Source organism: Lichenifustis flavocetrariae (assembly GCF_026130545.1).
Taxonomy (GTDB): domain Bacteria; phylum Pseudomonadota; class Alphaproteobacteria; order Rhizobiales; family Beijerinckiaceae; genus Lichenihabitans; species Lichenihabitans flavocetrariae.
On sequence record NZ_JAMOIM010000031.1, the window covers coordinates 1 to 54,064 of the forward strand.

42 protein-coding genes and 5 pseudogenes are annotated in these 54,064 nt (G+C 62.6%); 31 read left to right on the forward strand and 16 right to left on the reverse strand.

The annotated features are described in order from the left end of the window. Together M8523_RS27455 and M8523_RS27460 are read right to left on the reverse strand one after the other, a co-directional pair. The coding region (locus tag M8523_RS27455; protein WP_282588076.1) for a hypothetical protein at nucleotides 1–507 on the reverse strand (507 nt) is incomplete at its 3' end. A 500-nt stretch (nucleotides 508–1,007) separates the two neighbouring features. Then, nucleotides 1,008–2,059, reverse strand: a pseudogene (locus M8523_RS27460) (IS3 family transposase); the annotation flags it as partial. A gap of 208 nt (nucleotides 2,060–2,267) precedes the next feature. Between M8523_RS27460 and M8523_RS27465 the strand changes: the two are divergent. Next, nucleotides 2,268–3,602, forward strand: a complete 1,335-nt coding sequence (locus M8523_RS27465; RefSeq protein WP_282588077.1) for an esterase/lipase family protein — start codon at nucleotides 2,268–2,270, stop codon at nucleotides 3,600–3,602. An 11-nt stretch (nucleotides 3,603–3,613) separates the two neighbouring features. Next, on the forward strand, nucleotides 3,614–5,830 hold the full coding sequence (locus M8523_RS27470) for a CpXC domain-containing protein (protein ID WP_282588078.1): 2,217 nt from the start codon (nucleotides 3,614–3,616) through the stop codon (nucleotides 5,828–5,830). A gap of 438 nt (nucleotides 5,831–6,268) precedes the next feature. Here M8523_RS27470 and M8523_RS27475 read toward each other — a convergent pair. Beyond that, nucleotides 6,269–6,454 (reverse strand): annotated as a pseudogene (locus M8523_RS27475) (zinc-binding dehydrogenase); the annotation flags it as partial. A gap of 268 nt (nucleotides 6,455–6,722) precedes the next feature. Here M8523_RS27475 and istA (M8523_RS27480) point away from each other — a divergent pair. The 3 genes from istA (M8523_RS27480) to M8523_RS27490 all read left to right on the forward strand — a co-directional run bounded on the left by istA (M8523_RS27480) (nucleotide 6,723) and on the right by M8523_RS27490 (nucleotide 9,364). Continuing rightward, the gene (istA, locus tag M8523_RS27480; RefSeq protein ID WP_428351440.1) at nucleotides 6,723–8,228 is read left to right on the forward strand and encodes an IS21 family transposase; all 1,506 of its coding nucleotides are present in this window, start codon (nucleotides 6,723–6,725) and stop codon (nucleotides 8,226–8,228) included. Next, nucleotides 8,225–9,070 carry an IS21-like element helper ATPase IstB gene (gene istB / locus M8523_RS27485; RefSeq protein WP_282588080.1) on the forward strand — a complete coding sequence of 282 codons (846 nt, stop codon included), beginning with the start codon at nucleotides 8,225–8,227 and terminating at the stop codon, nucleotides 9,068–9,070. Before istA (M8523_RS27480) ends, istB begins: the two co-directional genes overlap by 4 nt. Nucleotides 9,071–9,136: 66 nt before the next feature. Further along, on the forward strand, nucleotides 9,137–9,364 hold the full coding sequence (locus tag M8523_RS27490; protein ID WP_282588081.1) for a helix-turn-helix domain-containing protein: 228 nt from the start codon (nucleotides 9,137–9,139) through the stop codon (nucleotides 9,362–9,364). A gap of 6 nt (nucleotides 9,365–9,370) precedes the next feature. Here the strand turns inward: M8523_RS27490 and istA (M8523_RS27495) are convergent. Further along, a pseudogene (gene istA, locus M8523_RS27495) lies at nucleotides 9,371–10,138 on the reverse strand (IS21 family transposase); the annotation flags it as partial. Between the two features lie 721 nt (nucleotides 10,139–10,859). On the opposite strand from istA (M8523_RS27495), the gene M8523_RS27500 reads away from it, so the two are divergent. Further along, nucleotides 10,860–11,492 carry a tyrosine-type recombinase/integrase gene (locus M8523_RS27500; RefSeq protein ID WP_282588082.1) on the forward strand — a complete coding sequence of 211 codons (633 nt, stop codon included), beginning with the start codon at nucleotides 10,860–10,862 and terminating at the stop codon, nucleotides 11,490–11,492. Between the two features lie 133 nt (nucleotides 11,493–11,625). Here the strand turns inward: M8523_RS27500 and M8523_RS27505 are convergent, their stop codons facing one another. Together M8523_RS27505 and M8523_RS27510 are read right to left on the reverse strand one after the other, a co-directional pair. Next, entirely contained in the window at nucleotides 11,626–12,531 is a 906-nt protein-coding gene (locus M8523_RS27505; RefSeq protein ID WP_282588083.1) for an AEC family transporter, read from the reverse strand. Nucleotides 12,532–13,222: 691 nt separating this feature from the next. Beyond that, nucleotides 13,223–13,843 carry a LysE family transporter gene (locus M8523_RS27510; RefSeq protein ID WP_345894311.1) on the reverse strand — a complete coding sequence of 207 codons (621 nt, stop codon included), beginning with the start codon at nucleotides 13,841–13,843 and terminating at the stop codon, nucleotides 13,223–13,225. Nucleotides 13,844–14,202: 359 nt separating this feature from the next. Here M8523_RS27510 and M8523_RS27515 point away from each other — a divergent pair, with 359 nt between their 5' ends. Continuing rightward, nucleotides 14,203–15,357 (forward strand): helix-turn-helix transcriptional regulator, encoded by a 1,155-nt coding sequence (locus M8523_RS27515; protein ID WP_282588085.1) that lies wholly within the window; start codon nucleotides 14,203–14,205, stop codon nucleotides 15,355–15,357. Nucleotides 15,358–15,827: 470 nt separating this feature from the next. Here M8523_RS27515 and M8523_RS27520 read toward each other — a convergent pair whose 3' ends face one another. Together M8523_RS27520 and M8523_RS27525 are read right to left on the reverse strand one after the other, a co-directional pair. Further along, nucleotides 15,828–16,880, reverse strand: a complete 1,053-nt coding sequence (locus tag M8523_RS27520; protein ID WP_282588086.1) for an alpha/beta fold hydrolase — start codon at nucleotides 16,878–16,880, stop codon at nucleotides 15,828–15,830. 256 nt (nucleotides 16,881–17,136) lie between these two features. After that, nucleotides 17,137–18,042 (reverse strand): LysR family transcriptional regulator, encoded by a 906-nt coding sequence (locus M8523_RS27525; RefSeq protein ID WP_282588087.1) that lies wholly within the window; start codon nucleotides 18,040–18,042, stop codon nucleotides 17,137–17,139. A gap of 370 nt (nucleotides 18,043–18,412) precedes the next feature. Here M8523_RS27525 and M8523_RS27530 point away from each other — a divergent pair. From M8523_RS27530 to M8523_RS27595, 14 genes and pseudogenes are all read left to right on the forward strand, one after another. Then, nucleotides 18,413–19,233 (forward strand): annotated as a pseudogene (locus M8523_RS27530) (alpha/beta fold hydrolase). A 198-nt stretch (nucleotides 19,234–19,431) separates the two neighbouring features. Then, nucleotides 19,432–20,301, forward strand: a complete 870-nt coding sequence (locus M8523_RS27535) for an alpha/beta fold hydrolase (RefSeq protein WP_282588115.1) — start codon at nucleotides 19,432–19,434, stop codon at nucleotides 20,299–20,301. A 46-nt stretch (nucleotides 20,302–20,347) separates the two neighbouring features. After that, on the forward strand, nucleotides 20,348–21,310 hold the full coding sequence (locus tag M8523_RS27540) for an MBL fold metallo-hydrolase (RefSeq protein ID WP_282588088.1): 963 nt from the start codon (nucleotides 20,348–20,350) through the stop codon (nucleotides 21,308–21,310). A gap of 46 nt (nucleotides 21,311–21,356) precedes the next feature. After that, nucleotides 21,357–21,806, forward strand: a complete 450-nt coding sequence (locus M8523_RS27545; RefSeq protein ID WP_428351446.1) for a DUF6130 family protein — start codon at nucleotides 21,357–21,359, stop codon at nucleotides 21,804–21,806. Between the two features lie 50 nt (nucleotides 21,807–21,856). After that, nucleotides 21,857–22,471, forward strand: a complete 615-nt coding sequence (locus M8523_RS27550) for a pyridoxamine 5'-phosphate oxidase family protein (protein ID WP_428351457.1) — start codon at nucleotides 21,857–21,859, stop codon at nucleotides 22,469–22,471. Between the two features lie 7 nt (nucleotides 22,472–22,478). Continuing rightward, the gene (locus M8523_RS27555) at nucleotides 22,479–22,823 is read left to right on the forward strand and encodes an SH3-like domain-containing protein (protein ID WP_282588117.1); all 345 of its coding nucleotides are present in this window, start codon (nucleotides 22,479–22,481) and stop codon (nucleotides 22,821–22,823) included. A 3-nt stretch (nucleotides 22,824–22,826) separates the two neighbouring features. Then, on the forward strand, nucleotides 22,827–23,480 hold the full coding sequence (locus M8523_RS27560; protein WP_282588090.1) for a nitrile hydratase subunit alpha: 654 nt from the start codon (nucleotides 22,827–22,829) through the stop codon (nucleotides 23,478–23,480). Continuing rightward, nucleotides 23,477–23,797, forward strand: a complete 321-nt coding sequence (locus M8523_RS27565) for an SH3-like domain-containing protein (protein ID WP_282588091.1) — start codon at nucleotides 23,477–23,479, stop codon at nucleotides 23,795–23,797. Before M8523_RS27560 ends, M8523_RS27565 begins: the two co-directional genes overlap by 4 nt. A 59-nt stretch (nucleotides 23,798–23,856) precedes the next feature. Then, nucleotides 23,857–24,771: an MBL fold metallo-hydrolase gene (locus M8523_RS27570; RefSeq protein ID WP_282588092.1), complete on the forward strand. Its 915-nt coding sequence runs from the start codon at nucleotides 23,857–23,859 to the stop codon at nucleotides 24,769–24,771. Between the two features lie 114 nt (nucleotides 24,772–24,885). Further along, nucleotides 24,886–25,635, forward strand: a complete 750-nt coding sequence (locus M8523_RS27575; RefSeq protein WP_282588093.1) for an SDR family NAD(P)-dependent oxidoreductase — start codon at nucleotides 24,886–24,888, stop codon at nucleotides 25,633–25,635. Nucleotides 25,636–25,696: 61 nt separating this feature from the next. Continuing rightward, nucleotides 25,697–26,494, forward strand: coding sequence for an alpha/beta fold hydrolase (locus M8523_RS27580; RefSeq protein WP_282588094.1), 798 nt, complete (start codon nucleotides 25,697–25,699; stop codon nucleotides 26,492–26,494). Between the two features lie 150 nt (nucleotides 26,495–26,644). Continuing rightward, nucleotides 26,645–27,031 (forward strand): DUF302 domain-containing protein, encoded by a 387-nt coding sequence (locus tag M8523_RS27585; protein ID WP_282588095.1) that lies wholly within the window; start codon nucleotides 26,645–26,647, stop codon nucleotides 27,029–27,031. A 43-nt stretch (nucleotides 27,032–27,074) separates the two neighbouring features. Beyond that, nucleotides 27,075–28,025, forward strand: a complete 951-nt coding sequence (locus M8523_RS27590) for an SDR family NAD(P)-dependent oxidoreductase (protein WP_282588096.1) — start codon at nucleotides 27,075–27,077, stop codon at nucleotides 28,023–28,025. 216 nt (nucleotides 28,026–28,241) lie between these two features. Then, the gene (locus M8523_RS27595) at nucleotides 28,242–29,684 is read left to right on the forward strand and encodes a multicopper oxidase family protein (protein WP_282588097.1); all 1,443 of its coding nucleotides are present in this window, start codon (nucleotides 28,242–28,244) and stop codon (nucleotides 29,682–29,684) included. Nucleotides 29,685–29,901: 217 nt separating this feature from the next. Here the strand turns inward: M8523_RS27595 and M8523_RS27600 are convergent, their stop codons facing one another. Together M8523_RS27600 and M8523_RS27605 are read right to left on the reverse strand one after the other, a co-directional pair. Further along, nucleotides 29,902–30,714: a chloride channel protein gene (locus M8523_RS27600; protein ID WP_282588098.1), complete on the reverse strand. Its 813-nt coding sequence runs from the start codon at nucleotides 30,712–30,714 to the stop codon at nucleotides 29,902–29,904. Then, entirely contained in the window at nucleotides 30,660–31,247 is a 588-nt protein-coding gene (locus M8523_RS27605; protein WP_282588099.1) for a chloride channel protein, read from the reverse strand. Before M8523_RS27605 ends, M8523_RS27600 begins: the two co-directional genes overlap by 55 nt. Nucleotides 31,248–31,974: 727 nt before the next feature. Between M8523_RS27605 and M8523_RS27610 the strand changes: the two genes are divergently transcribed. The 7 genes from M8523_RS27610 to M8523_RS27640 all read left to right on the forward strand — a co-directional run bounded on the left by M8523_RS27610 (nucleotide 31,975) and on the right by M8523_RS27640 (nucleotide 39,142). Then, nucleotides 31,975–32,637, forward strand: coding sequence for a hypothetical protein (locus tag M8523_RS27610; RefSeq protein ID WP_282588100.1), 663 nt, complete (start codon nucleotides 31,975–31,977; stop codon nucleotides 32,635–32,637). A 310-nt stretch (nucleotides 32,638–32,947) separates the two neighbouring features. Further along, a complete protein-coding gene (locus M8523_RS27615) occupies nucleotides 32,948–33,685 on the forward strand; it encodes a hypothetical protein (RefSeq protein ID WP_282588101.1) in 738 nt (245 codons plus the stop codon). Nucleotides 33,686–33,969: 284 nt separating this feature from the next. Then, nucleotides 33,970–34,311: a hypothetical protein gene (locus tag M8523_RS27620; RefSeq protein ID WP_282588102.1), complete on the forward strand. Its 342-nt coding sequence runs from the start codon at nucleotides 33,970–33,972 to the stop codon at nucleotides 34,309–34,311. A 664-nt stretch (nucleotides 34,312–34,975) separates the two neighbouring features. Then, on the forward strand, nucleotides 34,976–35,893 hold the full coding sequence (locus M8523_RS27625) for a hypothetical protein (RefSeq protein ID WP_282588103.1): 918 nt from the start codon (nucleotides 34,976–34,978) through the stop codon (nucleotides 35,891–35,893). A 103-nt stretch (nucleotides 35,894–35,996) separates the two neighbouring features. Beyond that, nucleotides 35,997–37,628: an exodeoxyribonuclease VII large subunit gene (locus M8523_RS27630; protein WP_282588104.1), complete on the forward strand. Its 1,632-nt coding sequence runs from the start codon at nucleotides 35,997–35,999 to the stop codon at nucleotides 37,626–37,628. After that, nucleotides 37,625–37,855 carry an exodeoxyribonuclease VII small subunit gene (gene xseB, locus M8523_RS27635; protein WP_282588105.1) on the forward strand — a complete coding sequence of 77 codons (231 nt, stop codon included), beginning with the start codon at nucleotides 37,625–37,627 and terminating at the stop codon, nucleotides 37,853–37,855. Before M8523_RS27630 ends, xseB begins: the two co-directional genes overlap by 4 nt. Before the next feature lie 162 nt (nucleotides 37,856–38,017). Next, on the forward strand, nucleotides 38,018–39,142 hold the full coding sequence (locus M8523_RS27640) for an AAA family ATPase (protein WP_282588106.1): 1,125 nt from the start codon (nucleotides 38,018–38,020) through the stop codon (nucleotides 39,140–39,142). Between the two features lie 456 nt (nucleotides 39,143–39,598). On the opposite strand, the gene M8523_RS27645 is transcribed toward M8523_RS27640, so the two are convergent. Next, nucleotides 39,599–40,711: an AAA family ATPase gene (locus M8523_RS27645; protein ID WP_282588107.1), complete on the reverse strand. Its 1,113-nt coding sequence runs from the start codon at nucleotides 40,709–40,711 to the stop codon at nucleotides 39,599–39,601. A 222-nt stretch (nucleotides 40,712–40,933) separates the two neighbouring features. On the opposite strand from M8523_RS27645, the gene M8523_RS27650 reads away from it, so the two are divergent. Further along, nucleotides 40,934–41,782, forward strand: coding sequence for a zinc-binding metallopeptidase family protein (locus M8523_RS27650; protein WP_282588108.1), 849 nt, complete (start codon nucleotides 40,934–40,936; stop codon nucleotides 41,780–41,782). Between the two features lie 32 nt (nucleotides 41,783–41,814). On the opposite strand, the gene M8523_RS27655 is transcribed toward M8523_RS27650, so the two are convergent. The 5 genes from M8523_RS27655 to M8523_RS27675 form a co-directional block, all read right to left on the reverse strand. Continuing rightward, complete coding sequence (locus M8523_RS27655) at nucleotides 41,815–43,398, reverse strand: LA2681 family HEPN domain-containing protein (protein ID WP_282588109.1); 1,584 nt, start codon at nucleotides 43,396–43,398, stop codon at nucleotides 41,815–41,817. After that, nucleotides 43,395–44,177: a hypothetical protein gene (locus M8523_RS27660; protein ID WP_282588110.1), complete on the reverse strand. Its 783-nt coding sequence runs from the start codon at nucleotides 44,175–44,177 to the stop codon at nucleotides 43,395–43,397. The genes M8523_RS27655 and M8523_RS27660 overlap by 4 nt, the downstream gene beginning before the upstream one ends. 365 nt (nucleotides 44,178–44,542) lie before the next feature. Beyond that, nucleotides 44,543–48,529 carry an nSTAND3 domain-containing NTPase gene (locus tag M8523_RS27665; RefSeq protein ID WP_282588111.1) on the reverse strand — a complete coding sequence of 1,329 codons (3,987 nt, stop codon included), beginning with the start codon at nucleotides 48,527–48,529 and terminating at the stop codon, nucleotides 44,543–44,545. Between the two features lie 58 nt (nucleotides 48,530–48,587). Next, nucleotides 48,588–51,566, reverse strand: a complete 2,979-nt coding sequence (locus tag M8523_RS27670) for a TrlF family AAA-like ATPase (protein WP_282588112.1) — start codon at nucleotides 51,564–51,566, stop codon at nucleotides 48,588–48,590. A gap of 20 nt (nucleotides 51,567–51,586) precedes the next feature. Next, complete coding sequence (locus M8523_RS27675) at nucleotides 51,587–52,843, reverse strand: ATP-binding protein (protein ID WP_282588113.1); 1,257 nt, start codon at nucleotides 52,841–52,843, stop codon at nucleotides 51,587–51,589. 334 nt (nucleotides 52,844–53,177) lie between these two features. Between M8523_RS27675 and M8523_RS27680 the strand changes: the two genes are divergently transcribed. Both M8523_RS27680 and M8523_RS27685 read left to right on the forward strand, forming a co-directional pair. Beyond that, nucleotides 53,178–53,471 carry a HigA family addiction module antitoxin gene (locus M8523_RS27680; protein ID WP_240319076.1) on the forward strand — a complete coding sequence of 98 codons (294 nt, stop codon included), beginning with the start codon at nucleotides 53,178–53,180 and terminating at the stop codon, nucleotides 53,469–53,471. After that, nucleotides 53,468–53,950: pseudogene (locus M8523_RS27685) on the forward strand (type IIL restriction-modification enzyme MmeI); the annotation flags it as partial. The gene M8523_RS27680 and the pseudogene M8523_RS27685, both read left to right, overlap by 4 nt. Nucleotides 53,951–54,064 lie beyond the last annotated feature (114 nt).

A 54,064-nucleotide genomic window follows, 5' to 3' on the forward strand; every position in this document is an offset into this window, starting at 1 on the left:
TGCATCGCGTTCGGCGGCCTGCGGGTCGACGATCTGGTGGAAACATCTCTGTTGGCTGTCGTGCAGCCTGCCGCGGTAGAAGCCGCACGGGCAGCCGAGACGCAAATCGCGACACGGCGCGATGAAGCGCGCGAGGCCATGACGCGCGATCTCGAGGCGGCCCGATACGACGCCGATCGGGCCTTCCGGCAATACGATGCGGCCGATCCCGAGAACCGCTTCGTGGCAGGTGAACTGGAAGCCCGCTGGAACCGGGCCCTGACGCGTGTGGCTGAGTTCGAGGCGCGGATCACCAATCATGACGTCGCGGTGCCCCCACGATCCGAAAGGGCGCCGGTCTCCCTGACGACGCTCGCCGACGATCTCCAAGCCGTGTGGTCGGCGCCCACCACCGATGCGCGGCTCAAGAAGCGGATCGTGCGCACCCTGATCCATGAAGCCCTTGCCGATCTCGATGACGCTACGTCCGAGATCGTCCTGACGCTCCACTGGGTCGGCGGAGCCCACACCGAGCATCGCTTGCCGCGTCGCCGTCGGGGGCAACGCAACGCCACGTCCGCGGACGTCGTTGAAGCGATCCGCAGTTTATCGCTGATCGCCCGGGACGACGTCATTGCCGGCGTTCTCAATCGGAACGGCTTGAAGACAGGCCAGGGCAATCGATGGACGCGAGAGCGCGTCACGGGCGTTCGCTCAAACTACGGCATTCCGGTCTACCGGGAGGCGGCGGATGGAAGCGAGCCTTGGCTCAACCTCAGTCAGGCCGCGACCATCGCCGGTGTCGCGCCGCGCACCCTGCGGCTCGCGGCAGAGCGGGGCGAGATCGACGCCACCCATCCCCTTGCCGAGGGACCATGGATCTTCAGCCGTGCCGATCTCGACGGTTCCGCCGTTCGACGTCTCGCGCAACGGGCGAAGCTCCACCAAAAACACCCCGCGGTACCGCACCCCGCGCAGCAAACACTATTCACCTCAACAACATAGCGAGATGTGCGTCGTGACGGCAGATTGTAGAAGGTCAGATAACGACCGATTGAGGCACGGGCCTCGCCGACGCTGGTGTAGGCCCTGAGGTAGACCTCTTCATATTTGACCGACCGCCACAGCCGCTCGATGAAGACGTTGTCGCGCCAGGCGCCTTTGCCATCCATGCTGATGGCGATCCCGGCCTTGTGGAGCACGCCCGTGAAGTCGTGGCCGGTAAATTGTGAGCCCTGGTCCGTGTTGAAGATGTCGGGCTTTCCATAACGTGCGAGCGCTTCTTCCAGAGCCTCGACGCTAAAGGCCGCCTCAAGGGTGATGGACACCCGCCAGGACAGGACGCGGCGGCTGAACCAGTCGACCACGGCCGCCAGGTACACGAAGCCGCGCGCCATCGGCACATAGGTGATGTCCATGCACCAGACCTGGTTGGGGCGCGTGATCGTCATGCCGCGCAGCAGGTAGGGGTAGATCTTGTGCCCGGGCGCCGGTTTCGAGGTGGCCGGCTTGCGGTAGAGCTCTTCGATGCGCATCCGCTTCATCAGCGTCGCGACATGTCGGCGGCCGATCGTGACACCGTCCTGGCGCAGGAGATCACGCAGCATCCGGCTTCCTGCGAAGGGAAAGTCGAGATGCAGTTCGTCCATCCGCCGCATCACGGCGAGGTCGGCTGGCGACACCGGCCGGGGCAGATAATACACACTGCCGCGGCTGATCCCGAGAGCCTTCGCCTGCTTGACGACCGACAGGCCGTGATCGCGGTTGATCATCGCTTTGCGCTCAGAAGACCGGCCTTCGTGAGCGCGCCGGACAAAAAATCGTTGGTGAGTTTCAGTTCGCCGATCTTGGCATGCAGCGTCTTCACGTCGATCGGCGGCGAAGCCCGTTCCGCCTTGCTCTCCGCACCGAAAACGCCGGCGGCGCCATCCAGAAGCTGCGCCTTCCAGGCCGTGATCTGGTTCGGGTGGACGTCGAACTGCTGCGCCAGTTCGGTCAGCGTCTTCTCGCCTCTCACGGCCGCTAAGGCCACCTTCGCCTTGAAAGCCGGTGCATGGTTCCGGCGTTGTCGCTTGCTCATCGTCTCTCCTGCGCCCCGACCATCCTGGCCGCCGTCAGGCAGAAACTCCACTCATCAAAGCTGTGCAGATTCTCCAAGCCACCTCTCCTCAAGCACCCACCAAAAAGCATCTGCCGGGTAGTAGGAACACGATGACGCACCTTATCGCCAGGACAGAGTCTGTTATGATCGAGGGTATCGAGAGGACGCAGTCATAAGGAATGCGACGATGAAGGGCGTGTGGGTCAGGCCCGCAAGCGGACGCCGGGCCGTCGTGTTTATTCATGGCGTCCTTTCCGACGGGGAAGGCTGCTGGCACCACGATAACGGAACGTACTGGCCGACCCTGTTGTCTCACGAAAAGGAGTTAGAGTCTGTCGGAATTTACGTCTTTACGTACAAGACAGGTATTTTCTCCGGCACATTCCGATTAGGAAACGTCGTCAGCTCCCTCAAGGAGCATATGCGGTTGGACGGAGTGCTGTCCGAAGATAACGACATAGTCTTCGTTTGTCACAGTATGGGCGGCATTGTCGCCCGCAAATTTCTTGTGCAGCAGACCGTGGATCTCATTCAGCGCAAGATCGCCATAGGGCTCTTCCTTATCGCGTCGCCCTCGCGTGGCTCCAAGTACGCCGACTGGTTAGCTCCCATCGCGCGGTTCTTCAAGCATAGTCACGCAGATGCGCTGCGGTTCTCGGAAACCAATTCTTGGCTTGCTGACCTCGACGAGGAGTTCCAAAGCCTGACGCATGAGGGTAAACTTCCTCTAAGCGGCAAGGAACTCATTGAGGACAAATTCATCGCCCTGAGCGCGGTACTGCACAGGCAGGTCGTCGAGCCCATCTCGGGAGCGCGGTATTTTCCTGATCCATACAAGGTGCCCAACTCCGATCATTTCACTATCTGTAAGGTCGGGAGTGCGGACGACATACAGCACCGCCTCCTGCGGCAATTCATATTCGACTTCTTCAAAGCCCAAGAAGCTAGCCGCGGTGTGGCGAACGAGGTCGCGGGAGCGGCAACTCGTCTCGAACCTGAGGGAGCCCCAACAAGTAGTCGAATCGCAAGAAGTTCATCGACATGCCTTGCCGCGACAGGTTGCCTTGTTGATCTTCAGTCAGCCCACGGGCCACAGCAGTACACACGGCTGAGCGAGATCCGCTTCACAATTACCAATTCGACCGCCGGGCATATTAAAGTGACGTCGATCGAACTGAAAGTACTACGGGCAACCCCATTCACGCGTACGGCTTCCATAGCGACGGCGGCTCCCGTCGACGAATACTCCATGTTTACTGACATCGATTCCAAGACTACCGCAGCCGAACTTCTCTCGCGCACGCACGTGCTGGCTTCGTCGGAAACCGACGGTTTTTTCCTCAAGGTGAACGCCGCAGAGGGCTTCTGCTATGAAGCAAGCATCACGGTGACGTGGAATCCTATACCCAATGGTGAAAGCGAGACAGCTTCGTCGCCGATATTCACGCTCGCCCACCCTGTATATTCCGTGTCCGGGCTGCTCCGTCTCGCCGATAGCCAGCCACCAACGGGCCGAGGCTAGGGAGGTAGAAAATGGCCTGGGACGGACTGTTAGTCGAGGCGAAGCCCATCCCATGCCGTTGTGGGCACAACAATAAATTTCGAATCATATACTACATCAACGCTGATGTTTTTCCAGGCTATCGTGAGGAACTCATCGCGGGCGAGCAAGGGACCTTTGAGTGTGGTGGCTGCGGAGCCAAGCTTACTATACGCGCTCCGATTATCGCTGATTTTCCCAGCCGCGACCTCGTTGTGTTCGCGACACCTCGTGGTGATGATGAGGGCGTCGACAGCGGCTTTAAGGGCTTCTTTGAGAAGCTACGCGATCAATTGCCAAGCGGCGTCGCGGAGAGCATCGATCGAAGGCCCTATACATTTGTGGAGGGAAGGCACGGCCTCAACGCTCTTATTCGCCAGTTTTATGGCGATGCTGTTGCGCTGGATGCAGAGACCAACGCATCGGAATCGCTTGAAGCGATACAAACGCTTAACGGCTATATTTACGGAGACGTTTTCTTCTACTTCCCGGGCCAACTTGCCGTCCAAGAACTCGTTGGCCTAACAGTTGGTGCCGCTCTTGATCTGGAGGCAGCGGACCAGAGTCATAACGCGGTGCAACTCCTGCGGAAGGTCGTAGACCGGATCGGACATTCTCATCCCTGGCTTGCTCAAGAATTGGGCCGGTTACTCCTCATTACGTCGGAGGCCGACGCAAAAGCGTGGCTCGCGAGAGCTATGGCCGCGCAACATTGTTGGATCGCGGTGACGAAATCCTTCCTCGATGCGACTCCGCGCCGCCGGGAGGACGGTGACACGCAACGCGCCGACTTGCCGCATATGCTGCCCGCCTCCCAACTGGGATGCGTGACCCGCGCCCGGCACACTGTTGTCGGCCTCTTCCCTGCATCTAAAGACGCCGGGCTCTGGCAATTCCCCCGCATGGCTAGCGCCGCCATTCCACCTCGGTACACTGTAGAGAACATAATCAAGGGTCTGGCAGTCGCGTTAGGCACGGTTGACCGATTTTCGGACGAAGGCCTGTTCCGAGCAGGATTGCGCGAGTCCACGCACGTGAGCTGGCACGAGTCACAGAATAGATCGCGGAGGCTTCTTGCTGACAGAGACAGCGGCAAATTGTTCTGGAGCCTTTACGTCAGGGCTCGTTGGAACATAGATGTCTCTGGTATTGCCGAGTTGGTCGAGCTGCCGGAAATGGTCGATGAGTTGAGCGAACTGATCGGGTTCTGCCGAGCAGCGCTTGACAAGATCGAGGGAAGTCTCAAAGAAATCTCCACTGACCCTCAGGAAGGGCCTTTCAGTTTCTTCAAGAATGGCTACGTCGCGTCCGATATTCGCTATTTCCTCGACGGCAGTTCCCGATACATTCGAGAGCAGATATTCGCTGCGCTCCGCACTAGAGACCAGGCTTTAGCTAAGCGTGTCGGCGCTGCCCTTTATCAGAGCGCGGCGGTCGTTGGTGCGGCCGCGCGCGACGCGTTTGATCAAGCCGTTGGGCTAGCGGAGGTGATAGGTCAATTTCGCACGTTCATTCCACCGCTTACCCAGCTCCGCATCGCGGAGATCGCTGCCCCGCAATACGTCGGGAAACGATCTGGAGAGAGCGAGCAGCTCGAAACGTTCCACCAGTTCGCGGTAGACGCATTCGACAAAAATATCACGGAGGCTGATCTCGAATATCTTCAACAGACCGCCTCCGATTTTGCTGCAAATGGTGGGGTCGATCTTGCCAGTGCTATCGATTTCTTCGTCGATCGTCTGGAAGAGGAAATTGCTGCTGGCCGCGGAGGAGAGCACTGTCATTTTCGTTTGGAAGCAAGCAAATGCGCGCAGTGCCAGAACGAAAGCACGGTGCTGGTATGGGAGATCATCAACGTCCTCAACCGGCCCGACCTCCATTTGCTAGCCAAATCAGGGAGTTGCCTTTATTCATCCTGCCTCCTTTGCGGCGCCATGCATGAACGAACTACTCCGCTCCTTTATTGCAATCCGACTTCAAACATTTATCTGTTATTCTTTCCTGAATTGAACGAGGAAGGAGAGTCGCAATTACAGGAATCTGCTAATAAATACCTCGACACTCTTCCAATCGAATACCGCGGTAAGCGGCCAATAACTGCACATGCATCGAAATTCATAACCGGCTGGAGCAATGACGCTGAGTACGTGATTGTAAGCCGTGTGAGAACGTTTGATGAATTCACCACAATCATTGCAGACGACGTTTAGTCTCAGCGACTCGTCAGCCTTATGACTGGATGTCTGTCTTTGGAACATATAGTGTGAGCATGGCAATTCAAGCTAATGGCGTGTTCGGAGCGGTGACTGGTTGCCAGCGCGCCACGGGCCCGCGAGGCCGCCGCATCGGATGTCGCGGCACCCGCGGCATCTCGACCTCGCCATCGTCGACACACGCCGTTGTGCCACTAAGATAAGAACGATGAAGCGGTCCCAGGCTGCCTAAGCCGCTTGCCGAACGAGCGGGCGCCCCAAATGGCTCGACGAGGAATGGCTTCTTATCTCGACTCGAAGTCCGAAGCTGCCATTCTCCTTACGGCCGCCTCCGGCCAAAATGCGCCAACAGCAGTCGTTGGGTTCGTGCCAGAATCCAGACATTCCGCAATCTGCCAGCTTCAGGATTTGAGCGGCCGGACTGCGTAGGGCCGCTCAGTCCGAGGTGTCGAGCACAATCTTGCCCCGCGGGCGGCTGCGGTTGCGTTCCAGTATCTCGTACGCGACGCACGCGTCCGCCAGGGGCAGCACGGTACCAACGTTGTGGGTGAGCAGACCCTGATCGAAGAGGGCAGCGATCCGCATGAGATCGGCGCTGTTCTGATCTTCCCCCGAAATAGTGGACGGGGTTAGGCCGCTCTGCGTTCGGCCTCGGCTGGGCTGATGTATCCCAACGACGAGTGCAGGCGGCGGGAATTGTAGAAGGCTGGCGCGCGACAAACAGGATGAGAACGCAGCGACAATCAGGATGAGAAGCGCCGGTGGCTGCGGCAGCGGAGGGCGAAGCCCGAAGCTGCCGCAGCCACCGGCGAGGCGCCTTTCCGGGCGCTGATGATGGTCGTGGTCGGCCGGCTACAGAGGGGCATCTCGACCAGAGGATGCCCCGGGAGTGCCAGGCCGCCACGTCAACGACCATCAGATGAGGCTTTTCATGAAGTTGCGTCAGACGAACGCCGTGACCGCGGCGGCCGCCAAGGCGGGGTTCAGCACGGCGACGGGGTATAGGATCCTGCTCGATCCCGTGCTCCCATCGATCGGGAGCCCAGGACGAAGCCGTCGGCGCCCGGATCCCCTCGTCGATTTCTTCGACAGCGAGATCGTGCCGCTGCTGAAGGCGGCGCCAGGATTGCGGGCCGTCGGGGTGCTCGAGGAGATGGCGCGTCGCCATCCCGGGCGGAACTGGGAGGCGCTGCGGCGCACGCTCGAACGGCGGATCCGGGCCTGGCGCGCGGTCTACGGCGCCGATCAGGAGGTGATCTTCCGCCAGACCCATGAGCCCGGGCGGCTCGGCCTGTCCGACTTCACCGAGATGGGCAACCTCGGCGTGCGCATTGCCGGTGTCCTGCTGGATCACCGGCTCTATCACTTCCGGTTGCCATGGTCGGGGTTTGAGCATGCTCACGTCATCCTGGGCGGCGAGAGCTATGTCGCCTTGGCCGAGGGGCTGCAGAACGCCCTTTGGGCCCTGGGTGGCGCACCGGGCGAACACCGCAGCGACAGCCTGTCGGCGGCCTTCCACAACCTGGACGCCGACGCACGCCAGGACCTGACGCACCGCTACGACGCCTTGTGCGCGCACTATGGAATGACGCCGAGCCGCAACAATCGCGGCGTCGCGCATGAGAACGGCTCCATCGAGAGCGCTCACGGCCATCTGAAGGCGACGATCTACGACGCGCTGCTGCTGCGTGGCTCGGCCGACTTCGACGGCCTGACGGATTACCGACGCTTCGTCGACGAGGTGGTCAGCCGTCACAACCGGCGCCATGGCACGCGCATCGATGCGGAACGCGCGGCCTTGCACGCCTTGCCGGATCGCCGCACGAGCGACTTCGAGGAGGTCATCGTCACCGTGACCTCCTCCAGTGCCTTCACGCTGCGCAAGGTGTTCTACACCGTCCCCTCCCGGCTGATCGGCCATCGGCTGCGGGTGCGGCTCTACGACGATCGGCTGGACCTGTTCGTCGGCGGCACGCACCTGACGACCCTGCCGCGTGGTCGCGCGGCCGGCAACGGTGCCCATGGCCATGTCGTCGATTACCACCATGTGATCCATAGCCTCAGGCGCAAGCCGATGGCGCTGCTCAAGCTGGTCTATCGCGACCAGCTGTTCCCCAGGACGGCCTACAAGCGCACCTTCGATCACCTGCGCGAAGCCGGATCCGAGAAGGCGGCCTGCCGTGTGATGGTTGAACTCCTGGCCCTGGCGCACGAGCGCGCCTGCGAAGCCGAACTGGCCGACGCGCTCACCGAGGACCTCGATCAGGGTCGCTCGCCCGACGTCGACGCGCTCCGGGCGCGCTTCTCGCCCGACCCCGGCGCCTTGCCCAAGGTGGTGATCGAGATGGTGCCCCTCAGCACCTACGACGTCCTGCTGACGGGAGAAGCCGCATGAGCAGCTCTAATCCCGCCATCGACGCCCAGAGGCTCAGCCTGGTCCTCAACGAGCTGCGCCTCCCGGCCATCAAGCTGGTCTGGCCGGAGTTCGCGGCGCGCGCCGACAAGGAAGGGTGGCCCGCCGCCCGGCTGTTGGCGGCCCTGGCCGAACACGAGATCGCCGAACGCGACCGTCGCCGCATCGAACGGCATCTCGGCGAAGCCCGCCTGCCGCCCGGCAAGACCCTCGACAGCTTCGCCTTCGACGCCGTTCCCATGATCAGCCGGGCCCAGGTCAAGGCCCTGTGCGCCGGCGACGGATGGCTCGAAAAGGGCGCCAACGTGATCCTGTTCGGGCCGCCCGGCGGGGGAAAATCGCATCTGGCGGCGGCCATCGGCCTCGCGCTCATCGAGAACGGATGGCGGGTCCTCTTCACCCGCACCTCCGATCTCGTCCAGAAGCTCCAGATCGCCCGTCGCGAACTCGCCCTGGAGGCCGCCCTCGCCAAGCTCGACAAGTACCACCTGCTGATCCTCGACGACCTCGCCTACGTCACCAAGGATCAGGCCGAGACCTCCGTCCTCTTCGAACTGATCAGCGCCCGCTACGAGCGGCGCTCGACCCTCATCACCGCTAATCAGCCTTTTGGAGAATGGAACAGGGTTTTTCCGGATCCCGCCATGACGCTCGCCGCGGTCGACAGGCTTGTCCACCATGCCACCATCTTCGAGATGAACGTCGAAAGCTACAGGCGGCGATCCGCGCTGCAGCGACAATCAAAAGCCGGCCGACCACCAACCTTCGCGGCAATCAAGTCAGTCGAGGATGTGTCGCGCCGCGACAATCAACCTGAAAACTAACCTTGCCAGCCACAATCAAACACGACAAACCTGGCGAGCCGGCGCCAGAGACTGCGGGATCGGGGTATGCTCACCACCGAGGAAGTCGCCGAGCGATTCGACATCGCCCAGACCACCGTTCACCAGTGGGGGCGACAAGGCCTCATCACCAAGATTTACAGCGACAATCGCAATCGAGGCCTTTGGGACATTCCCCCAGACCTGGCGATTGTGAAGGGCCGTCCGGGCAGAAACTCCCTTCCGGCGCGTCACCCGGCAGCCACCGCGTCAATCACAGGACAAGACTCAGTATGAAGCATTCGCCTTGTCGCGGGGCTTGTAGGGCCGGGCCGGACACACCGTCGTCCCGTAACGGCGGGCCATCTCCTGGTAGGAGCGGTTGATCCCCGGATCGTAGCGGTCCGGATTGGTGACGGCCGCCTTCAGGTTGTCGCAGACGATCATCGCCGTCACCCCGCCCAGGCAGGCGAACAGGCCGACATGGCAGCCGATCCAATCGGCCAGCCCTTCGCTGGCCCGGGCTTCGGCATAGATGTAGCTGGAGGCGCCGAGCGCGGCGACGAACAGCTTCATCGGCTGTACCACACCGGTCACCGGATCGATCACGTCGATCGTGTCGCCGGCAAAGTCGACGAACACCTTCTCGCCGGCGGCATGGCTCTGGCGCATCGTCGGCGACGCCCGACCCTTCCAGGCCTCGAAGTGCACGCAGAACCAAGTGTAGCCATAGCCATCGGGGTGGTCAGCCCGGTACTCCTGCCACAGCAGAAGCCGGGTGACTCCTGGACGACGCAGCTCCTGGTCGACTTTGGCCCAGTCCGGTTCGTGCCGACCCACCGCCATGACATCGCACGCCGTGGGAAATAGCAGCCGTTCCAGCCCCGTATCGGTGACCGACTCGTCCAGCGGCCAGCTCACACCGGCCAATCTCGCCCGACGCAGATACTCGCCCACGGCCCCCTTGCTCAGCCCCAGCGAGGTCGCGATCACGCGGCTGCTCAGGCCGTTCTCATGCTTCAGACGCAGCAGGTCGCGTATTCGGCGCATCGACAATCTCTCGGTCGGCATCAGGTCCCTCGTCGTCAAAAACGAGGGCCTGAGTACCCGGTCAGACTGTCGGTCGAAGCTTCATCACCCCGCTAAAACGGGTGCCCATGATGCCGTGAAATCACTGCCCACGATCCCCTGAAATCCGTGCCCACGATGGCGTGAAATACGCAGGCATCCCTGCGGCTCCGGGGAATCGGGTACTGGTATTGACACCTACGGTTGCACCTGGCGTGCTGGTGCTACTTGTTGCACAGCCTTCCATTGGTTGGATGGCAGGCGGGCAAATGCGAACAGCCGGGCGCCGGCTTTCGTTTGAGCAGTTATGAATTGCATCGAAACGGAAGGTTAGACTCACGCGAGCCGAGTTTCACCGGGGGCTCGCTGGCGACCTGCGGTTCAGGTCGACATGTCATACTGTTCGCCCAGCATCTCGCCAATATCGGCTGGAACATAGCCTCCTAGTCCGAGCTAGGGGGATGGCCGCCGCCTCCCAGAGCCGGTTCGTGTGAATGCGCGGCGGTCTTCCGGCGAAAGATTGCTCCGCTTGAAGCGCGATTGGGCCTGAGAGCACGGGTCATAGATAGGCGTCCCAGAAAAAGCCTCAGGAAGTCGCCCCGTGAATGTCAGCTTTGTAACGGCTCCAGATCGAGAGCCGACATTCTGCTCACGGCCATGCTCTCCAACCAGTGGCTGCTCGCCTGTTTTCACAATGGCCGCTTTCGGCCGTGGGAGAACAACGATGGGACACTCAGAATACGATCCAGGGGTCAAAGACCGGCGCCCCTGGAACGCCGGCCGTAAGCTCGGCGCGAAACGAGCGCTCAAACCTCAGCAGGTCTGGGCGGTTCGGTTCTGGCTTGATCGAGAAGGCAGGCTTCGCGACCGGGCCATGTTCGACCTGGCGATCGACAGCAAGCTGCGTGGCTGCGATGTCGTGAAGGTTAAGATCAGCGACCTCGTCGTTGGCGGCCGGGTCCGAAACCGCGCCCTCGTGGTCCAGCAGAAGACCGGCCGGCCTGTGCAATTTGAGCTGCTGGAGTCGGCTCGGGGCAGCATCCTGGCTTGGCTTGAACGTCGAGGCGGATCACTCGACGACTTTGTTTTTCCGAGCCGGATCGACCATGCCCGGCACATGAGCACCCGCCAGTACGCACGGCTTGTCGACGAGTGGGTGACCGGAATTGGGTTACGTCCAGAAGACTACGGAACTCATTCACTCCGGCGCACGAAGGCGTCGATCATCTACAAGCAGACTGGTAACTTGCGTGCGGTGCAGATCCTTCTTGGGCATACGAAGATCGAGAGCACGGTGCGCTATCTCGGCGTGGATGTCGAAGACGCGCTGACCTTGTCTGAACGGACCGAGATCTGAACATTGGAGGCGCAGCCCGGCTTGTCGGATCGGCGCTGCGCCTGCGCGGCCATTCCGGGTGATTTCTGCCATTTCTGCGCAGAGGTTACCGATGCGCAAGCGCTGCTGGGTGCGACTCTGAACGGACCGCTCATTAGACGTGCTGCAGGATCCACCACCAGCAGGGCAGAGTGACGAACGACAGCATGATGCCGAGCCCCACCATCAGCGTCACCAGGGGAGGATCGAGCCCATATTGAACGGCAACGATCGCGCCACCAATCTGCGGTCCCATTGCGCCTTCGAACAGCGTGACTTGGGCCGCCTCGCCCGTCGAGCGAAAAAGGCCGAGGTAGATAACGGCGAGGATCGCAGGTCCGATGATCAGCTTGAAGGCCAGTCCAAGACCGAGTGACGTGCGGTGCCCGGCAAACTGATCCAAGCGGAGTTGCAGGCCGACAGACACAAGGGCCAGCGGTGCAAGCGTGTCGCCGAGTCGATGCAACACGGCAGTCACCCATGCCGGATAGTCGACGCCGGAAAGCGTGAGGGCAATCACCAGGGCGATGAAGGGTGGGAACGTCGCGATCCGGGTGCCGACCTCGCGGGCTGAGACTTTCTTGCCGGAGCAAAGGCAAGCGATCACGATGCCGAAAATGCTGAGAACCAGATAGGTCCCGAGCTGGTCGATAATAATCCCGGTCGGCAGGCCACTCGACCCGTAGAACGTTTCGATCATCGGCAGGCCCACAAAGGATGTGTTTGCCAATCCGGCAGAGAGGATTAACGCGCCGGTCGTGGCCGTCGCCGAGCCTCGAATGCGCCCGAGCACGAAGAAAGCGAGGCATGAAGCCGCAAAGAGCATCCAGGGCATGGCCGCCGCGGACAGCAGCCCGGGCGTCAGAGCGATTTTATGGATCTGGCCCAGGATTAAAGCCGGCAAAGACACATGGATGATGAAGCCGTTTATGGCGACGTGCGCGTTGTCGGGTACCCTGCGCGTCGTACGCAGGACCATGCCAATACCCAAGCACAGGAAGAGCAAAACGATGTTCGCCATATCAGTCGCCTCATCGCACACGCACTGGTTAGGTCACTTTGGTGTTCCCGCAATCCCCCAAAAGGATGAGGCCCTTCCTTTCCTTGTCCTCCTGTCGCAAGGCTCCGGGTTAATCAGAGAGCCGCGACAGAGGGCTAAATTTGCCGCAGCGGCCCATCGCTTTGGCTTGTTTGGGGAGACCCTCAATGCGGAGACAAGAATTCCGTCGTACAACTACAAAGACCACATCCAATGTGGATCGGCGTGCAATAGCGGACGCCGATCAAGGGGGAAAGTCTGACCCCGGTCAGCTCCGCACCTAATCTGCTGTTCTGTATAACGTATCGGCGTTTTCGTCGGGTCACGATCGACGTCGGTCGAGATCCCACCTGAAATAGATTAGGCTGAAGGGTGAAAGGCTTGCTCTGAACAAGGTAGGCCCAGTTCCGACGCTCATCTGCATGATGACCGGCAAAAGTGCTTCGGCCGCCTGCGATGAGGTCTGGATGTACGTCACGCCGCTCGCCTTCAACCTCGCGGCCGCCTTGATCATAACGAAGATGGCTATGGGGTTGACAGGCCAATGCCGGCAAGGGTGTCAACGCGGATGCACTGGAATTCAGCCGTCGCCTGTCGGTGCGCGCGGATGGGGGCCTAGCCCCGCGCATTCCCTTCTCGTCCTCCACCTGCCAGTGAGGCTCGCGCACTATTCTCAAAGTGAGACCGTAAGCCAAAACGTCCGCAGCGCCACCACGATCAGTGCGAGGGCCAATGCTTGTCGGCCGAATTCTTGCCAGTGATGGCGAATTTGAATGGATCGGATGTGGAAGAGAACGACGCCCAAAACGGAAAACCACATCGCGGCAAGCAAGAAAATCGTTAGGCAGGCGGTCGCCGCTGTGGATGGCGAACAAGCGTGGCTGACGAAGAAGGAGACGAAGAACGGCCCAGACAGAGGATTGCACACTGCTGCCGAGCAACCGATTAGGTAAGGCTCTCGGAGTGCCAAGATGTCGTCTGTTACATTGATGCGGCGGTCGATCGGAGATGCTCTCAACAAGCGAGATGCGGTTCGAAGCAGCAACAGGCTGAAGAGGGTGCCGCTGACCTCGCGCAGGATGCGAAGATCCGGGAGTATTGAGGTGCAGGACGCGGCGATGCAGGCGGCCATTGTAGCGCCCGTGGCGATGCCGAGAGCTGCGGCGATTGGCTCCACGGCCGATCGCCCCAGAGCGCTCCGCATCACAAGTAGGGCGTTCGGCCCTGGAGTGACCATGACCAGCCCGTAGGAGGTCGCCAGCGACAGCACAGTTGCAAATGATAGATCCATCATCGCGCGAGTGAGGCCGTGGATGCCTGCCCGAGACCCGATTTTAGCGGAGGGATGCGGACGAAGGTCGAAGATCCCTCGACGTCGGCCCCGGCCGCCTGCCCATCGCCGCTCGCCGCTTTCGATGATGTCGGCGCCAAGGCGCCGGCGCCGAGCACTAAACAACTCAGGATCCGCCTGCGATCATCGTTCATGTCGGCCCCCAGGGTCACAGCTGTGAGCTTCACATCTCTGGTAAACACCGGCATCATCCATAAGGATGAGGCCCGTCACACGATTGGCGGCCGTTACAGCTTTCCGGCTTCCTTCCGGACCTGACTGTCCTACCGACAGCTAGCCGCTACAATGATAAGGGGCCGGACATGAGTGCAGCTATCGATGCTGAACGATTTTCGATGCTCGTGAGCCTGATCTACGATGCGGCCATAAGTCCGACGGCTTGGCCGGCAGTCCTCGACGCAATTCGCACGGAACTGAATTTCGGCAACGCGACACTCTCCATACAGAGCTTGCCGTCGGGCGAGCTTTTACTGAACGAAACGGCGAACATTCCCCAGCAATACCTAGCGCGGATGGCCGACTATGGGCCAGAAGTCCTGGACCAATGGGGCGGGCTACCTGTCCTGATGCGACTGCCGCTCGATCAGCCGGCCGTGCTCAGCCGCATCAACCCGGCTGCGGTGCAGTTCGACGTCACGACAAACCGCTATTCTCTCGAGTGGGCTCGGCCGCAGGGCCTCGTCGACGTCCTTGCCATCCCGCTGGCACGCGATGAAAGGGCCGTCGGTTCAGTAGCTTTTGGCCGACATGAAAGCGCCGGGCCCATCGCATCGCGCGAGATCGAGGTCGCCTGCCTGTTGATACCGCACCTCCAGCGGGCAGCAACCATCGCCCGCATGTTAGATCTGGCGGTTCTCGCACAATCCACCTTCTCGGCCGTCATAGACACGTTATCGGCGCCTGTGCTGCTCGTCGCCAGCGATCTCAGACTGATCCATGCCAATCCGACGGCCAGACAGATGTTGAGGGCCGCCGACTTGATCCGCGCGCGCGACGGCTTCATCGTCGCCGTCGCCACCGGCGTTTCGAGGGCCATTGCAGCGGCTGTCTTGCAGGCGGCCCGTGACGAGAGCGCGCTCGGCCGCAAGGGGCTTGGGATTCCCGTGACGAGCGATGATGGTCGTAAAGGCGCCCTGCACGTCCTGCCTTTGCGGCGCAGCCGCATGACAGCCGACGGCCGGGCCGTTGCAGCGATCTTCGTTGCGCAGGCAGACCATCCCTTCGTGCCGCCGACCGAAGTCGTTGCGGCTCTCTTCGGGCTCACACCTGCGGAAAGCCGTGTCTTCGAGCATGTCGTCGCCGGGCGAACGGTTGGAGAGACCGCCCTAGCTCTGGGGGCGGAGATCGCCACCGTAAAGAGCCACCTCCAGCGGATCTTCAGCAAGACCGGCGTGCGGCGTCAGCTCGATCTCGCAAGGATCGCCTATTCTCTCGCGGCACCGTCAACAATATTGTAACCGGCGAAATGCATCAAAGACTCCTTGTTGAGGCAATTGCTCGAAAGCGGAACACTCCCGTCTGCCAGAATGCCAAAGAGCGGCCGGACGGCTGCGCGCCCAACCCAGCCGCTCAAATATTTCGGGACCGTCCGCACAAGCAGCCGTTCCTCTAGCACAATCCCAGCAGCGTTTCTTTATCGAAGACGCTTGGGATCGCGCCGCGCCTGGGCAGGAAGGTGGGAGCGAGCGTGGAGGATCGGCAGCGGATCGCTACGCGCAACGGCCGGGGTGGCCTGGTGCACGTGGTCCGGAATGGAGGCCGCTTGGTTAAGTGATACACTTCCGGGAGGGGCACGCCGGAGACGGCCGATTCCACCAACCTTAGAGGCAGTTTCGGTGGCGCCCGCTGCGGTGATGACCGGGCTTGGTGTGAGACACGCGACCGCGACGTTGCAAATGCGCACCGTAACATCCGTCAGTTCACCTCATTACGTGGTGCCGCAATCGAGAACGGCCTGGGCGAAATCGCGCGGCGCTTCCTGTGGCAGATTGTGGCCAATGCTGCCCCCGATCAGCCGATGTTCGTACCTGCCGGTGAACTTGCCGGCATAGGATGCCGGCTCCGGATGCGGCGCCCCGTTTGCCTCCCCTTCGAGGGTAATGGTCGGTACAGTAATGACCGGCGCGAGGGCCAGGCGGGCCTCCAGCGCATCGTACTGCCGCTCCCCATCGACAAGGCCAAGCCGCCATCGGTAGTTATGGATAACGATGCCGACATGGTCCGGGTTATCGAACGCCTCGGCACTGCGCGCAAACGTGGCCTCGTCGAATTTCCACTGCGGCGAGGCCGTCTGCCAGATGAGCTTGGCGAAGTCCCGCCGGCTGGCCTCGTAGCCGGCCTGTCCGCGCGGCGTCGCGAAGTAGAACTGATACCACCAGCTCAGCTCGACGCGGGGTGGCAGTGGCGACTTGCCCGCCTCTTGGTTTCCGATCAGGTAGCCGCTTACCGACGCGAGGGCGCGGCATCGGTTCGGCCATAGCGCCGCGACGATGCATGCTGTGCGAGCGCCCCAGTCGAAACCGGCCAGGGTCGCCTGCTGAATTCCGAGCGCGTCCATCAGGGCGAGGACGTCGCTAGCGAAAGCCGCTTGCTGTCCGTTGCGGGGCGTGATCTGCGAGAGAAAACGCGTTGTGCCGTAGCCGCGCAGATAGGGCACGATCACCCGGAGACCCTTGCCGGCGAGAATCGGCACGACCTCGGCGAAGGCATGGATGTCGTATGGCCAGCCGTGCAGCAGGATAACCGGCGAACCATCCGCTGGCCCGTCTTCGGCATAGCCGATATTGAGCGGACCCGCCTCTACCTGCTTTAGTGAAGGGAAGGAAGTGGGAGGGTTGATCACGGGCGTATGCGGCTCGACGCTTTGTGCGGTCGCGGAGCCAACACCGCAAAATGGCGCCGCCGCAATCGCTGCGGCCCCGATCCCGAGTAGGCGGCGGCGAGACTGTTCGATCACGCTCGGAGATGTGGTTATGCGCATGGCTTGGCTCCTGTCATGCCGCTCATAAGCGATCCTGGCCAATTGTCACGGCTGCTGGACGATAGAAGACAACGTCGATGCTGCGCCGCGTGGCTTATGTCTAGACTACTGTAGTGCGCGGCCTCTGCGATGTCGCAAGCAACCATCGTCGAGGGCGGCAAGCTGACACTGAGCCGCGCCGCGAGCAAACCGCCATAGCCGGCTCTCTGACTTCCTGCAGCTATTGGCGAGTTCGGAGAGGCCGTAAGACACGTGTTTAAGCTACAAATGGTGTCAATCGCGCTTTCAGCCGGGGCGTCAGCCAGTTGAGGAACACTCGGAGCTTCAGCGGCATGGGTTTTCTTTCGGTATAGAGTATGTGGACAGGCAAAGGCTCCTTCTCGAATGCCTCCAGAATAACTACAAGTGTGCCGGCTCGCCTCTCCGCCTCCATTTTGTAAGCCATGACGCGAGCAATCCCGGCGCCGAGGGTAGCCGCTTGGACGGCCGCCTCCGATGTGTTCACGGTGAGCCGCGAGCAGATGGGGGTCGTAACCTCGGCACCGTCCTTCGCGAACTTCCAGATGCGCGGACGGCCGACCTCGTCGATGGTGATGCAATCATGATCGGACACATCGTCCAGAGAGACGGGCGTTCCACGACGGGCCAGGTAAGCAGGACTTGCGCACGCGACCACGCGGATCGAACCGATCCGCGTGGCAACCATGCTGCTGTCCGGCAGCGGCCCGATGCGGATTCCGACGTCGATGTTGTTCTCCATCGGGCTGAGCACTCGATCGCTCAGCAGGAGACGCAAGTTGATTTCAGGATAGACCGCGAGGAACTCGGAGGCGAGCGGCAACAGGTGCAAGTGCCCGATCCCCCAAGGGGAGGTCACTGTCAGATCGCCTGTCGGCGTTCGATATTCTCCTGATGCCTCCCGCTCTGCGTCCTCGATTTGCTCGATGATGCGCTTGCACGCCGCGACATAGGACCGGCCCGCTTCGGTCAGCGACATCCGACGAGAGGACCTTTGAAAAAGCTCCACGTTCAGGTGAGCTTCGAGATCGGAAAGCTTCCGACTGATCGTCGGAACGGAAACACCGATTTTTTTCGAGGCCGCGGATAGGCTGCCCGTTTCCGCCACGCTGACGACCACAGACATCGAATCGAGGCGATCCATAATGTACATCCTTTCGGAACACGAAAAGGTTGTTTTCGACAATACCGCTATCCGTTCGCAGGGTAATAGACTAGCTTGTGATCCAACAAATGGTTGTACGCCTTGTAGGAACGGGTTTGATAAATAGTATTCTGCTCAATACGACAGCTTGCCTCTATATTCATTCATATAAGGCGCCGCAGCGCATAGGACAGGTAGCTCTCTAGGCTCAGGTTCCGGCCGGTTTAATCTTTAAAGCCACGCCGCGACGTCAATTTTCGACAGTACCTTGAGCCACGATTGTGTTCGCGGCGAGCGAATATCCCAACCACCCACGAGTCCCCGCCGCGCGAGCGGTTCGGCCATGCTCAGAGTCTGGGGGAACCGCACGATGGGTACCATCACGACGAGAGACGGCACCGACCTGTATTATAAGGATTGGGGGTTAGGCCAGCCAGTCGTGTTCAGCCATGGATGGCCGTTGAGCGCCGATGCGTTCGAGGACCAGATGTTCTTCCTTGCGAGCCGAGGGTACCGCTGCATCGCCCATGACCGGCGTGGTCACGGTCGTTCCAGTCAGCCCTGGACGGGTAATGACATGGATACCTATGCCGACGATCTCGCCACCGTTGTCGAATCTCTCAATGTGAGGGACGCCATTCACGTCGGCCACTCGACAGGCGGCGGGGAAGTCGCCCGCTACATCGGGCGTCACGGCACCAAGCGGGTCGCCAAGGCGGTTCTTATCAGCGCCATACCGCCTGTCATGCTGAAGAGCAAGGCCAATCCTGGCGGCCTGCCGTTGGAGGCCTTCGACAAGCTTCGAACAGCCGTGCTCGCGGATCGTTCGATGTTTTGGAAAGACTTGAGCCTGCCGTTCTACGGTTACAATCGCCCCAATGCCGTGATCTCGTCGGGCGTGCAGGAATCCTTTTGGCTGCAGGGCATCTTGGCGGGATTGCCGGCCTCGTATTTCTGCATCAAAGCCTTTCAGAGACCGACCTGACTGGCGATCTCCACAAGTTCGACGTTCCAACATTGGTGCTGCATGGCGATGACGACCAGATCGTCCCCACCGCGGACTCGGCCTTGCTTTCCTCCAAGATTGTCAAGGACGCCAAGCTGGTGGTTTTGAAGGGGGCGCCGCACGGCATGTGCACGACCCACAAGGACCGCATCAACGCTGAACTGCTCACCTTCATCGAAGGCTAACGCACAGGCTTCCAAGCAGGCGGCTTCGTTTTGGGCCGTCGCATTGCATCCCCACCACCAGTTCCTGGAGCGATCATGCAACCTCCGTTTCTCGCCCCGGTCGTCCGTGCAATGGCGGCGTTGTTTATGCTCTTGGCGGCAGCTCCGCTGGCAACCGCCCATGCGAAGGCGCCAGCCTGCAGTTCCAGTACAGCCGGAATGCCGGTGCTGCATTACCATACCGCCAGGGTCGATGGCGTTGAATTGTTCTACCGCGAGGCAGGCCCCGCGGCTGCGCCCACGGTGCTTCTGCTCCACGGGTTTCCGACATCGTCGCACATGTTTCGCAACCTGATCCCGGCCATTGCCGACTGCTACCACGTCATTGCACCCGACTATCCCGGCTTTGGCGAGAGCGCCGCTCCCGACCACACAACCTTCGCCTATACGTTCGGCCACTATGCTGACCTGATGGATGGCCTGCTCGGCCAACTCGGCGCCAAGCAATATGCCATGTACGTCATGGATTACGGGGCGCCGGTCGGCTACCGGCTCGCCCTCAAGCATCCGGAGCGTGTGACGGCGCTCATCGTGCAGAACGGCAACGCCTATGAAGAAGGTCTCAAGGCCTTCTGGGATCCGATCAAGGCCTACTGGGCCGACGGCTCGAAGGCCCATCGGGACGCCTTGAGTTTCCTCGTCGCACCGGAAACGACCAAGTTTCAGTACACCGACGGCGTTGCCGACGTCACCCGCATCGATCCGGACAACTGGTCCCACGACCAAGCGCTGCTCGACCGGCCGGGCAACAAAGACATCCAACTCGATCTCTTCCACGATTACGGCAGCAATGTTCCGCTCTATCCGCAGTTCCAGGCGTTCTTCAGAGAGAAGAAGCCGCCAACGCTTATCGTCTGGGGCAAGAACGACAAAATCTTCCCGGCGGACGGTGCAGGGCCTTACCTCCGTGATCTTCCCGATGCGGAAGTTCACATGATCGACACCGGCCACTTCGCGCTGGAAGACAAGGCCGATGTGATGGTGCCCCTGATCCATGACTTTCTCGACCGAAAGCTCGCTCCGCAGTGAGCCGCATGTCGCGGTTCTGAACCGAGGATCGGGGGACGAGATGGACATGGCACACGGCCGAACACTGTCACGGCGCGGATTCTGTCTGTGCTGCCTGTCGGCGCCAACGCTCGCTGCCAGCGCGTGGCCCACGCCCCGCCAGGCTTATGCGGAAGCGCTCGGCATCGTGCAGCAGATCAAAGCCGCAGCCGTCACCACGCCGATCACCATCCACCGCTTGCGCGGCAATATCGCCGTGCTCGAGGGATCGGGCGGCAATGTCGCGGTCCTCAGTGGCCGCGACGGCAAGGTGCTGATCGATGCCGGGATCGCCGTCTCGCGGCCGCAGGTTGCGACAGCCCTCGCGGCGTTGGGTCCGGAGCCCGTCACCCACCTGATCAACACCCATTGGCACTTCGATCACGCCAACGGCAACGAATGGCTGCACGAACTTGGGCCCGCGATCCTGGCTCATGAGAATACGCGCAAGCACCTCCTCACGATGCAGCGGGTGGAAGACTGGAGCTACGACTTCCAGCCGCTCTCCCCGGCCGCGTTGCCGACCGAGCTGTTTGCCGACGAGCGGACCCTGAGCCTCAACGACACGACTATCGTCCTGAAATATTACGGGCCGGCCCATACCGACAGCGACATCTCGGTCTTCTTCAGGGAACCGGATGTGCTGCACACCGGCGACACGTTCTGGAACGGGATCTATCCGTTCATCGACTACTCGACCGGCGGCAGCATCGACGGTTCGATCCGAGCGGCCGAGGCCGACTTGGCGATGACGACGGTCAAGACCATCATCATTCCCGGCCACGGCTCCCCGGTCAGCAATCGCGCCGAACTGCAGGCGTTTCGCGACATGCTGGTCGGTGCAAGGGCGAGTGTGGCCGCCTTGAAGAAGAGCGGGCACTCGCTGGAGGCGATCGTCGCGGCCAAGCCGACGGCGCCTTACGATGGAAAATGGGGCACCTTCGTCATCGGCCCGGCGCTCTTCACCAAGCTCGTCTACGAGGGCGTGTGATCGTGACGCAAGAAGACCCGTCCTGTTTTGGCTCTGGAGAATCGCCGTGCCTGGAGCGCTTCAGCATATCCCCGCAACGCTGGCCGCGACCCTGATGGTCAGCGGCGCGGCGGCCCAAACTGCCAGAGACATTCGCGGCCCTTCCCCGCTCGTCGCCATTGAGAACGAGCCTCCACCCAGGCTGATCGTCGATCCGCCGCTTCCCGAGCCGCTAGCCCTTGGCCGTGTGTTCATTCAATACCGCGCGGAAAACCTGCGGATTGTTCCGGTCTTCGGCAAGGGCGCGCTCCAGGTCTCGCCGCGTATCGGGCATGTCCACATCTCGGTCGACGATGCGCCCTGGCACTTCGTCGACGCGAGCGGCGAGACGCTCATTCTCGTCGGACTCGAACCCGGCCCGCACCACGTGCTCGTGGAACTCGCCGACCCCACGCATCATGTGATCGACCGGCAGACGGTCCGTTTTCTCGTCCCAAAACAACTTAGTGCTCAGTGAGCGGAGCGCTGTCGTTGCATGCACCGGACCTCTTCGGAAGAGACGTTTTCATGGCACACCGATACGCCGATATCGCATTCACCGGCCCTGTGAAAAATGTCCAGGAGGTAATGGGCAGCCGGGGTGCCTATGCGCGCCGGGACTCCGGTCCCGAAACGAACAACCGTCTCGGTCTGATCGAGGCCGACTACATTGCGGCACGCGACGGGCTCTACATCGCCTCGGTGTCAGATGCGGGATGGCCATACGTGCAGTTCAGGGGCGGTCCTCCGGGCTTTCTTCGGGTGCTCACCGACCAGGAACTCGGTTTCGCCGACTTCCGTGGCAACCGCCAATATATCACGACCGGCAACGTCGCCGGCAACGACCGGGTGTCGCTGTTCCTGATGGACTACAAAAATCGTCGACGCCTGAAAATCTTTGGTCGGATGCGGGCCTCTCAGCTCAGCGACAATCCTAAACTTGCCGAGCGGCTCAAGGTCCCCGGCTACCCGGCGATTATCGAGCGCGCCTTCTTGATTACGGTCGAGGCATTCGATTGGAACTGTCCGCAGCACATCACCCCCCGGTACACCGAGGCCGAGATCGCGCACATCTTCGCCGGTGTCCGGGGCAAGGGAAGTGAAGATTGTGGAACGGCCTTCAGCGCGGCTCTCGAGGAGTGAAGACGTGATGGATTTGAGTCGCACAAGCGCAGATGCGGCCACGAAGGTCGTGTTGGCTCAAGGCGAAGCACCGGTATTCGCGCCGGGTGAGCGCGTCCGCGTTCTCACCCGCTCACCCGTGGGTCACTACCGCGTTCCGATCTACCTGCGTGGTAAGAGCGGCGTGGTTGAAAGCGTCATCGAACCGGTCGGCCTCGACAACGAGGAAGAAGCCTATGGCCGCAACGCTGGAATGAAGCGGCATTACTACCGTGTTGCCTTGCCGATGACCGAGATCTGGGCCGACTACGACGGTTCTCCCCGCGATGGATTGCACATCGAGGTCTTCGAAACTTGGCTCGAAAGGATCTGAGCGATGCCCGACCACCATCATGATCACACGCACGATCACCCGCATGCCGAGATCAGCCAGACTGAAAGGCCTGGGTATTACGAGATCATGGAAACGGCGGTCCGAGAACTCCTCATCGAGAAGCGGCTGATCGGAGCAAACGAGATCCGCCGTCAAATCGAGGTGCTGGATTCGCGCACGCCCGCGCTTGGCGCCAAGGTCGTGGCGCGTGCCTGGGTCGATCCGGCGTTCCGATCCCGACTGCTCGCCAACGGCAGGGCTGCCTGCGAGGAACTCGGCCTCAGCTTCTATGATGACACCGGCCTCATTGTTCTCGAGAACACCGACACGGTTCACAACCTGATCGTCTGCACCCTGTGTTCCTGTTATCCGCGGCCGGTCCTGGGGCTTCCGCCAGACTGGTACAAGCTGAAGCCATACCGGGCACGGGCGGTCTCGGAGCCACGGGCCGTGCTGGCGGAGTTCGGAACGATCATCCCCGACGACGTGCAAATCCGCGTCAGTGACTCGACCGCGATGGTTCGGTTCCTTGTGCTTCCGAGGCGACCAGAAGGCACCGAGGATTATACGGAAGAGCAGCTGACCGATCTCGTCACCCGCGATGCCATGATCGGCGTAGTGCCCGTCACCTTGGCTGCCGAGAGAACCGCGCCATGAATAATTCCGAACAGCTGCTCCGGCGTCTCCCCAACGACATTGGTGGCCTGCCGGCCGATGCCATCGATCGCACCGAGCACGCGCTCGAACCCTGGGAAAAGCGCTGCCACGCGCTGGCCGACGTCCTTGACTTCCACAAGATCATCAACACGGAGGAAAAGCGACGAGGCGTCGAGGCGCTCGGCGCCGAGATGATTGGCAAACTCACCTACTATGAGCGCTGGATCGCGACCTTCGCCAACATCCTCTTTCAGAAGGGAATCCTCACCCCCAGCGACCTCGCCCGCAAGATGGATGAGATCGAAGCACGCACCTGACCGGCCTGTCGGCTCTGCCTTTCCCACCATGGTTTCCCCCAACCACCTGGACTCGAGCTATGACCATCAACCGATCCGACGAGCGTCAGCCCGGAGCGCACGACCGGGCGACCGCTCCCGCCAGTTCGTTGCCATCCCCACTGTTTCGTTTTCAGCAGGGCGACTTCGACGTCACGGTCCTGAGCGACGGGTTCATCTGGATCCCAGACGACATCCTTTTGTCCGACGGATCCGCCGAGCAACGGGCTTCAATCCTCCCCCGCTTGGACGCGCGCGACGGCATGGTGAGACCAAAAACCAACATTCCCCTGATCCGAAAGGGCGAGGATGTAGTCCTCATCGATATCGGCGCCGGACACCTGTATCAGCCCTCGGACGGCATGCTGGCTGACAATCTGAAGCGGGCGGAGATCGATCCGAGTACGGTCACCAAGGTCGTGTTTTCGCATGCACATCCCGATCACATCTGGGCCACGCTCGATGAGCACGGCAGCCTGCGCTACCCCAATGCGGAGTATTACATCGGCGCGGCGGAGTGGGAGTTCTGGATGGATCCGGACTATCTCACCAAGATGCCGCCAGCGCTGCACGAGTTCGCGCGTGGCGCCCGGCGCGACCTCGAAGCGGTCAAGCAGTGCTTGGTCATGCTGAAAGCGGGCGACGACGTCGTCACGGGTCTACGTGCTTTAGACACGCCGGGCCACACGCCAGGGCATCTCTCATTCGAGCTGGCGGGCGGCGATGGGCTCCTCATCGCGGTGGATGTAGCCAATAACGAGGTGGTGTCGTTCGAGCATCCGGATTGGCGGTTCGGTTACGACACAATCCCTGAGCTTGGGGTCCGCACCAGACGGCGGCTGCTTGATCGAGCTGCAAACGAGCGCACGAAGCTGCTTGGCTATCACTGGGGGTATCCGGGGCTGGGCTTCGCCGAACGTCACGGGGAAGCGTTCCACTTTTCGCCCGCGATCTGACGGGCATCGGGCCTTCTTCCCTGCATATCCCCTAATCCCCGCTCCGTTGTCCTCGGCTTGGCGGATTGGATCCTCATCAACCAAACGCGCCGCATCAGGCCAGGAGACGTCGCCATGGGTCGACTGCAAGGCAAGGTCGCCGTGATCACCGGTGCCAACAGCGGCATCGGCCTGGCTTCCGCGAAGAGGTTCGCAGCTGAGGGCGCTTTCGTCTTCATGACAGGGCGTCGAAAGGCAGAACTCGACGCAGCCGTCGCGGGCATTGGCATGCAGGCTCGAGGAATCCAGAGCGATGTCTCCAAGCTGGCCGATTTAGACCGGCTGTTCGACATCATCCGCGCTGAAGCGGGGACGATCGACGTGCTCTTCGCCAATGCCGGGGGCGGCGAATTCGCACCGCTGGGCGCTATATCCGAACAGCACTTCGATGAGACATTCCAGACCAATGTGAAGGGCACGCTGTTTACGGTCCAGAAGGCGCTTCCGCTCCTGAAGGATGGCAGTTCAGTTATCCTGACGGGGTCAACGGCCGCGACGACGGGCACACCCGCTTTTAGCGTCTACAGCGCCAGCAAAGCGGCCATCCGCAACTTCGCCCGCAGTTGGATCCTTGATGTTGCACCCCAACAGATCCGCATCAACGTTCTCGTCCCTGGCGCCACATCGACACCCGGCTGGCATGACCTCGCCACGTCGGACGAAGCCCATGAGCAGATGCTTAAGTTCGTTGCATCGACGACGCCCTTGGCCCGTCTTGGCGCGGTCGATGAGGTCGCCGCTGCTGCGTTGTTTCTGGCCTCGGACGAAAGCAGCTTCGTTACAGGAAGCGAACTCTTCGTCGACGGCGGCTCTGCACAGGTCTGATCACCGACGGCACAGACGCATCCAAGCATGCGCGGCGCATAGAACCGAGGAAATCATGTTGATGACAGCCCACGTTGAGAAGACGGCCAGACTATTCGTCGCCGCGGTTGTCGCCGCGGTGGTTCTCAGTTTCTCGCAGGCGCAGGCGGCTTCGGGGAAACCGACGATCTTTCTCGTACACGGTGCTTTTGCGGATTCGTCGAGCTGGAATGGCGTCGTTACTCGCCTCCTTGCCGACGGTTATCCTGCGGTGGCGGCCGCGGTTCCCCTTAGGAGCGTCAAGGGTGATGCGCGTGCCCTGACGAGCCTTCTCGCTTCCATTCCTGGACCGGTGGTTCTCGTCGGGCACTCTTATGGAGGTGAAGTCATATCGGTCGCCGCAGAAGGCCGCGGCAACGTGAAGGCGCTCGTCTTTGTGGCAGGTCTTGCCCCGGACGTTGGCGAAAGCGCAGCCGATCTCGGCAATCGTTTCCCGACCGGCACCCTGGGTTCGGCCCTCGACGCTCCTGTCACTCAAGCCGACGCTGAAAAGGATCTCTACATTCAGCAGGCCAAGTTCTGGAAGCAATTCGCCGCAGACGTGCCGGAGGGTGAAGCCAAGACGATGGCCGTGGCTCAACGTCCGATCACTGAGGCCGCACTGAACGAGCGTGTGGCAGCTGCAGCGTGGAAAACGCTGCCCTCCTACTTCATCTACGGTTCGCTCGACAGGAACATCCCGGCCGCGCTTCACGCCTTCATGGCAGGCCGTGCGCATGCAAAAGAGTCGGTGGAGATCGCAGGCGCCTCGCACGTCGTTATGATCTCCCACGCGCCAGAGGTCGCAGCCATGATCGAGCTTGCGGCCTCGTTGCCCTGACGCATGCGGCAGTTTCTGCCGGGAGGCTGCCCGCGCCTGAGACTTATACTGCGCAGACAAGTCGGGATCTCTCGGCCGAAGTGAGATGCTGGCCCCGTTGCTTGGCAAGGTAGGCCAGTTCGATTGTGTTACGGATTGAAGGGTCGATGTATGAGCGATCGCATTCGCGAAATCCTTGTTCCTCTGCCCTTCTCAGACACGTTAGACCGGTTGTCGGCCGCCATCCTAAAAAGCGGAATGACAATCTTTGCCACTATCGACCACGCGGCAGGGGCTCGACAGGTCGGCTTGCACATGCCTCCAACGACAGTGTTCATTTACGGCAGTCCAAAGGGCGGCACGCCGGCGATGCTGTCCGTTCCAAATGCGGCTCTTGACCTTCCACTGCGCGTCCTCGTCCGAGACAGCGGGAACGGAGAGACAGTGATCGCTTTCCATCCCGTCGGGACGATCCTCCGAACCTTGGGAGTGCCCGAAGAAAGTGCTTCACGGCTGGAAACAGCCCAGAACCTGCTCATGGACGGGGTGCTGTCTTGAACAGAAGGGCCGGATCTACCGCATACAAGCTCACGAGAAAATCATGACGCGTCTCATCACCCCCTTTGGATTTCGGTCGACGGCCGCAGAAGTTGCGAGCGGGATAGATCTCACCGGCAAGCGGATCATCATCACGGGCGGCGCGGCCGGGATCGGCTTGCAAACCGCAAGCGTGTTGGCGAATGCAGGAGCCGAAATCACGCTGGCGGTTCGGCGCCCGGACGCCGCGCAATCGGTTGTCGAGGACCTGCGCCAGGCCACGGGCAATCCAGCGATTGAGGTTCGGCAGCTTGATCTATCGGACCTCCGCTCGGTGCAATCCTTCGTGGATGATTGGGCTGGCTCGCTCCATGTGCTGATCAACAATGCGGGCATCATGGCCGTGCCGGAGCTTTTGCGGACGTCGCAGGGCTTCGAACTTCAATTCGGCACCAATTACCTCGGTCACTTCGCGCTGGCGTTGGGGCTGCACCACTCTCTCGCAGCTTCGAACGGCGCGCGCGTCGTTTCGGTGAGTTCGAGCGGACACTTTTTCTCTCCTGTCATTTTCGACGATATTGGCTTCGACTTCGTGCCCTACACGCCCATCGGGGCCTATGGGCAATCGAAGTCGGCGACCGCGCTGTTCTCGGTCGGGATTACGCAACACTGGGCGAACGATGGCATCGTTTCGAACGCTCTCAACCCCGGCGCGATTGCCACTGGACTTCAGAAACATACCGGTGGTCTGAAAACCCCCGTCGAGCGTCGCAAAACGCCTGAACAGGGCGCCGCTACATCCGTCTTGTTGGCAGCATCGCCTTTGTTAGACGGCATAAGCGGTCGCTATTTCGAGGACTGCAACGAAGCGGAAGAAGTCGCGAAGCGTCCAACTGACTTCACCGGGGGTTATGCAGCCTATGCTCTCGACCCCGGCAATGCCGCCAGGCTCTGGGATGTGTCGCAGCGGCTTATCGAGGATCACCACAGCCGCAAGCGGCTTCCCGCTCATTGACGAAACAAAGAAATGAAATGTCGGGACATCTAAGGTTGCCCCATCTTAATGAACGGCTTTCAGCTTGCGGATTAGGGCTCGTTCAGGGCTACTTTTCCTTCGGCTTCATAGGCGACCAGTAAGCGGTAGCCCAGACCTGAATGCAGGCGGATCGGGTTGTACCAGCCTCGGGATCGCATGCTCCTGCCGCCGAGCGAAACGCACGAGGAACCGACCATGATGAACATCACGCGCCGCGCTCTGCTGGCTGGTGCAGGCGCCCTCGCCGCGACCGGCTCGGTGGTCCGAGCAAGCACCGTTCGAGCATCGGAAGCCACCTCGACCGTGCTGACGGCGGGACGCAGGACGCTCGATGTCAACGGGCGTCCGGCCAGCGTTTTCGGTCTGCGGCAACCCGACGGCACGGCGGGCCTCTTCACCGAGGTCGACGTGCCGTTCCGCGTGACCCTCCGCAACGAGATTGGCGTCGATACGCTGGTCCATTGGCATGGGCTGACGCCGCCCTATCGTCAGGACGGTGTCTCCGGCATATCAGGGCCGCCGATCCCGGCCGGCGCGTCGGCGCGATACGACTTTCCGCTCGCTTTTCCCGGCACCTTCTGGATGCATTCCCATCAGGGAATGCAGGAGCAATCCTTGCTGAGCGCACCGCTAATTATCCGACCAAAGGGCGGCATCGGAGATCGCCAAGAGGTCGTGATGCTGCTGCACGACTTTGCTTTTCGTGCCCCGTCGGAGATCTACGCCGGGTTACGCCATCCGAAGGCAGGGGACAAAGGCGGGTCGGCCGGCGGCACGAGCGAGATGGTGGGGATGCACAAGGCGTCCGCGCCCAAGATGTCAAGGGATCTGAACGACGTCTCCTATGACGCCCTCCTGGCCAACGATCGCACGGTCGCCGATCCCGACGTCGTCCGGGTCGAGCAGGGCGGCCGCATTCTACTCCGCGTCATCAATGCCGCCGCCTCCAGCAATTTCCTCATCGATCTCGGCGCGCATAGCGCGCTCCTCGTAGCGGTCGATGGTCATCCCGTCCAACCCGTCGCGGCGTCCGCCTTTCCGGTCGCGGTGGCCCAGCGCATTGATCTCGAGATTCGGCTCGATGCGGGCCCATCGGCCCTTCCGGTGTTCGCGACCCTCGAAGGCGAGGCCAAACGGAGCGCGCTGCTCCTCGCAACCGCCGCCGGGACCATTCCGAAACTGGCCATTCTGGCCGCGGCGAAAGCAGCACCCTTGAACCTTAACCTGGAGCGGCGTCTGCGCTCGATCGCGCCGCTCCCGCGCAAGGCGGCCGATCGCACGCATCGCGTCGATCTGACCGGCGACATGTCAACCTATGTCTGGAGCCTGAACGGCGTCACCTATGGGCAGGATTCGCCGCTGATGGTCGCCGCGGGCGATCGCGTCGAGTTGGTGATGACCAACAAGACGATGATGGCTCACCCGATGCACCTACATGGCCATGTGTTCCAAGTCGTCGCGATCGATGGACAGCGCTTCGATGGCGCGATGCGCGACACGGTCCTGGTGCCCCCGAAGTCGGTCGTGACGGTCGCCTTCGACGCCGACAATCCCGGCCACTGGGCGTTTCACTGCCACAACCTCTACCACATGGAAGCGGGGATGATGACGACTGTGCACTACGAGGGCACCTGGTGACCTGTTACGGAACAACGCTCATTTACGGCCCGGACAGGCGGCTCTTGTTGTCGGCGTGAGGAGGCACCCAAAATCTCTGGATGCGCTCGATGGAGCAGGCCCCAAAACTCGCACACAGACCATCGTCGCGTTGCCTTGGATACGGTAGTCCGCCTTACAAGGAACCGGCGAGAGTCCGAAAGCTCCGGTCTCGCCAACGCATGAGAGCGTCTGAACTCTACGGTGACGCTGGGTCCCGGTCCATTGCTCTGACCTCGGCATCGGTTGAGCGTGCGTCGTAGATCGAGCGCCGTTCGATGGTGCGTGAAACCAACGTCGCCGTGGCGACGCCGAGCAGCAACGGGACGATGAAGGAGCGGTCGCGTCCGGTTAGCTCCATCATCAGCACGACGGCCGAGATCGGGCCGTGCGTCGTGGCGCCCAGCACGGACTCGCCACCGACGAGCGCGAATTCTCCCGCCGGAACGCCGGCCACAGCCAAAACCAGGCGTGCCCGAGAACGCCGCCAAGCAGCGCCCCGAGCGTCAGCGACCGCGTGAACAGCCCCGCCCGGCGCGGCATTGCCAAGGCAGAGGAATGTCGGGATGGGTTTCAGCGACAGGAGCGCGAGCAGCGTCGCGAACTGCACATTGCCCAGGAAGCCGAGCTCGGAAACGTCCTTGCCGTTGCCCAGCAATTGCGGAAACCAGATCGAGACCACCCCGCGCCCACCGAGCGCGATGGCCAACACCGCGAGGCGCTGACAGCCTTTTGGATTGTGGTGGTCGGCCCAGGCGATCGCCCGGACATAGACGACCGAAACCACGCCGGCAATCGGCCCGGCGAGCACCGCCCAGACCGAGATCGATAGCGGGGCGGGGTAGTCGGGGATCGGATAGGTCACGGCATCGGGCAGGACCGGCCACGAGATAGCCGTTGCGATGAGCGAGGCCATGATCGCCGGCAGCACCAAGCGCAGCGAGAGCGCCCCGCGCATCACCTCGAGGGCGAACAGCGCGCCGCCGAGCGGAACCCCGTAGGCCGCCGCCATCCCGGCGCCGGCGCCGCAGGCGACCAGAAGCCGCCGTCGCTGGTGGACAGGCCAGCGCGATCGCAGAAGGCATTAGCCGCCACGGCACCCGCCTGCTTGGGAGCCCCCTCCCGCCCGAGTGAGGCGCCCATGCCGACGATCACGACCAAGAGCATCTTGCTGCCCAGCGTGCGCAGTGACGGCAGTCGCTCCGCGTGAAACCAGATCGCGGCGGTGATGTCGATGCCGTTGCCGCTGCAGAGGCGCGTGAGGACGAGCTGCCCGGCCCCCGTCACCATGCTGGCCCCGAGCAGGACCAGGATGTGCCGCAACGCCCCCGCGTTGCCCGCAGCTTCGAGCAAGGTTCCAGGATCGGGCCACATGACGTGCTGCACCAGCCGCAGCAGGCTGGTCAGCGCCACGGCGGCGAAGCCCGTCGTGACACCAATGAGCGCCACCACGATCCAGAACGCGGCGGCGCCGGCTTGACGCAGCGTCGTTGGGACTTCCTCGCGAGCGGTTGGATGATCCAATAGATCGACATGACTTCTCACGCGGCGAGAGCGCCACAATCACAGGACCGCGTGCCGGCGGCGCACCAGTGTGTCAATGCCAGTCTCGCCCCGGGAACGGCGGCATAGCCACATGTCCAAGGTTCGCCACGGCGGGTGGGGTTCACGTGGCGTAAGCCAACCAGCCGGCTTCAAAGCGATGACCTCCGTTTCTGAACGTTTGCCTGGGCAATCCAGCACACCCCAGGAGCCTAGGTCTGTCTCGCACTTTTCGGATGCAATAAGATCTTCAGCGAATGTCGGCTCAATGTGATCCAGGCTACAAACCGGACATTCTCCTTTCGGCCAAGCTTTCCCGTTCGCGGCCAATCAGCTTCAGCTAAAGCAGACCTCCCCGGCATCGTCGTGTCGGCAGGTGTCACGCGAACTCGGCTGACGATCTCTGGCTGCGGTCAGTGACGATCACGAGCCAACACTCGAATCTGGCCGGTAGCGGCCGTCAGTAGCCTCAATTGGTGAGACATGCCGGTCTGGAAGCCGTGCAGCCTCGCACGTACGTCGCGTGACGTCGGGCTGCCCGGAATGAGCTGCAGAGACGTCAGCGAGATCCGTCGCGAGATCTCCCCAAGAGCTTGGGATCGATTTGGGATTTCAATTTTGATTTCCCCCTTCTCAAGTTCAACAAGGATATCACGTCATGGCCAACAATAATTGTAAGCTCTCGCCAACGCCCGCTCTGAACATCGATCTCCTGGCAGGGATCCGTCAGATGTTCACACCCAATGAGATCGAAGTCATCGCGACCGCCTTGGCGGGATCTCCTCCGACAGAGGCGATGACCTTTGGAGAGATGTTCCGCCGCAGACTTCGCACGAGCAGCCTTCTTCAGTCGATAGTGCGCCGCTGGCGTCTCGATGTCGGCACCCTGGTCGACAAGTTCGCATGTGCGACGCCCGAGATGCTCATCGAATTGGGGAGGGCGGTCGAAGCCTGGTACGACATCTGCCATCGGGAAGGTCTCTACCCTTGGGGCAGATCCTCGGAAGTCGTCTTGTCACGCGTTGGCTTGCACGCGGTCACAGGACCGGCGGCCTGGGGCTTCGCGGTTGCGATCCATCAGTCCACGTCGAGCGAGTTCGTCCTGCGGGATAGCCCGGGTGCGATGGACTTCGACACCATGCCGGATGTCGCGTCGCTGGCCCATGCCGTGCTGGAGCAGCACCGGGACTGGATGACGGATCCTGATGGCGCGTATCGGCTCGTCACCCAACTCGCGAAGCTGACAGGGCACCGGTACTTCCGCCTTGATGCCCGCCTGGGTCGCCCCATCCTGACGGCGATCACCACCTCGGCTCTGGCGCACGACTTGGCCGATGGCAGCCTTCGGCACCTGTGGCTGCAAGGCGTTAACGCACCTCAAAGCGGGACGTAAGACGTCCTACGCCAGCTGGGATTGAGCACCTGCCGGTCCTGGAGCGAGAGAGATCTCGCTCCAGGAGATCGCGGGCGGCTCCTCGCAATCCGGACCATATCGCGAGACTACCCTGCCTTCTCGCGCCCCACCGTTGCGCCCCACCGATCAATGCCCCGTCGGGCCTTCGCGCCAGAGCGAAAGCGGATGACACGATCCGCGTCACTGCTGCAGCGGCGGTGATTGGCATTTCTCTCAAGCCTCTCAGTTCTTTTGGGATTTCGATTTGATTTCCCCCTTTCAACCTTCAACCATCAAGGATGACACTCAGATGACCGACACCAATCGTAGGCTCTCGCCAGGCGCTCAGCGGGTCCGTGAGCAGCGCCTCGCGCTTCTCGACGCCCATCGCTGGCCGCAGTTCGGAGGCACCGCGCTCGACCGCAAGCCGCCGCCCGTCTTCGCTGCCGGACGCGATGAGCAGCCACACGGCAGCGCCTTTCTCGGGATCATGCGCTGCACCGGCACAGATCGGATCGGCGCCCGACTGCACCATCCGGTGCGCGTGATCTCCGAGATGATCGCTGCCCATCCGGTCGCTCACCTGCGCGCCATCAACGCAGTGCGCTACGGCGAGACCTATCTCGAAGACACAGGTGGGTTCGGCCTCGCCACATCGGGATGGGACGACTGGACCCTGGAGCCGATCCCAAGCGACACGCCGGTCGCACCGTACAGCCCCGTGACGATCGCGGCTGACGTCCTCACCGTGGCGCTGCCACCCGGCCTGACGGTGCGCCAGTTCCATGCCGCTGTGACGCGCGCCATCAAAGCCACGGCGTTGCACCTCTATGTGCGCACCCGCTCCGGCGAAGACTGCTGCACGCTGAGCGTGACGTCCCCGGAAAGACTCTGCCGCGCCACCAACGATCCGCTGGCCGGCGGGGGACCCGTGGAAGATCTTCACCTGGTCGATCCGCAGCACGACCTGCGTCGACTGATCCGGGTGGTGGAGAATGTCGTCGCCACGGCGGCAAAGGCATCGCCGAGCGGACCGAACGCAGGCTGAGCGCGATCTGACGGTCGGCAGCCAGGCGGCAAATGAGTCAGGTGGCCGACGTCGCAGACGACTGTCGGAACAGCCGGATCTCACCCGGCAGCTTGGCAGGCGGAGCCTGCCCCTCTGACAGCGCGACCAAGGCCTTTGTCCCTCGCGCTGTCAGGTCCGAACACACAGGAAAGAAGGCGTCCTGCCTTTTTGAAGCTTCAGAGTTTTTTGCCCCCGTTCTGAAGCTGGCGCAGCCGAGATCAACCAAGACGGCGCGAGTGTCCCCGCGGGGCCGAGACCCACCCATGACCATAATCTATGATGCAAACTTGCGTTTGCCCGATGACGCACGCGCCATGACCGAAACGCTCTGGCCGCGCTGGCTCGCTGACCTCGACCGCTACGACGGCCGGGGGACCGCGGTGACCGACCCGACCGAGAAACTCCAGGTTCGGCTCAGCCTGACCGCGACCGCGCTGTTGCTGGCCGCTCTACCGGCAAGCCAAATCGATGACCTGCGGGCCAAGACACTCGTTGCGGCGTGGCTGCGCACGAACGATCTCGGCGACAATACGCTCGAGATGGTCGAAGCGGCCATCACGGCCGACATGGCCCGCCTGCAGCCCGTGGACGACCTGCTGGTCTGAGACGGTTGCAGCAGAAGGGCAGGGTGGAGCGGGCTCGATCCGCGTGGCGGCCCAACGCCGATCCTGGGTGATCCCGACTTCGATCATCACGATGCAAGTGTCCGCTTCACGGTCAGACTGTCTTTTTCTCCCCCCTTCTTGACCTTCTCACCAACAACCCGGCCGACGCGCGCTGCGCCGACCGGATCGCAGCTCCCTCCACACAACACAATCCAACCCTGCAAAGGAACGTACCATGAACATCAAATCATCGACCGCTCTCTCATCCTGGCGTGTCGTCAGCGCCGACGAACGCAGCACCTGCGAGCGCATACGACTTGCCGCCCCGCCGGTGGACACCGCCCTGTTTGCCTCCGGGCTGATCGTTCCGTCGCCAACCAGAGGGGGAGGGCGCTCGCCTATTTGGTGAGCTCCTCCGGCTTGACACAGATTCATGACAACCCCTGCGTCTTCAAATACGGCGCCACCTGCGCATCGACGATCGAAGCACGCCGATCCTGAGTGATCCGACTTCGATCATCGCTGATGGGGACCTCTGCTTAACGGGCAGGTTTTTCTCTCCCCCCTTTTGACTTTCCACCAACAACCCGGCCGACGCGCTCTGTGCCGACCGGATCGCAACTCCCTGCACCCAGCAAAACGCAACTCATCAAAGGAACATAACATGAACACGCAGACCTCTAACGCCCTCGCATCCTGGCTGGCGCTCAGCGCCAACGATCGCACCGCCTTCGAGCGCGCCCGCTTGGCCTTGACGGCAGCCGCGCCGCAGCCCTCACTCGAGCCCGACGCGGCTCCTCCTCAGGCCCCGGCGACGCGCGAGAGCGAGCCTGTCACACAGCGCATCGCGCAGCCGCAGCAGCTCAGCCTGCTGCCGTTGCCGCCCAGCGCAAGCCCGCGGCGCGGCCGCCTGGCACCTCCGCCAGTCGACACCGCCCTGTTCGCCTCCGAGGCCTATCGGGCGATCGCGGGCGGCGGTGGAACGGCTTTGGCGTATGTCGCGGGCTGCCGCGGCATGGCGCAGATCTACGAGGAGATTCACACCACGTTCTACAAGGCTGGATCGACCAGCGCCTCGGCGATCGCCGCGCGGATGCGCAGCTTGAACGACGCGGGCTACGCCTCCTATCGCCGGCTCGGCAATGAGGTCGTGGCCGAGCCTGAGTTCGACGGCTGGAGTGCCGCCAGCCTGCCGCTGCATGGTCCCCGGCCGCCAAATAGCCCAGTCACGGGTCTTGGCAATGCGCTCCAGGTCCTTCTCCCGGCCGGCATGACCCACGAGGCCTTCGACATCGCCCTCACCGAACACCTGTGGTCGGTGTCCTTAGCAACCATCGCGGCGAAGCCGGCCTTTCGCCTCACATGCATCGGTCGCGGCTTCGATATCGGTCGCCTGCAACGCTTCACGCTGAAGCAGGACAAATCCGGTTTCAAGGCGGCCTGCGAGCTCGTGCGTCTGTCGCCACGCTGGGAGGCCGATGCTTTCGCGGATCTCATCGAGGGCATCATCGCCGACTTCGTGCTCGCCCGCTCCCGTGCTCGCAACCCGAGCCCGATGAGCCGCCACGCCATCGAACGCTGAGCGCGTGCCGGGGCGGCGGTCCCTCGTGATCGCCGCCCGGCCCGCCGGGCCCGAGCCCTGTTCCGCAAGCTCCTTTCTTTCCGCCCATCATCTGGATCTCCCCATGACTTCGGCTGCCCCGATCGTCTCACCCACCCCTGTTGCCGTTGCGTCCCTGCGCGATGCGGCGAGCCACAACTCGCTCAGAGAGGCCATCCCGACTTTCACCCTGACGCACTTTCTCGCCGCAGTCGGACGCAGCCTGCTCGCCGGTCTGCCCTCTCAGGTCTGGATCGAGGCCACGGTCGTGGCCGTCAAGGCCAGCGCCTACGGCCATCAGCTGGAACTCGTCGAGAGTGACGGCAGCGGCGGAGCGCCAACCGCACACCTGCGGGTGTTTCTTAGCAAAGAGGTGCGTCGCGCGATCGTCCAGGCGAGCGGCGCGGCCTTCGATCCCGCCCTGCTGGTGGGATTGACCACCTGCCTGCGCGTCGAACCCACCTTCTCGCCGCGCTGGCATCTGCAGGCCCGTGTTCTCGGATTGAGCGCCGCGACCCATCAGTCCATCGAGCGGCTTCGGGTCGACCAGTTGCGGCAGACGCTGCAGCGGGAAGCGCTCTTCGACAGACAGCGATCGCTCGCCACCCCACCGGATCTCACGCGGCTCTGCGTCATCCACCCGACCGGCGCGGCCGGCTATGCCGATGTCGCCGCCGAACTCGATCGATGGCAGAGCGCCGGTCTGCTGATCCTTCGGCACTATCAGGCACCCTTCGAGGGTGAACGCGCGGCGGCCGGATTGATCGCGGCGCTGATGATGGCCGCTGACACGGTGGAAGGCGTCCGGCCCGATCTCATCATGATCGTCCGTGGCGGGGGCGCGAGCGCCGGCTTGCAGAGTCTCAACAACGAGGCCCTCGTCCGCACGCTCTGCCGCTGCCCGGTGCCGATCGTCAGCGGCGTCGGCCATGCCATCGACCGCACCTTGCTGGACGAGGTGGCTTGGCGGGCCGCCGACACCCCCAGCAAGGCGCTCGCCCTCGTGGCCCGCCTGATCGGTGCCCCGGCCGGCCGTGCCCGTGCCGATCTGGTCGCGATCACGACGGCCGCCCATCAGCGGATTGCGAGCGCGGCGGACAGCCTGTCGCTGGCGCGGGACCGGGTGGTCACGGGTGTCGACAAGGCGATCGACCAGGCCGGCGCCGATCTCCGGACGCTCAATGCAAGCCTCGAGAGTGCCAACCGATCTCGCGGCCAGAGTCTCGCGCAGTGCCGTATCGATGCCGATCGTCTCTGGCGGGAGTGCGCCGCGCGCGGTCGGGCGCTGATCACTGACGCCGAGAGGGCAGGGCTCACCCTGAGCCACAGCCTCACCGCCGAGATCCGGCGCCGTCTCGCCCACGTCGATCCGGGTGATGCGCCCGCCGCGGCCGTCACACGCGTCGCGACCGCGCAGGTGGCGGCCGCCGCCCAGCATTGCGACGCGCTGTTCGCCAGCATCACGGCCGCCGTCCGGACCCGCTTGGCCGCAGCCGAGAGCGCTCTCGCCCGCAGCGAGGCGCACCTTGCCGAAACCGATCTCGCGGCCGTGCTCGGCCGTGGCTTCGCCCTCGTGCTCGATGCCGACGGGCACCTCCTCCGCTCACAGGCCGCCGCCCTCCACGCCGGCCGCGTGACCCTCCTGCTCGCGGACGGTCTGGTGACCGCCGTCCTCGAGACCTCTCCGGCCACCACCCCCAGAAAGCACGATCGATGACCCAGACCACCCTTGGACCCGCCTCGACCCAGACCTATGCGGCCGCCTATCAGCGTCTCACCGAGATCGCCACACGGCTGCGCGCGCCGGGTTCGGCCGCCACCATCGACACCTTGGCGGCCGACGTTCGCGCCGCCCGGGACGCCTACCAGGCTTGCAAGGATCGGCTCGACGCCATCCGGCGCGAGATCGACCAGGAGATCGGGCCGGCCGACGCGGACGCCTGACCCCGACACCACGCTGGGCGGCTGCGACGGACCCCACGTCCAGCCGCCTTGCCCCGGCATCTGCGGGCTGGGCCGCCACCCAGCCATTCCGATCCCGAGAGTCGAGACACGACGGTTCGACCTCTCCTCATCCCCCTATCAATCTCACCAGCGAGCCTCTTCATGACATCAGACACCGACCCACACTTCACCTTCGACGAGGAAGAATTCGACCCCCTCGAAGTGCCTGACGGCAGCGCCCTCCCGCATGGTCTCGACGACATGGGGCTCGGCGTCGACGTCATCGACCGCAGGGCGCTGCGTGAGGCCATCCGCGGTCTCAGCACACAGGGCGAGGGGTCCGACGACGAGACCTCCCGCGAGGAGGCGAGCCGGGTGAAGCTGCTGCGGGGTTTGCTTCAGGGCAACGCTCTCTACAAGCAGTTCGTCGTTGGCACGCCCGAACTCATCGAGCGACTGGCGACGCTTCGCAACGCCACGCCGAACTTCCGGGACGCCGCCGATGTGGTGCGCCGCGCCGCACGCCTGTCGCTCGCCACCGCGACCCCGATGCGCATTCCGCCCCTGCTGCTGCTCGGGCCGCCCGGCATCGGCAAGACGCACTTTGCGCAAGGCCTGGCGGTCGCGCTGGAGACCTCGGTCACCGTGATCGCGGGATCGACGCTCGCCGATCGCGGCGTTCTGACCGGCACCAACACCAGCTGGCGCGGGGCACGCCCCGGCGCGCTTGCCAAGGCGTTGCTGGCCGCTCCCACGATCAGCCCGGTCATCGTCATCGACGAGGTCGATAAGATGACGGGCCTGAGCGCGCACGACACGCCGCTCGACGCGCTTCTGACCATGCTGGAACCGGAGACGGCCCGGGCCTATCGCGATGAGTATTATGACGTCCCGATGCGGGCCGACGCGGTCACGTGGATCATGACAGCGAATGATCTGGCGTCGCTATCGGAGCCGCTGCGCGACCGGCTGCTGGTGCTCGACATTCCGGATCTCACGGCGGCCCAGAGGGCAGAGGTTTACAGCCGCATCTTCGCGACCCTCAATGCCGCTCTCGGAGGCGCTTTCGATCTCGCCCCCGAGGCCCTGGCGTCTCTTGGCGGCCTCAACACGCGACGCGCCAAGGCGGTGATCACCCAGGCTTTGGGCATCGCGGTCGACCAGGAACGCCGGACCGTCACGGCTGCGGACATGGTCCGGGCCACGGAACTGGTTCTGCCGTCCGGGGGGTCGCACGGGCGAGGGATCGGCTTTGGCCTGATGGGCTCCGTTCCGCAGCGGGGTTGACGACGGGGCAGGGGGGATGTGCCCCGAGTGGCAACCCTGGCCCCCCCCAAAACTCAGGCTTTGACTGCGTGCTGGGGATGCTGCAGGCGTGGGAGGCATAGCTTCCTTTGCAACACTCCCTCAAACGTTGCCAAGTGCGAGATGGCGCTGCCCCTCCATGCCCTCTTCGACTGAGAGCGGGCGCATTGCCGAGGTCGCTCGAAACGTGGACCGCGTGAGGTGATCACGGATGCGAAAGGATCACACACTTCGTGGATGACCCCGCCCTGCAGAAGCCGACGATCTTCCGCGGCCTCCATGTCTGGTCTCACAGGCTGCGCCAGGGCCCGAAATTGTCCGGCTTCAGACGGTCGGAACCGACGACAATCCGGCCCCAAAAAACTCCGGAAACACTGTCTTCTAACTAAAGACAGTGTTTCCGGGTGAACTTTCTGCTTTTCTGGTTAAATCACCCACTCAGACGACGGTCGAACCTTCACTCTCAACCGGTGCCAGCAACCAGATCCAGTCATCGTGCCTCCCGATCATCTTGATCTCCTCAAGGTCCCGCAAATGGCGGTTGAGGGTCGCATCTAAACTCTTCTTGCTGCTCGTGCCGAGGCCGATCGGTTCAAGGAACGGCCACAGCTTGGATTTGCTGATGACCGTCATGCCAACGGGGATCGCCCTATTGCGAGAGGGTCTCCCCTCGATTGCGATGGCATGGCGCAATGCGCTGAGGACGGCCTCCCGCTGGCCCGAGACGGTGGCAGCTGCGGGCACGCCACCGGAGGGCGGCGCATCGTCAGTCTCGAGATCCACGACACAGGTCGTGATCGGGTCCCCGTCGTCATCGACACCCAGCTCCCTCCGAACAAGTCCGAAGGGCAGGACCTCGCCATCCTGATCGTCTTTCGACTTCTCGATCGTGATGGTTCTGCGCGGCCCGTCGCGTTCGACGCGCCAGACCCCGTCCGCCGCACCATTCAAGGCTGACGACCCCCGCATGCCGGCGGCCGGATCCTTGCCGGCATGGTGGACGGGGACGATCACCGCGTCGAGCTGGCGTCCGATCTTCTCGACGGTCTCAATGAACAGCCCCATGCCGGCGGCGTTCGACTCGTCCAACCCCGTCATGCTGCGCGCCAGCGTGTCGAGAACGACGAGGCCGGGTTTGACGCTGAAGCGGGCCGTCTGCTTCCGGATGGCTGCGACAAGGGCGTCAGCGTCCCCGGATGCAGTCCCGAGTTTGGGGGCAGCGGTGACCAGCGCGAAGGGCACAGTCGGATCGATCCCATGATGCGCGATGGCGGCGACAATCCGCTTGCGCAGGCCAAAGCCGCCTTCCGCTGCCACATAGACGACCCCGGCTTGACGGACCCGGCGGTCGGCCCATCGTCGGCCAGCCGCGATATGCAGAGCCAGATCGAGGCTGACGAAGCTTTTGCCGGTTCCTGGCGCTCCGTAGATCACCACCATGCCTCGGGTCGGCAGCATGTTCTTCACGAGCCACGGGCTGCCGTCAGGAATGTCGATCGAAGCCAAGGGCTCGAGCTCGAACTTTTTGGAGGGCGACGCTGCGTCACTCACAACATAACGACTCGTTCGGGGTCCGCCATCGTGGTCAATGACGGGGAGAGAACTGGATCCTCTCCCCTCTCTGCGCTCGCGCCGCTCGTCGGCACCTCCATGCTGAACTCCGTCACGTGCGAAACCTGATCGCACAGAACGTATCAGCAGGTTCGATGAGCTTCCTGAAGTTCGTTGTTACATTTTTCTAGTCGTTGCTTGCTCAGCCTTGGCATTGCCGCTGTGAACCTCGACGCCATCGCCGACGACGGCGACGGGTCTGTGGGCCGCAGCGTCGCCTTGGGCACCATCGGCAAGCTCCTGCCAACGGCCTTCGTGGTCGGCCTGCCGACCCACGCGGGCTTCCCGCAAGCGAGCCTCAATGCGGCGGTGCTGGCGGCTGCCATCGTGAGCCGCGCGGAATGGGCCGTCGAGCTGACCGATCACCTTGCGGGTCCCGCAACCCCGCCGAGCCTGTTGATCCTGCGCGATGGGAGGGGCGGGTACGATGTGACTACCCCCGCCACCGTCTATGCCGCGTTCAACGTCAACATCGTGCCTCGGACGCCCGCGAGTGTCCTCGACGCGTTCGATGCTCTTTGCCGCGAGGCCGTCGACGGGGTGCTCTCGGCCCTGCGGGAGCGTGCGACCCGCTTCCGCCCGGGCCCGACGGCCATCGGGTCGGTGCACGAGGTGCCCGTGCTGCGCTTCTCGGCGCGCGATACGTCGCTGGCTTGGCCATGGCAGACGGTCGCGTCGATCAGGATCTCTATCGACGCCGCGACACGTCCGGCAGAGCTGCTGACGATCCACAACTATTGGACCAATGTGCTGCCAAGAGCAGCCGCCGGTCTCTTGGTCCTCGCCGATGTGGCGCACTTGGTAACGAGCGCCTGGCTTCGGCTTGCGGAAAGCCGATTCTTGATTCGCGCACCCGCGCTGACGGCTCCGGCACTCGAACAGGCGTACGCGAGCGCTCAAACAGGGTGGCGCAAGATTGGAACGATTCTTCTCGCGGCGTGCGATGCAGTGCCCGCTGCTGTTCCGCTCGGGTTTCGGGAGCGATTCCAAGAGATGCAGCGCTCACAGTGAACGTCTTGTAGAGTGGAGTGATCGGCCAAGAGCTAATACTTACGCTTGAATCGGTCTTCGACCGTGGGAAGCGACTGGCTTGCGATGAGCCGTTTACTTCGGCGCCGCTTCATGCGCCGCCGTTCTTCCCAATGCATCCCGAGGCAGAGGTAGATAAGCGCTGCGCGCACAAGCTTCAGCAGCCGGAGAGTGCGGGCCTCAAGATCTGAACGCGAGATCGAATAGGCTAGCGTGTCGACGAACAAATCGCCTGCCGCCTTCTGACGCCCCGCCGGGCCGGCCATCAGCTCGTGAACCTTCACATAGCGGTGCTCGAGGTGGATGCGCAGTTCGTGCAGAGCGCGCGCGTCCGGATCGGCCACATCGGCAAAAGCCTCTTCGAAAAGGTCCTTACTGACCCAGTAGAGGCCGCGGAAGGGCAGGTTTTTCGATGCGGCAAGCGCGGCGAGGATCCCGCGTGGCCCCTTCCCCTTTTTCGGGCGCCACACTGCCCGAAAGGAGACATCCTGATCGGCGTGTCCGAGCGCCATATAGTGATTTAGGAAAAAGGCCATCTTGTCGAACAACGAATACGCGGTTCGATAGGCCGTTCGAATCTTTTCGGCACTGAGACCATAGCTCGGATAGTCGAGCGTGTTGATCAAGAGGACGCCGTTGTCCGATAGGTGCGCAGGGCCGTCCTGGATACCCTCGAAGAACGCCCACCGCGCTGAAACGAACTCCTGTTTTAGCTGATTGAAATAGCCGATCAACACTGGCGGCTCCCCGAGTTTCGTTACAAATGACGGCAGTACCAGTGGATCATGTGCCGCCACGGTGTCGGGGCCTAGCTCATTAAGGAGGTGCAGGAACAAGTCGTGACGCAGACTCCACAAGCGATACTGGCGCTCCCGTTTCGATCGGCCGACTGCGTAGCCGTCAGGTTCGAAATTCTCCGCGACGGCAGATAGGTTGACGTTCGCCTCGATGTCGCAGCGTTGCTGTTCGAAGTGGGCGCGCGCTTCGGGAAAGCCGAAAATCGGATACTTCTCAGCGTCCCCCAGGGCGCGCACGAGTTCTTTGTGCGCAGACAGGAGCATGACCGCACCTTGGTTGCGGTCGTAGTGAAGCCGGCCAAGGCGCGCCAAGCCTGATCCGAGATTGCCGCGGGCCATCCAAAATTCGGGAGCAACCCCCAGCGCTCGTCTCCAGATCTCCAATGCTTCAATCGAGCGCCCGAGGTGGCTCAGCAGATTTCCGAGATTGGTTAGGATCTCGCATCGACGATAGTGCTCGACCGCTGAGAAGCTTTCGGCGCTGGTGGCGCGGCGCAGGAAGAAAATTTCCTGCTGAATCGCCGGCTGGTCCCATAACCAGACATCACCGCTCCGGCGCCGCGGCCGACGGGTGTTCCAAGCATTGGCGCGGAAGTAGTCCAACTGGCCGCGTTCGGCTGCGGTTAGGTCTCGGGCCTCTAACTCGTCGCACCAGGCAAGCGCCCTCGCAATTCCGGCCTTGCGCCGCGGCGCCGCGCACATGTCGATCAGGATTCCGGTGCGGAGGAACGCGTCATCTGTCGAAAGCCGACCGATGCCAGCACTGGCCATCAGGCTCCTATAGGTTGGCGCGCGCTTCATGAGCCAACTCCGCGCTGGCCATGCTCTTCGTCCGGCGGCGCCGCACTCGATGGTTGCTGGTGGAGGAGCCAGAGCGGAAGTTGGCTGCGTTTGAAGTCCCAAGCGGCGAGCGGTGCAAACCATTCCGGGACCGGCGCGCCATTGAGTTGGATGACCTGGTCGCCGTCCACCGTCCGGGTCGCGAAATACCGCGTGAAGATCCGGCTTGCCCAACCAATCCCATCAAAGCCCTGATCGGAAGGCTCTTCCGGGGCGGCTACGAATTCGACCCCTGCGATGCCGTCATCCCCCATGATGGCCAACGGCCCCTCCGCCGGCCACTCGCCGTAGAGGAAGAGTATCTCGGCAAGGCGGCGATCCCGCGGATCGGTCAATTCGATGTCGCCGCTAAAGACCCGCGCTGATCCAATGATGAATTCTGCTAACCCCTCGGCGCTGAGCTTACGAGGTTTATCGGTCGCGGCGTCAAGGACGAGCCGTAGGGGCGGCTTTGTCCAAATCGACACGTCGCCCAGGCGGCCAAACTCATTGGCCATGACCGCTTCCATCATCGTGACGCGAAGGCCGCCGTCAGGCCGGCGGAAACGATCTGGTGCAATGACAGTCCACAGGTTCCAGCGGGACCAGTAAAGGGCAAGCCGCAACGGAGCGCCTACCGCGTCGGCATAGGCTTGCAGCGAAGCGACATAGGCGGCGGACATTGTCGTTCGCTGCTTCTGCGGATTTTCGCAGCGCACGTTCTTGACCTCGACGAGCCACTGGTCGCCGTCGTCCAGCACGACCCGATAGTCCGCGGCACGAAGGGGCGTCGCGGCGTGGACCCGCCCAACATCCTCGGTCTTGAACAGTCGGAAGCGACCAAGGGTGAGGACCGTTGCCTCGAACATACGCTCAGTTCGCGCGCCATTAAGAAGAGTTGGATCGGCAAGCGCGGCCTTTAGGCGACCAGCCGCATCGGCGAGAAATCGCTCGACCAACCCCGGATCGTTGAGGTCCAACCCATGCCGCTGAGCAAAGGCCGCGGCCAAAGCCAGCAGGTCGAAGGCCTTCTCAGGCGGATTGCTATGCTTTGGTGGCCGCGTCACGCGACATCTCCGTTCATCATTTTTGCGCTCGAGCTCTCCCAGAGCCCGAGCGCCTGGCTTCAGTCCTTTGCGATTTTGTCGTCGAGCCAACTCCACACGGCCTTACGAATGCGAATATGGCCAAGATCGTCGAGCACTGCTTTCGGCAACCGTTCGTCATCGCCCAGATCGAGCAGCCGCCGCGCGGGGTGATCTGATCCGAGCAACGCCAGCAGCCCGAGCGCGGCTGGGCGGTCGCGGGCGGCTAGGCCACAGACGCCAAGGAGCAATAGCGCGCGCCGCTTGGTCGAATATGCAACTCGCTCCATCGCTTCGACCACGGCCTCGACCCGACCATGAGTCGCGAGCAAAACGCTGGCGGAAGCGGCCAAGGGCGGCGCTAATCGTAGGAGGAGTTTGGCGGTGATGGCGTCGAGAATCTCGCTTTCGACGACATCGGCCTGACTCAGGGCATCTATGGCGTCGACCCTGACCCAGCGGGCTTGGTCGATGAAGGAAAGAGCCCAGATCTTCTTGCGTATGGCGGGACTGCAGCATTGCGCGGCGGTCTCTAACGCCACCATGCCAAGCGAGCGGTCGTCTGTGCGTTCAGCCCTCAACAATAAGGCCTCACCAATGTCGTCCGAAAGGTTGCCGTAGGCGGCCAGCCCGGCCACCGCCTCACGCGCGATGGGATAGGATGGCTCTTCGTTGTGGAACGCTTCAGCATCCGACCAATCATCATCGATCAGTTTGCGGAGCACGCTCTGATGCTCGGCGCACCGCCGCGTCGCAAGAATGCGGAGCAGGGCGCGCCGGACCCGGCTACCCGGATCGGACGAGAAGTCCAGGAGGCGCGGGGGCAGCGGGTCTGGCAGTCGCGCGGCGAGATACGGAAGGGCAGCCTCACGGGCGTCCGCTCGACTATGGTCAAGCGCGAGCCATACCAACGCGTCGTCCTTGATAAGGATCGCAGCTTCGGCAGCGGCCTTTGCGAGTCGATGGTCCGTGGATTCAACAAGCCAACGTCGGATAGCCGCTGACGGAATGCCGCTATTGGCGATCATTATCGGCACGATCTCGTCGAGTACTGACGGCGTCGCTGCTTCTGCCGCTTGGTCCAGCAGGGACAGGGCCTCTTGGCCGACAGCCGATGCGGCTTTGTCATTCACGGATAGGGCCTGAAATATCTCGACGGCCACACCCGGAAGCTTCGCCAGGAGAGATCGTATCCGCCGCGCCCGCGTCTTGCTCGAAATGCGGCGCTGCGCTGCATGCGTGTCCACCAGCAGATGCACAAAAGATGCGGTTGTTTCGGCCAATCGCTCGAAGCACTGCGCAAGCGCGGCCGGCGCCTTGATCAAGGCGCAATAGGCGAGCGCACCGCGCAAGCTCTCATCACTCGGATTGGAAAGAATCCGCTGTTGAAGGTCTGAGGAGAGCGGAGCTTGCCAGTGCTCGCGCGCGGCCTCCCAGGCACGATCTTCGCCATTGTTGTTTGCCGCGACGGAGATGACGGCCCGAACTTCTTCCAGTGAGACCGAACCGCTTTCTCGAACGACCTCGTCCGCCCAGGCGCGGCACAGCTCGGATATCCGCGGATGCTCTGTCAGGCTCCGCCACCGGCCGAGCGATCTGACCTGCCTTACATAGGCATCAACGAAAATGCCGGCCCCATAGCCATCGTCCTCATGTTGAGATTGATAGCCTTCCTCAACGGCCGCGTCGCATTCCCCGTCTTCGATCGCACGCCATTGTTCCTTGCCTTCTCGCTCATAAAAACGGTGAAGCCTCGCAAGCTCATCGAGCGCTGCCTCGAGCACTTCTTCATAGCGATCGAGGTCTCGCACGGCGCCAGCCGCCACCGCGCTGACATTTCTGTCGAAGCCGGAGCCAACCAATTGGCGCGCCGCCGCGAGGAAGGCCGGCGTGAGGCCAGTCGCGATCCGATCGAGCTTGTGTGGAAAGTTATCGCCGAAGCCGTCCCGGTCCTCAGGCAATTGCTCACGGACAAACCGATCCGCGATTATGAACGACCGAGCGTCGGTCGAGACGCGCTCATACCAAGCGTCGTTGAAGCTCGGCGGCTGCCATCTGTCGAGGAAGAACTGCCCGCCGCGCCGTATACCCTTAATGAACCAGCGCGCGAGTTCGGATGGGGTGGAGTTCTGCGTGCCGACGTCGGACGCCAGTTGCAGCACGGGCCGGAAATCGGCTCGCGGATCGACCAAGCTCTCTTCCAGCCAAGCGTCAATCCTAGCCCGACTGGTGCCATCAGCCTCAAACTCCAAGCCGAGATTTTCGGCGGCGGCGACGAGATCGGCGATCGCCTTGAGCGAACGCGCGGCGGTCTCGAGCGCCCAGTCTCGCTGCGAACCGCCGAGCTGGGTTAGGGCGGAGATCATCGACGTCAACGCCGCTTCGCTTCGCGCCCAATTCTCCTTGATGAATATCTCGAAACCAGCGCGGACGCTCGGGTGTGAGAAGCTCACGGTCTGGCCGGGCTGGCGCAGATGGCGCGTCGCGACGAGCCGATTCACCAGCTTCTCCAGCCCATCGAAAAAAGTCGGGTCCGTGATCCGCAGTTGTCGGCTAAGCCCGATCAACTGGCCGCGGTCAAATTGCGATCTGGCCGCCAGCAGTGCCCAGATGATTGCCGACCAGCCGGTCCGATCACTGGCATTCAGATAAGAAACGACCACGCCTTCCACAGCATCGCGATGAGCCAGCGCGAGGATCCGCCGAAAGAAGGCGGGGTCGACCTCGCCCGGCTCAGGGCCGTCGGCCATGTACGTAAAGAACAGGTCGATCTCGAATGGTGTTTCAAGCGCTTCCAAGGCGTCCGTCCGGAAATCCAGGGCCTTGGCCTGCAGCTCCGTCGCCAGGAGTTCCAAGCGTTTGTCGTAGATGTCCGCGAGTTCGCCATCCCGGTATTGGTCGGCGTCTAGCACCACGGTCCAACGCTTGAGACCCTCGTCGGCCTTGGCCTGGCCGAGCATGTCGGTACGCGAGGTGATGACGTACTGATGCCCAGCGTGCGCCTCGCGCAGCAGCCTCGGCAGTTGTTCGGTCCAGACGTCGGCGCCGCCCCGCAAGCTATACTGCCCCCACGGATCCTCGACATAGAAGAGCTTCGGGCCGGTGTCGGTCAGCGTCCGCATGCTTGAGGGACCGTTGTTGACGTTGACCTGGATGATTTCAGGCGCAGAAGGCCGCTGCCGCGCCTGATCAACCAGCGCCAGCGCCGTCCAAGTCTTGCCCGTACCCGAAGGTCCGGTGATGACAAGGGCGTTCCGCCGCTCGAGCAGGTCGCTTATGGCTTGGTAGTTTCCCGGCGGCACGAACGCCTCGAGTTGTGGAGCGCTCGCCAGATAACCGCCACAGCCGCGGATGACGCTCAGCAAGTCCTCGCGCGTCCACACACCCGGGCTCGTCCCGCGCATTCGCTGCCGAGCCTCGTCGCGCAGCCGCGCGCGACATTCGGCTTGTCGGCTTTGCGGCACCCGCAAAAGAGAGCCGAGGATGTCGTTGATCTCCAAGTCCAAGAGACGCTCGGTGAGAACGCCCCAGATAGCGATCCGGCCCTCCGGCCCATGGGGTAACGTCCCCGAGAGGCTGGCCGGGAAAGTTTGCTCTTCTGGCCACTCCTCCAATCCCCCTACCAAGAGGTCGCGCGCCACGCCGCTGGCGTCGGCGTTCGTGATCAGAAGATAGCGCGTGCCAGGATCGTCGAGATGATGTTTGGCCGGTCGACGGATCGTGCCGCGTCTGAGCAACGCTTCGAAGTCGGTGATTGACCAGGGGCCACTATTGCGGAGCTTCACCTGCACAACGAGCTTGTAGCCGTCTGCCACGTTCGCGCTAGGTTGGACACGGCCAGGCGTCGCGGGTTCGAGGTCCGACTCCAGATCTTCCTCGTTGGCGGGTTCGAGCGTGATCCGGCTCGCCGACTTAGTGATTAGCATCAACCGCAGAGCAGCCAACACCGAGACGCCGAGCTGATACTCGTAGCCGTCCAGTGCGGCCTTGGCGCCGCCTGCCACAGATTCTGGAGGCAGCGCGGTCAAATCTCGGCGTCCGTTTGCTGCGTTTCCCTGGTCCGCCTACTGATGAGGTCGGCCGCGCTCATCGCTCCAGCCTCACGCGCAGTCTTCGGGCCCGTTCGCGGAAGGCGGCCTCGCCGCCCTCCAAGATGTCACACACCGCCTTGCGGATTTCCGCGCTCTCAAGACCGCCCGACACATAGGTGATCGGCGGAAGACCGCCCGAAGGATGCGGACCCGCCGTTGCGACGATGATCTGGTCCGCATCGGTGTTGATGACGAGGTTGGCGTTGTGCGTGACCATGATCACTTGGCGCTTCGCCTTGGCCGCGACAAACAGCGCCACCAGCTCGTCGAAAACCGATTTGGGATCGAGGTTTTCCTCAGGCTGGTCGATGATCAATGGTCGATCGTCAGAATCGTCCAGCGCCAGATACAGCAGCAGCAGCACAATGCCCCGCGTGCCAGGCGACAGCTTCCGGATGTCGACACCGTCGTAGGAGATCTCGTACCGGACCGTGATGTGATCGGTGCCGAAAAGCCAATGTGCGAACCGTTTTGACCAGGCCCGGAATTCGGCCTGCTGCGTCGGCGCAAAGGGTGCGTGCGACAGCAGGTCTCTCAGGTATCTTGCCATGAAGGCCGTCATTGCCGCTTGGACATCGGCTGCCGATCCCGTCTCCCAGGTTGGCTTGAGCGCTTCAGTGGCGGCCGCGATTAGGGAGCCCCGCCCGTAAAAGGGGCCGGTCTTGCGGCGATCGAGGAGTTCTTCCTCCGCTACCGAGCCCCATGCTTGAACGTCAGCGATCCTGCGAACCGAGAAGCTGAGTTTCTTGAGCGTGCCCGACGACTCTGCAAGCCGCGCCATCAGCGGCGCATAGAGTCCAGCCAGCGCACTCTGTTCGTTGATGATCGCCTCGAACACCCGGCCATAGGTGTCGTCGCGCTCGGTCTGAAGGTATTTCCGGCGCGCTGCGGCGCCTTGCGCATCGGTGAGCCGGGTTTCGAGGGTCTGGAGCGCGGAGTTCTCCTGCGCGATGCGGCCAGTCAGCGCCGCGTATTGATCGCGGACGACCTTGTCGGCGCTGAACAGCGCCTCGAGGCGCGTCATTTCAGCGGCGATTGGCGCGAGCGGAAGCGTGGAGAGATCGGCAGTGTCGGAGATCAGCGCGACATTCGGATCGCCGGGCGGCGGCGCTGCACCATTAAGCTTGCGGACCTCGCCGTCGGCCCACACGATATAGGCTGTCAGGCTCTTATCGACGTCGCCCTTGTAGATGAGCAGAAAGTCGTCCCACTGCTTGGCGTCAAGCCCGCTATTGGTGTGTCGCGCCTGAGCTTGGCGCAGCAACTCCGGCGCCCCCGTCGCGCGCATGCTGCGAACCTCGTCCTGCAGGGCGACGAAGGTGCGGCGCTGATTGCCGAAGGACTGGATCTTGTTGCGGAGCTTCTGAGCCGCCTCGCTGAGCCGCGTGTGGCGAGTGACCTGCGCCTCGGTGCCCTTGACGACGAGCTTGGCGCGATCGGCTGTATAATCCGTGATCAGCTTCCTCTTCTGCCCAACTTGAGTGGTCAGCGTCGCGACAAGGCTTTCTTTCTCAAATTCGGTGGCGATCCGGTCCGAGATGTCGGCGATCGCCTCGGCTTCCCGCTCGCGCGCCTGCTGGAACCGCGAAGTCTGCTGGTCGCGCAGCTCGGCGAAATCGAGCGCCCATTCGCGGTCGTCCTGGGAATGCGACTCGAAGATCACACGCTCGATCTCGTCGACCAGGCCGTCGGAGACGCCCTTGGCCGAGCAAAGCTCCTCGACGAATTGCTGGGAGAGATACCGGGCGCGCGGAAAGGTCATATGGCCGTTGGCGTCGCTGCCATCCAGGGCGCGCGTGACCGTCGCGCCGCCGCCCCAGGTCAGCGTCGTCGATGCGTCGCCGATCAACTTGCGCGCCCGGGCTAAGAACGACGGGCTGATATTCTCATCGGCGTTCCAGCCGGCCGACGAAATCGCGTCGCTTCCCGCTGCGATCACGTCGGCCAGGGCCGTCTTCCCCGATCCACGTGCGCCGATGATGGCGACGAGACCATGATTGAGGGGTATGTCGGGCGTGGTCGCCCAATCCGCATCGGCTATTTGGACGTGCGAGATGACTTGCGATGGCATGGCCGAGCGCGGCGGCTGCTCACCGACATAGGCACGCCCGTCGGGATCGATGCAAGCTTGGCGGAGCGCGTCGAATTCCAGCCCGCCTTTGATCCACGAGAAGCGATTGCCGAATGGCGACGCCACGTCGTCGAGCTTGTGCGCATCGCTCCCGTGCAGACAGGGCTTCAGCCCGCCGTAACGGGTGCGGATTTCTTCGGGCCCGAGATCCCTCTGACCCAACCAGAACTCACGCTGTGCTGGGCTGCCCGCGAAGATCACATGGGCGAAGCCCTCGATCTCACGCCGGATCGTCTGATCCGCAGCTTCCCGCACGCCCGACGTGCCGTCCGTCGCGCCGCCAGCCACAGCGATCAGGATGTTCGTCTTCGCCCATCCGCTTTCGGAGAACACCTCGCGGAGCTGCTGGAAATTAACCTTGAACTGGTTGGCCCCATAGGCCAGCGCGGCCCGTTCATCCGTGATGTTGGGATCGGCCTTCTTGCCGAGCCGGATGAGGTCGGCCCGCGTGCAATCGAAACGATCCTGCATGGCGTTGAACTGCAAGCGCGACAGCAGACGCCGCAGTTCGTCGAGATGCTGCGGATCCTCCGGGCTGACGAACAGGTGGAGGTTGACGAAGGCCCCTTTCGCCGTCGCGACGTCGAGCCGGAGTTCCACGTTGGGGAAGACCAACTTGGCGCTAGGCAAACGCCCGGCCGCCTTGTGCCGCAGCACCTCCTCGTAGGTATCGGTCACATAGTAGTCCGTGACCGCGATCGCCTCAATGACCGGCGTCGCTTGCTCAAGCGCGGTCAGATAATCGCCCCAAGCGTTCAGGCCGCTGAACTGATTGTTCATGACCGTGCCAGGCGCGTGGATATGCGGTTCCCATCTCCGCCATTCTGACCCTCTACAGAGCATCGCTTCCCCTTTCCCGGCGGCTATCTTGATTTGTCCGCCTTGTTCGTCCGCGGCGCTCCATTCCAAAGACTCGACAATGGCGCTGCCGCCAGCCTGTCGCCGAACGGCACGACATCCGGGCTGTCGTAGAGGACGACTCCGAAGGCAAAGCGGTCTCCGCACGCCTCGGCCAAGGCCCGCAGGCCGCCGAAATCACCGGCTTTGACCGTCGCGCTCGCCTTGACCTCAATGCCTGCGATCATCCCGTCATCACGTTCCAGCACGATGTCCACCTCGCGCCCATCCCGATCCCGAAAATGGTGAGGGGTCAGCCGCAGGTCCGAGGCCGTCATCAGCTTCAAAACCTCCGCGAACACGAAGCTTTCGAGCAGCGCGCCGAACGTGCTGCGATCCGCCTTGACCCTGTCGAAAGAAAGACCGCGCACAGTCGCTAGCAGGCCGGAATCGAGGAAGTGCAGCTTCGGCGTCTTGACGATGCGCTTTAGGGCATTGGTGAACCATGGTTGCACCGTCGCGATCAGGAACACCTGCTCAAGCAGCCCGACATAACGCTGCCCCGTCTTGTGACTGACGTTGATGCCGGCGCCGAACTGGGAATAGTTGACCAACTGGCCGGAGTGCTCGGCCAGCAGCCTTACGAATTTCGGGAGTTCCGTCAGCTTCTCGACGTCAGCGATATCCCGCAGATCGCGCGTGAGGACCGACGTGAGATAGGATCTCGACCAGTCCTGCCGCCGGCGCTCGCTGTCGCGACTGATCGCTTCGGGGAAGCCGCCGAGCAGGACAAGCTGGACCAGGTTGTCGCCAAGGATTGCCTCCCGCTGGCTCCGGAGCTTTCCTGCGAAGAGATGTTCCAGGAAAGTCGGCGTCCTGCCTTCGACCTCAGCCCTTGCGAGCGGCAGCATCTGGATGGTCTCCATCCGACCGGCCAGGCTGTCGGCGACTCGCGGCAAGGTCAGGACGTTCGCCGAGCCGGTGAGAAGGAAGCGACCCGGCCGATAGTCCTCGTCGACCGTCTTCTTGATGGCCAGCAGCAGGTCAGGGGCGCGCTGAATTTCGTCGATGATGGCACGGTCGAGGCCGCGGATGAAGCCGGCGGGATCAGACTGGGCGGCCTCGAGGACCGTTTGATCGTCGAGCGTGATATAGGTCCGCCCGGCTTCTCCCATTTTGCGGACGAGCGTGGTCTTGCCGGCACGGCGCGGGCCCACGATCAGGACCACCGGCGTATCAGACAGGGCTTCCTCCGCCCGTCGCTCCACAAACCGCTCGAACATGCCATCTCCGAATTCGGAAGATTGGAACTATCCGGTCCGGCTGATTGGGAGTCAATGGTCCGCTAATTGGAAGTTACAGGGCCGCGAGCTGGAAGGCCTGGAGGGGAAAGCCTCCCCCGGTCGGCGCCGCAGTCACCGACGTACCCCTTCTGCGGGGAGGCTGGCACTGCTGATGCGCATCCTTCGCAGTAGGCCGTCGGATGGCACGATCACCGGCTACGTCAGATAGGGCAGAAGGATGTGGCGATTATGTCGGAAATACTCCGCGCCGCTTGTCGAGTGTCGATTATCACTATACGTTCGTGCCGTTAGGGCTAATGCGAATCGACAGGCGATGCACCCAGGAACGACAGTCCGGCAGGATTGTATTGAAAAGAACGGGTTGAGCGTGACCGACGCCGCGCGAATCCTTGGTGTTGATCGACAGACGCTCAGCAATTTGCTGAACGCCCGGTCGGGAATCTCGCCGGAGATGGCTGTTCGGCTGGAGAAGGCGTTCGGCACTTCAGCGCGCGAATGGCTGCTTCGGCAGCTCGATTTTGAGCTGGCCGAGGTCATGCGGCGAGCGAACAAGATCAAGGTCGAGCCTTTCCGTGTGCCGACCACGGAAAGCGGGGAGAACGAATGAACGCGGTCGAAATCGAAGAGGCCATTTCGGCACTGGCGGAGCGGCCTTTCGACGCTGACGAGTTTCCGTATGCGTTCCTTGAAGCCTTCGGGAATAAGGAAACCACGCTCAAGCGCCTGCGCAAGGGCGAGTCCAACAAGTCCGATCTGGGCGGCGTGCTTCAGACGAACAACATCCACATCGCCGTTTGCAAACCCGGCGAGGTCACGCGGACGCTCGCGGCGTTGAAGGCCAGCCCGGCGACGGTGCGGGCAAAGGCGCGCTTTGTGCTCGCCACGGATGGCGATCTGTTCGAGGCCGAAGATCTCACGACCGACGACGCGCCGATCTCCTGCACCTATGCCGATTTCCCGAACCACTTCGGCTTCTTCCTTCCGCTGGCGGGGATCACCACGGTCAAGCAGGTCCGCGAAAGCTCTTTCGACATTCGCGCAACGAGCCGTCTTAACCGGCTCTACGTCGAGTTGCCGCACCAGAACAGTGTCAGCCTGGGCTGGCCGCGGCGCCTTCGCGCTCTCGCCGCTTCCTCCAAATCCCCATAGTGAAGGGCCACCCCCGCGCGTTCGTCCTTGGGCGGCTTACCGACGCCGGCT

Bases quoted from the DNA above. Each gene is read 5' to 3' on its own strand.
- M8523_RS27465 (WP_282588077.1), top strand. From the start codon at position 2,268: ATGAAGGGCGTGTGGGTCAGGCCCGCAAGCGGACGCCGGGCCGTCGTG.
- M8523_RS27585 (WP_282588095.1), top strand. From the start codon at position 26,645: ATGAGCGATCGCATTCGCGAAATCCTTGTTCCTCTGCCCTTCTCAGAC.
- M8523_RS27640 (WP_282588106.1), top strand. From the start codon at position 38,018: ATGACATCAGACACCGACCCACACTTCACCTTCGACGAGGAAGAATTC.
- xseB (WP_282588105.1), top strand. From the start codon at position 37,625: ATGACCCAGACCACCCTTGGACCCGCCTCGACCCAGACCTATGCGGCC.
- M8523_RS27655 (WP_282588109.1), bottom strand. From the start codon at position 43,398: ATGAAGCGCGCGCCAACCTATAGGAGCCTGATGGCCAGTGCTGGCATC.
- M8523_RS27515 (WP_282588085.1), top strand. From the start codon at position 14,203: ATGAGTGCAGCTATCGATGCTGAACGATTTTCGATGCTCGTGAGCCTG.
- M8523_RS27590 (WP_282588096.1), top strand. From the start codon at position 27,075: ATGACGCGTCTCATCACCCCCTTTGGATTTCGGTCGACGGCCGCAGAA.
- M8523_RS27520 (WP_282588086.1), bottom strand. From the start codon at position 16,880: ATGCGCATAACCACATCTCCGAGCGTGATCGAACAGTCTCGCCGCCGC.
- M8523_RS27615 (WP_282588101.1), top strand. From the start codon at position 32,948: ATGACCGACACCAATCGTAGGCTCTCGCCAGGCGCTCAGCGGGTCCGT.
- M8523_RS27490 (WP_282588081.1), top strand. From the start codon at position 9,137: ATGCTCACCACCGAGGAAGTCGCCGAGCGATTCGACATCGCCCAGACC.
- M8523_RS27470 (WP_282588078.1), top strand. From the start codon at position 3,614: ATGGCCTGGGACGGACTGTTAGTCGAGGCGAAGCCCATCCCATGCCGT.
- M8523_RS27675 (WP_282588113.1), bottom strand. From the start codon at position 52,843: ATGTTCGAGCGGTTTGTGGAGCGACGGGCGGAGGAAGCCCTGTCTGAT.
- M8523_RS27510 (WP_345894311.1), bottom strand. From the start codon at position 13,843: ATGATGGATCTATCATTTGCAACTGTGCTGTCGCTGGCGACCTCCTAC.
- M8523_RS27620 (WP_282588102.1), top strand. From the start codon at position 33,970: ATGACCATAATCTATGATGCAAACTTGCGTTTGCCCGATGACGCACGC.
- M8523_RS27505 (WP_282588083.1), bottom strand. From the start codon at position 12,531: ATGGCGAACATCGTTTTGCTCTTCCTGTGCTTGGGTATTGGCATGGTC.
- istB (WP_282588080.1), top strand. From the start codon at position 8,225: ATGAGCAGCTCTAATCCCGCCATCGACGCCCAGAGGCTCAGCCTGGTC.
- M8523_RS27560 (WP_282588090.1), top strand. From the start codon at position 22,827: ATGCCCGACCACCATCATGATCACACGCACGATCACCCGCATGCCGAG.
- M8523_RS27595 (WP_282588097.1), top strand. From the start codon at position 28,242: ATGATGAACATCACGCGCCGCGCTCTGCTGGCTGGTGCAGGCGCCCTC.
- M8523_RS27535 (WP_282588115.1), top strand. From the start codon at position 19,432: ATGCCGGTGCTGCATTACCATACCGCCAGGGTCGATGGCGTTGAATTG.
- M8523_RS27500 (WP_282588082.1), top strand. From the start codon at position 10,860: ATGGGACACTCAGAATACGATCCAGGGGTCAAAGACCGGCGCCCCTGG.
- M8523_RS27570 (WP_282588092.1), top strand. From the start codon at position 23,857: ATGACCATCAACCGATCCGACGAGCGTCAGCCCGGAGCGCACGACCGG.
- M8523_RS27550 (WP_428351457.1), top strand. From the start codon at position 21,857: ATGGCACACCGATACGCCGATATCGCATTCACCGGCCCTGTGAAAAAT.
- M8523_RS27670 (WP_282588112.1), bottom strand. From the start codon at position 51,566: ATGCTCTGTAGAGGGTCAGAATGGCGGAGATGGGAACCGCATATCCAC.
- M8523_RS27630 (WP_282588104.1), top strand. From the start codon at position 35,997: ATGACTTCGGCTGCCCCGATCGTCTCACCCACCCCTGTTGCCGTTGCG.
- M8523_RS27600 (WP_282588098.1), bottom strand. From the start codon at position 30,714: ATGGCGGCGGCCTACGGGGTTCCGCTCGGCGGCGCGCTGTTCGCCCTC.
- M8523_RS27525 (WP_282588087.1), bottom strand. From the start codon at position 18,042: ATGGATCGCCTCGATTCGATGTCTGTGGTCGTCAGCGTGGCGGAAACG.
- M8523_RS27555 (WP_282588117.1), top strand. From the start codon at position 22,479: ATGGATTTGAGTCGCACAAGCGCAGATGCGGCCACGAAGGTCGTGTTG.
- M8523_RS27575 (WP_282588093.1), top strand. From the start codon at position 24,886: ATGGGTCGACTGCAAGGCAAGGTCGCCGTGATCACCGGTGCCAACAGC.
- M8523_RS27540 (WP_282588088.1), top strand. From the start codon at position 20,348: ATGGCACACGGCCGAACACTGTCACGGCGCGGATTCTGTCTGTGCTGC.
- M8523_RS27580 (WP_282588094.1), top strand. From the start codon at position 25,697: ATGACAGCCCACGTTGAGAAGACGGCCAGACTATTCGTCGCCGCGGTT.
- M8523_RS27625 (WP_282588103.1), top strand. From the start codon at position 34,976: ATGAACACGCAGACCTCTAACGCCCTCGCATCCTGGCTGGCGCTCAGC.
- M8523_RS27610 (WP_282588100.1), top strand. From the start codon at position 31,975: ATGTTCACACCCAATGAGATCGAAGTCATCGCGACCGCCTTGGCGGGA.
- M8523_RS27565 (WP_282588091.1), top strand. From the start codon at position 23,477: ATGAATAATTCCGAACAGCTGCTCCGGCGTCTCCCCAACGACATTGGT.
- M8523_RS27680 (WP_240319076.1), top strand. From the start codon at position 53,178: ATGCACCCAGGAACGACAGTCCGGCAGGATTGTATTGAAAAGAACGGG.